General features: G+C 67.4%; 54 protein-coding genes, 1 tRNA gene, 1 pseudogene and 1 riboswitch (1 of these 57 cut by a window edge). Of the genes and pseudogenes, 29 read left to right on the top strand and 27 right to left on the bottom strand.

The genetic code is table 11. The features are described from left to right. The 5 genes from LLH23_14030 to rsmA form a co-directional block, all read right to left on the bottom strand. On the bottom strand, positions 1 to 335 hold the 5' portion of the coding sequence (locus LLH23_14030) for a ribose-phosphate pyrophosphokinase (GenBank protein MCE5239589.1). Its footprint begins 646 nt before the window's first position; the window shows 335 of its 981 coding nt (coding positions 1-335); its start codon is at positions 333 to 335; the stop codon falls past the left edge of the window. An 80-nt stretch (positions 336 to 415) separates the two neighbouring features. Next, positions 416 to 490, bottom strand: a tRNA-Gln gene (locus tag LLH23_14025). Between the two features lie 15 nt (positions 491 to 505). Continuing rightward, positions 506 to 1,273 (bottom strand): nucleotidyltransferase family protein, encoded by a 768-nt coding sequence (locus LLH23_14020; protein MCE5239588.1) that lies wholly within the window; start codon positions 1,271 to 1,273, stop codon positions 506 to 508. 35 nt (positions 1,274 to 1,308) lie between these two features. After that, positions 1,309 to 2,244, bottom strand: coding sequence for a 4-(cytidine 5'-diphospho)-2-C-methyl-D-erythritol kinase (locus LLH23_14015; protein MCE5239587.1), 936 nt, complete (start codon positions 2,242 to 2,244; stop codon positions 1,309 to 1,311). Beyond that, entirely contained in the window at positions 2,241 to 3,191 is a 951-nt protein-coding gene (gene rsmA / locus LLH23_14010; GenBank protein MCE5239586.1) for a 16S rRNA (adenine(1518)-N(6)/adenine(1519)-N(6))-dimethyltransferase RsmA, read from the bottom strand. Before rsmA ends, LLH23_14015 begins: the two co-directional genes overlap by 4 nt. A 76-nt stretch (positions 3,192 to 3,267) precedes the next feature. On the opposite strand from rsmA, the gene LLH23_14005 reads away from it, so the two are divergent. The 5 genes from LLH23_14005 to LLH23_13985 are packed head-to-tail and all read left to right on the top strand — an operon-like array spanning position 3,268 to position 9,212. Continuing rightward, entirely contained in the window at positions 3,268 to 3,771 is a 504-nt protein-coding gene (locus tag LLH23_14005) for a GNAT family N-acetyltransferase (GenBank protein ID MCE5239585.1), read from the top strand. Then, entirely contained in the window at positions 3,768 to 5,036 is a 1,269-nt protein-coding gene (locus LLH23_14000; GenBank protein MCE5239584.1) for a hypothetical protein, read from the top strand. Before LLH23_14005 ends, LLH23_14000 begins: the two co-directional genes overlap by 4 nt. Then, positions 5,033 to 6,991, top strand: coding sequence for a YfhO family protein (locus LLH23_13995; GenBank protein MCE5239583.1), 1,959 nt, complete (start codon positions 5,033 to 5,035; stop codon positions 6,989 to 6,991). The genes LLH23_14000 and LLH23_13995 overlap by 4 nt, the downstream gene beginning before the upstream one ends. A 10-nt stretch (positions 6,992 to 7,001) precedes the next feature. Further along, positions 7,002 to 8,384 (top strand): hypothetical protein, encoded by a 1,383-nt coding sequence (locus LLH23_13990; GenBank protein ID MCE5239582.1) that lies wholly within the window; start codon positions 7,002 to 7,004, stop codon positions 8,382 to 8,384. Between the two features lie 48 nt (positions 8,385 to 8,432). Next, positions 8,433 to 9,212, top strand: a complete 780-nt coding sequence (locus tag LLH23_13985; protein ID MCE5239581.1) for a polysaccharide deacetylase family protein — start codon at positions 8,433 to 8,435, stop codon at positions 9,210 to 9,212. A gap of 87 nt (positions 9,213 to 9,299) precedes the next feature. Here the strand turns inward: LLH23_13985 and LLH23_13980 are convergent, their stop codons facing one another. The 3 genes from LLH23_13980 to LLH23_13970 are packed head-to-tail and all read right to left on the bottom strand — an operon-like array spanning position 9,300 to position 12,074. Further along, positions 9,300 to 10,733: a sodium:solute symporter family protein gene (locus LLH23_13980; protein ID MCE5239580.1), complete on the bottom strand. Its 1,434-nt coding sequence runs from the start codon at positions 10,731 to 10,733 to the stop codon at positions 9,300 to 9,302. Between the two features lie 19 nt (positions 10,734 to 10,752). After that, positions 10,753 to 11,364: a thiamine diphosphokinase gene (locus LLH23_13975; GenBank protein MCE5239579.1), complete on the bottom strand. Its 612-nt coding sequence runs from the start codon at positions 11,362 to 11,364 to the stop codon at positions 10,753 to 10,755. Further along, positions 11,361 to 12,074 carry a DUF1559 domain-containing protein gene (locus tag LLH23_13970; GenBank protein MCE5239578.1) on the bottom strand — a complete coding sequence of 238 codons (714 nt, stop codon included), beginning with the start codon at positions 12,072 to 12,074 and terminating at the stop codon, positions 11,361 to 11,363. Before LLH23_13970 ends, LLH23_13975 begins: the two co-directional genes overlap by 4 nt. A gap of 60 nt (positions 12,075 to 12,134) precedes the next feature. Further along, positions 12,135 to 12,255: riboswitch (TPP riboswitch) on the bottom strand. A gap of 153 nt (positions 12,256 to 12,408) precedes the next feature. Here LLH23_13970 and LLH23_13965 point away from each other — a divergent pair. From LLH23_13965 to LLH23_13955, 3 genes are all read left to right on the top strand, one after another. Continuing rightward, entirely contained in the window at positions 12,409 to 13,347 is a 939-nt protein-coding gene (locus LLH23_13965; protein MCE5239577.1) for an aminotransferase class IV, read from the top strand. A gap of 118 nt (positions 13,348 to 13,465) precedes the next feature. Next, positions 13,466 to 14,332, top strand: coding sequence for a helix-turn-helix domain-containing protein (locus LLH23_13960; protein MCE5239576.1), 867 nt, complete (start codon positions 13,466 to 13,468; stop codon positions 14,330 to 14,332). Then, entirely contained in the window at positions 14,250 to 15,209 is a 960-nt protein-coding gene (locus tag LLH23_13955) for a hypothetical protein (GenBank protein MCE5239575.1), read from the top strand. Before LLH23_13960 ends, LLH23_13955 begins: the two co-directional genes overlap by 83 nt. 104 nt (positions 15,210 to 15,313) lie before the next feature. Here the strand turns inward: LLH23_13955 and LLH23_13950 are convergent, their stop codons facing one another. Continuing rightward, the gene (locus LLH23_13950) at positions 15,314 to 16,660 is read right to left on the bottom strand and encodes a M28 family peptidase (GenBank protein ID MCE5239574.1); all 1,347 of its coding nucleotides are present in this window, start codon (positions 16,658 to 16,660) and stop codon (positions 15,314 to 15,316) included. A gap of 162 nt (positions 16,661 to 16,822) precedes the next feature. Here LLH23_13950 and LLH23_13945 point away from each other — a divergent pair, with 162 nt between their 5' ends. Together LLH23_13945 and LLH23_13940 are read left to right on the top strand one after the other, a co-directional pair. Then, a complete protein-coding gene (locus LLH23_13945; GenBank protein MCE5239573.1) occupies positions 16,823 to 17,914 on the top strand; it encodes a hypothetical protein in 1,092 nt (363 codons plus the stop codon). After that, positions 17,898 to 19,001 carry a hypothetical protein gene (locus tag LLH23_13940; GenBank protein ID MCE5239572.1) on the top strand — a complete coding sequence of 368 codons (1,104 nt, stop codon included), beginning with the start codon at positions 17,898 to 17,900 and terminating at the stop codon, positions 18,999 to 19,001. The genes LLH23_13945 and LLH23_13940 overlap by 17 nt, the downstream gene beginning before the upstream one ends. Before the next feature lie 30 nt (positions 19,002 to 19,031). Here LLH23_13940 and LLH23_13935 read toward each other — a convergent pair whose 3' ends face one another. The 9 genes from LLH23_13935 to LLH23_13895 form a co-directional block, all read right to left on the bottom strand. Then, on the bottom strand, positions 19,032 to 19,781 hold the full coding sequence (locus tag LLH23_13935) for an anaerobic ribonucleoside-triphosphate reductase activating protein (protein ID MCE5239571.1): 750 nt from the start codon (positions 19,779 to 19,781) through the stop codon (positions 19,032 to 19,034). Beyond that, on the bottom strand, positions 19,771 to 19,974 hold the full coding sequence (locus LLH23_13930) for an anaerobic ribonucleoside-triphosphate reductase (protein ID MCE5239570.1): 204 nt from the start codon (positions 19,972 to 19,974) through the stop codon (positions 19,771 to 19,773). The genes LLH23_13935 and LLH23_13930 overlap by 11 nt, the downstream gene beginning before the upstream one ends. A gap of 84 nt (positions 19,975 to 20,058) precedes the next feature. Beyond that, the gene (locus LLH23_13925) at positions 20,059 to 22,083 is read right to left on the bottom strand and encodes a ribonucleoside triphosphate reductase (protein ID MCE5239569.1); all 2,025 of its coding nucleotides are present in this window, start codon (positions 22,081 to 22,083) and stop codon (positions 20,059 to 20,061) included. A 205-nt stretch (positions 22,084 to 22,288) separates the two neighbouring features. Next, positions 22,289 to 22,546 carry a hypothetical protein gene (locus tag LLH23_13920; protein ID MCE5239568.1) on the bottom strand — a complete coding sequence of 86 codons (258 nt, stop codon included), beginning with the start codon at positions 22,544 to 22,546 and terminating at the stop codon, positions 22,289 to 22,291. A 37-nt stretch (positions 22,547 to 22,583) separates the two neighbouring features. Further along, positions 22,584 to 23,642, bottom strand: coding sequence for a tetratricopeptide repeat protein (locus LLH23_13915; protein MCE5239567.1), 1,059 nt, complete (start codon positions 23,640 to 23,642; stop codon positions 22,584 to 22,586). After that, a complete protein-coding gene (locus LLH23_13910; GenBank protein MCE5239566.1) occupies positions 23,627 to 24,316 on the bottom strand; it encodes a DUF4190 domain-containing protein in 690 nt (229 codons plus the stop codon). The genes LLH23_13915 and LLH23_13910 overlap by 16 nt, the downstream gene beginning before the upstream one ends. A gap of 431 nt (positions 24,317 to 24,747) precedes the next feature. Beyond that, positions 24,748 to 27,369 carry a heparinase II/III family protein gene (locus LLH23_13905; GenBank protein MCE5239565.1) on the bottom strand — a complete coding sequence of 874 codons (2,622 nt, stop codon included), beginning with the start codon at positions 27,367 to 27,369 and terminating at the stop codon, positions 24,748 to 24,750. Positions 27,370 to 27,457: 88 nt separating this feature from the next. After that, entirely contained in the window at positions 27,458 to 28,084 is a 627-nt protein-coding gene (locus LLH23_13900) for a DUF1559 domain-containing protein (protein MCE5239564.1), read from the bottom strand. A gap of 94 nt (positions 28,085 to 28,178) precedes the next feature. Continuing rightward, on the bottom strand, positions 28,179 to 28,802 hold the full coding sequence (locus LLH23_13895) for a DUF1559 domain-containing protein (protein ID MCE5239563.1): 624 nt from the start codon (positions 28,800 to 28,802) through the stop codon (positions 28,179 to 28,181). A gap of 414 nt (positions 28,803 to 29,216) precedes the next feature. Here LLH23_13895 and dnaK point away from each other — a divergent pair, with 414 nt between their 5' ends. The 14 genes and pseudogenes from dnaK (at position 29,217) to LLH23_13825 (ending at position 42,125) form a co-directional block, all read left to right on the top strand. Beyond that, positions 29,217 to 31,094 (top strand): molecular chaperone DnaK, encoded by a 1,878-nt coding sequence (gene dnaK, locus LLH23_13890; protein ID MCE5239562.1) that lies wholly within the window; start codon positions 29,217 to 29,219, stop codon positions 31,092 to 31,094. A gap of 140 nt (positions 31,095 to 31,234) precedes the next feature. Beyond that, positions 31,235 to 31,627: an Hsp20/alpha crystallin family protein gene (locus LLH23_13885; GenBank protein ID MCE5239561.1), complete on the top strand. Its 393-nt coding sequence runs from the start codon at positions 31,235 to 31,237 to the stop codon at positions 31,625 to 31,627. Positions 31,628 to 31,717: 90 nt separating this feature from the next. Then, positions 31,718 to 32,146: an Hsp20/alpha crystallin family protein gene (locus LLH23_13880; GenBank protein MCE5239560.1), complete on the top strand. Its 429-nt coding sequence runs from the start codon at positions 31,718 to 31,720 to the stop codon at positions 32,144 to 32,146. A gap of 63 nt (positions 32,147 to 32,209) precedes the next feature. Then, a complete protein-coding gene (gene dnaJ / locus LLH23_13875; GenBank protein MCE5239559.1) occupies positions 32,210 to 33,322 on the top strand; it encodes a molecular chaperone DnaJ in 1,113 nt (370 codons plus the stop codon). Between the two features lie 188 nt (positions 33,323 to 33,510). Then, positions 33,511 to 33,885, top strand: coding sequence for a helix-turn-helix transcriptional regulator (locus LLH23_13870; protein ID MCE5239558.1), 375 nt, complete (start codon positions 33,511 to 33,513; stop codon positions 33,883 to 33,885). 13 nt (positions 33,886 to 33,898) lie between these two features. After that, on the top strand, positions 33,899 to 34,168 hold the full coding sequence (locus tag LLH23_13865; protein ID MCE5239557.1) for a DUF2007 domain-containing protein: 270 nt from the start codon (positions 33,899 to 33,901) through the stop codon (positions 34,166 to 34,168). Further along, positions 34,131 to 34,394, top strand: coding sequence for a DUF2007 domain-containing protein (locus LLH23_13860; protein MCE5239556.1), 264 nt, complete (start codon positions 34,131 to 34,133; stop codon positions 34,392 to 34,394). Before LLH23_13865 ends, LLH23_13860 begins: the two co-directional genes overlap by 38 nt. Positions 34,395 to 34,716: 322 nt before the next feature. Beyond that, the gene (locus LLH23_13855) at positions 34,717 to 35,379 is read left to right on the top strand and encodes a DUF6338 family protein (GenBank protein ID MCE5239555.1); all 663 of its coding nucleotides are present in this window, start codon (positions 34,717 to 34,719) and stop codon (positions 35,377 to 35,379) included. Then, positions 35,379 to 37,898, top strand: a complete 2,520-nt coding sequence (locus tag LLH23_13850) for an AAA family ATPase (GenBank protein MCE5239554.1) — start codon at positions 35,379 to 35,381, stop codon at positions 37,896 to 37,898. The genes LLH23_13855 and LLH23_13850 overlap by 1 nt, the downstream gene beginning before the upstream one ends. A 329-nt stretch (positions 37,899 to 38,227) precedes the next feature. After that, on the top strand, positions 38,228 to 39,607 hold the full coding sequence (locus tag LLH23_13845; protein ID MCE5239553.1) for a sulfatase: 1,380 nt from the start codon (positions 38,228 to 38,230) through the stop codon (positions 39,605 to 39,607). 82 nt (positions 39,608 to 39,689) lie between these two features. Next, positions 39,690 to 40,403, top strand: coding sequence for a polyprenol monophosphomannose synthase (locus LLH23_13840; protein ID MCE5239552.1), 714 nt, complete (start codon positions 39,690 to 39,692; stop codon positions 40,401 to 40,403). Positions 40,404 to 40,502: 99 nt separating this feature from the next. Continuing rightward, entirely contained in the window at positions 40,503 to 41,321 is an 819-nt protein-coding gene (locus LLH23_13835) for a hypothetical protein (protein MCE5239551.1), read from the top strand. 192 nt (positions 41,322 to 41,513) lie between these two features. Continuing rightward, positions 41,514 to 41,801 (top strand): annotated as a pseudogene (locus tag LLH23_13830) (DUF1559 domain-containing protein). A gap of 6 nt (positions 41,802 to 41,807) precedes the next feature. Then, complete coding sequence (locus LLH23_13825; protein ID MCE5239550.1) at positions 41,808 to 42,125, top strand: hypothetical protein; 318 nt, start codon at positions 41,808 to 41,810, stop codon at positions 42,123 to 42,125. 80 nt (positions 42,126 to 42,205) lie between these two features. Here LLH23_13825 and LLH23_13820 read toward each other — a convergent pair whose 3' ends face one another. After that, a complete protein-coding gene (locus tag LLH23_13820) occupies positions 42,206 to 43,051 on the bottom strand; it encodes a sugar phosphate isomerase/epimerase (protein MCE5239549.1) in 846 nt (281 codons plus the stop codon). Positions 43,052 to 43,220: 169 nt separating this feature from the next. Between LLH23_13820 and LLH23_13815 the strand changes: the two genes are divergently transcribed. From LLH23_13815 to LLH23_13800, 4 genes are all read left to right on the top strand, one after another. After that, on the top strand, positions 43,221 to 43,394 hold the full coding sequence (locus LLH23_13815) for a 4Fe-4S binding protein (GenBank protein ID MCE5239548.1): 174 nt from the start codon (positions 43,221 to 43,223) through the stop codon (positions 43,392 to 43,394). Between the two features lie 80 nt (positions 43,395 to 43,474). Next, positions 43,475 to 44,068, top strand: a complete 594-nt coding sequence (locus LLH23_13810; GenBank protein MCE5239547.1) for an FKBP-type peptidyl-prolyl cis-trans isomerase — start codon at positions 43,475 to 43,477, stop codon at positions 44,066 to 44,068. Between the two features lie 152 nt (positions 44,069 to 44,220). Next, on the top strand, positions 44,221 to 44,895 hold the full coding sequence (locus LLH23_13805) for an aspartate/glutamate racemase family protein (GenBank protein ID MCE5239546.1): 675 nt from the start codon (positions 44,221 to 44,223) through the stop codon (positions 44,893 to 44,895). Next, the gene (locus LLH23_13800) at positions 44,892 to 46,208 is read left to right on the top strand and encodes a hypothetical protein (GenBank protein MCE5239545.1); all 1,317 of its coding nucleotides are present in this window, start codon (positions 44,892 to 44,894) and stop codon (positions 46,206 to 46,208) included. Before LLH23_13805 ends, LLH23_13800 begins: the two co-directional genes overlap by 4 nt. A 6-nt stretch (positions 46,209 to 46,214) precedes the next feature. Here the strand turns inward: LLH23_13800 and rmuC are convergent, their stop codons facing one another. The 4 genes from rmuC to LLH23_13780 form a co-directional block, all read right to left on the bottom strand. Further along, entirely contained in the window at positions 46,215 to 47,570 is a 1,356-nt protein-coding gene (gene rmuC / locus LLH23_13795) for a DNA recombination protein RmuC (GenBank protein MCE5239544.1), read from the bottom strand. Positions 47,571 to 47,747: 177 nt separating this feature from the next. Then, positions 47,748 to 48,674, bottom strand: a complete 927-nt coding sequence (locus LLH23_13790; protein ID MCE5239543.1) for a class I SAM-dependent methyltransferase — start codon at positions 48,672 to 48,674, stop codon at positions 47,748 to 47,750. 153 nt (positions 48,675 to 48,827) lie between these two features. Further along, on the bottom strand, positions 48,828 to 49,487 hold the full coding sequence (locus tag LLH23_13785; protein ID MCE5239542.1) for a DUF1559 domain-containing protein: 660 nt from the start codon (positions 49,485 to 49,487) through the stop codon (positions 48,828 to 48,830). A 178-nt stretch (positions 49,488 to 49,665) separates the two neighbouring features. Further along, positions 49,666 to 50,334 (bottom strand): DUF1559 domain-containing protein, encoded by a 669-nt coding sequence (locus LLH23_13780; GenBank protein MCE5239541.1) that lies wholly within the window; start codon positions 50,332 to 50,334, stop codon positions 49,666 to 49,668. A gap of 213 nt (positions 50,335 to 50,547) precedes the next feature. Between LLH23_13780 and LLH23_13775 the strand changes: the two genes are divergently transcribed. After that, on the top strand, positions 50,548 to 51,903 hold the full coding sequence (locus LLH23_13775) for a TrpB-like pyridoxal phosphate-dependent enzyme (GenBank protein MCE5239540.1): 1,356 nt from the start codon (positions 50,548 to 50,550) through the stop codon (positions 51,901 to 51,903). A gap of 211 nt (positions 51,904 to 52,114) precedes the next feature. On the opposite strand, the gene LLH23_13770 is transcribed toward LLH23_13775, so the two are convergent. The 4 genes from LLH23_13770 to LLH23_13755 are packed head-to-tail and all read right to left on the bottom strand — an operon-like array spanning position 52,115 to position 55,848. Further along, a complete protein-coding gene (locus tag LLH23_13770) occupies positions 52,115 to 53,347 on the bottom strand; it encodes a hypothetical protein (GenBank protein ID MCE5239539.1) in 1,233 nt (410 codons plus the stop codon). A 54-nt stretch (positions 53,348 to 53,401) separates the two neighbouring features. Further along, positions 53,402 to 54,343 (bottom strand): hypothetical protein, encoded by a 942-nt coding sequence (locus LLH23_13765; protein MCE5239538.1) that lies wholly within the window; start codon positions 54,341 to 54,343, stop codon positions 53,402 to 53,404. A 14-nt stretch (positions 54,344 to 54,357) separates the two neighbouring features. After that, entirely contained in the window at positions 54,358 to 55,155 is a 798-nt protein-coding gene (locus LLH23_13760; GenBank protein MCE5239537.1) for a sugar phosphate isomerase/epimerase, read from the bottom strand. A 9-nt stretch (positions 55,156 to 55,164) separates the two neighbouring features. After that, positions 55,165 to 55,848, bottom strand: a complete 684-nt coding sequence (locus LLH23_13755; GenBank protein ID MCE5239536.1) for a metal-dependent hydrolase — start codon at positions 55,846 to 55,848, stop codon at positions 55,165 to 55,167. Positions 55,849 to 56,002 lie beyond the last annotated feature (154 nt).

Below are 56,002 nucleotides of genomic sequence, written 5' to 3'. Positions count from 1 at the left end.
TTGGCGGTGATGGGCTCGCGTCCGCGGATTTTCTTGTCCTGGCGGGCGTACCCGTAGTAGGGCATGACCGCCGTGATCCGGTCGGCTGAGCCGCGCCGGCAGGCGTCAATCATCACGAGCAGTTCCATCAGGTTGTCGTTCACCGGCGGGCAGGTCGGCTGGATGATGAAGACATCCGCGCCGCGAATGCTCTCCTTGATGGTGACGCGGACTTCCATGTCCGAGAAGCGCCCGACCTCGGCCTTGCCGACCTCCATCTGCAGCTCAGCCGCGACGGCTGCCGCCAGCGCGCGGTTGGCATTGCCCGTGAAGATGCGCAGTTGCCCGTGATCCACTGTCTCTCTCCCCGGTCGCCGAGGACCAGTGTGTGTTGAATGGGGTCGTCCGCCGACCGACTGACGCCCGCAAAGCAAACTGGCTGGGGCGGAAGGATTCGAACCTTCGAATACGGGATCCAAAGTCCCGTGCCTTACCGCTTGGCCACGCCCCAGCAACGAAGGCTACTTCATGCCTCGGAGCGCAGGCGTTGGAGCGCCGCCCGCGCCGCCGCCAGGTCAGCCTCCGAGTCCACGTCAAAGCCGCATTCGGGGTAGGGGATGCTGACAGCGGCACACTTGCCCTGCAGCAGCTCCTCCGCCCGCCTGACTATCTGATCCAGCGACAACGACCCGAGCGCGAACCGCACCAGGAAACCGAAGCCCAGCAACTGCGCCATGGCAACCTTGCTCTTGCGCGCGTGGAAAGCGTCCATGAGCGTCGGACCGCATTCCTCGATGAAGCGGCGGGAGACGACGCTGAGCCCGGCCGCCGTGTACTGCCCCTCGCGCAGCTTGATGGCTGTGCGGCGTGTCTCCGGGTAATGCCGGCGCGTCAGGTGCACATCCACCATGCCGTAGACCACGTCGGCTTCGGGCGACTGCGCCGCCTGCTGGGCGAAGAACTCGATGCTCTCGGGCGTGAGCAGCGGCATGTCACACGTGACCAGCAGCGCCCGCTCCATCTCCGGCGCCAGGCGGAAGCCCTCGGCGATGCCGCCCAGGAACGTCGGGTCGGACGGCTGGGCGAGCGTCACGCGATCGCCCAGGTGCGTGGCGATTGGCCCGCCGGGCAGACACGAGACGATGACACCATCCACCAACGAACACCCGTGCACTGCGTGCAGCACACGGTCAATCATCGGCTTCCCGTTCACATCCAGCAGCGCCTTATGGGGCGCCGCGAGTTTGCGGGCCAGCTTGCAGGCATCGCCGTTCGCCATGACGATGGCGCCCACTCGACCCGCCTGCGCGCTTGACCCGGCCTCGGTTGTCACTGTTCGGTCACCTGCAACCCGTGCGGCACTGGCCGCACCGAGACAGCCCACAAGCCGTCCGCCCGTAACTGGGCGGCTGCCTGCTCAGCTTGCTCGGCGCTTTCTAACACCGCGCCAACGGCCGCACCGCTGCCGCAAAGCAAGACCGCCTGCGCGGGCAAGGCTTGCAGGCGTTGGCGGAGGGCCGCAATCTCCGGCCGGTGTCGCTCGACCGGTGCAGCAAAGACATTATACATGCCCGCGGCCACTTCCGGCAAGGCGCTTCCTGCACGCAGCAACGCAACCAGCCGCGTGGTGCGGTTGCCGTCGGTGTAGTCATCAGGCCGAATGAGGCCGTAGGCCTCGGCGGTGCCCATGGCGACGGGCGGCAGCGCCAGCACCAGAGCCCCCGCGCGCAGGGGCGGCAGGGGCTCCAGCAACTCCCCTCGCCCCGATCCGAGCATGGCGCCGCCGTGCAGGAAGAAAGCCACATCGCTGCCCAGTTGCGCGGCGAGTTCTGCCACTCCGTGGGCGCTGCCCTCTCGACCAGTAGGGCAGGCGGCCTCGCCTGCCCGCGCGGGCTGCCCGCCCGCGCTACGAGGGTACAGGCGCTCCAGCGCCGCCAACATCCCCGCCGCGTCACTGCTGCCCCCGCCCAGCCCCGCCTGCATCGGGATACACTTGTGCAGCGTGACGGCCACCGGCACTGTTGTATCGAACCGAGAGCGGGAAAGCCTCAAGGCCTTCAGGCAGAGATTGCTGTCATCTGTCGGCGCACCGGGGAGGCCGGTGACGGTGAACGCATCCTGCTCCGCGGGCGCCACGGTTAGTTCGTCGTACAGGCTCAGGGCCTGGAAGACGGTGCGCAATTCGTGGTAGCCGTCCGGCCGCTTGCCGAGGATCTCGAGCGTCAGGTTGATCTTCGCCGGACATCGCACGTGGATGGCGTTCATGCGCACTCCACCTGCTGGAAGGCCAGCGCCAGGCGCGCCAGCTCGTCCATCGTCAGCGTCTCGGCCCGTCGCTGCCCGTCCAGGCCCGCGTGGGCGACCGCCGCCGCCACCTGTTCACGAGGCAGGCCAAGCTGCGGCGCATGGGTCAGGCCCGTCACCAGTGACTTGCGGCGATGGTTGAACGCGGCCCGCACCGTGCGGCTGAACTGCGCCGCATCCGGCTCGGCGAACGGAGGCGCAGTGCGTTTGACAAGCTTCAGGGCCACTGAGTCCACCTGCGGCGGGGGGAGGAAGTCCCCCGGCGACAGCCGCACGATCGTCTCAAGGGCCGCGACATGATAGCGGCAGAACAGCGTCAGAGGCCCGTAGTCCTTGCCCCCCGGCTCCGCGGCCAGACGCTCAGCCACTTCCTTCTGCACGGTAATGACCAGGGCGCGGCACTGCGGGTCGCCTAGCAGCTTCTCCAGCAGCGGGGCCGTGATCTGGTACGGCAGGTTGCCTGCGGCGACATACGGCCGGCCATCCGTGGCGGTCGTGACGTCGCCATGGAGGAAGTCCTCCCACCGCACGGACACATTCGGCAGCCCCGCCAGCACCTCATCCAGCGCCGGCCTCAAGCGCTGGTCTATCTCAAAGGCCACGACCTGCCGTCCCGATCGTCCCAGCGGCAGCGTCAGAGCCCCCAGGCCCGGCCCGACCTCCACGATCGTCTCCGCCCCCAGCTCCTCCGCGGCGGCCAGGGCCGCCCCCGCGATCCGCTCCACCTTCGCCTGATTGAGCAGGAAGTTCTGACCGAGTGACTTCCTCAGCCGCAGGTCGTAACGGGCCAGCAGCTCTCGCGTGCGGGCGGCCAGGGACCGTTCGCCCGAAGCCGACAAGCCCGGGGGATCGTCCGCCCGGGCCCCAGCGGACCAAGGCGTCCGCGGAAGGTCTCGTTCGTCAGTCATGGGAATAGTCCTGAAGACACTGCGAAGTCTATCTGATTCACACCCTCAAGTCAAGGAAGCGGGGCCCCCGTACGCCATGCCGGAGCAGTCCGAGCCGCTCGCCATTTCGCCCCGCCAGGCCCGTGAAGAGGACTTGCCGGTGCTCGCCGTCTTCGAGCGCGACTTGGCCCGCCTGAACTTCCCCGACGACCCCATCACCGACCTGGCCTACCACGAGGCCAAGCTGCGCCGCGCCCTGCGGGCCGAGCCCGAGGGCCTGGTCGTGCTCACCACGGAGGACGACGCGGACATTGTCGGCTGGCTGTGGCTGACGGCCAAGACGGTGCTGGCTACGGGCGAGCGCTACGGCGTCATCCGCAGCCTCTACGTCCGCCACGACTTGCGCCGCCAGGGCTTCGCCAGCGCCCTGGCCTCCTACGCCCTGCGCTACTTCCGGTCGCGCGGGATTGGTCGCGTCGTCGCCAAGACGCACATCAACAGTGAGAGCAGCCGGCGTACGCTCGAGCGCGCCGGCTTCTCAGCGTTGCACGTCACGTACGAGATCCGCTCGCCGCTGCCGCCGGAGCAGGAGGAGTCGTGAGCATCTTGCCGTGTCAGGGGATTGCCGAGCTGTACTGCTGGGTCGGGCACATGCCAGACCGCGACTGGCGCACCGGCCATGAGGTCGAGGACTGCCTGCAGGCCCACCTGGACGCCGGGCTGACCCATGTCGTCTGGAAGCTGGGCCGGAGCGTCATAGAGTACCACAGCGAACTGCCACGAGCCACGCTCTTCACCGGCGAGGGCCACCTGGAGCCGTGGGGCCGCGAACTCGGCCGCATGTTCGGGGAGCGCTGCTGCCTGCGGGCGGCCCTGAGCTTCGCCGCCACACACGGCATGACGATCACGGGCCGCCTGGCGATGAACCGCCACTACTCGAAGGACGCCCATGGCGGCTGTCTGACTTCCCACTGGGCCGCCACGCATCCGGAGTTCTACGAGATCACCCGCGAGGGACAGCCCGATCCCTCGCGCCTGTGCTATGCCTGCGACGAGGTGCGGCAGGAGCGCGTAGACCTCCTCGTGGAGGCGGCACAGATCGGCGTGGCGGGCCTGCAGCTCGACTTCTGCCGGCAGCCGCCCATCGCGCGCTATCACCCCGCGTTGGTCGAGGGGTTCCGCGAGCAGACCGACCTGGACGCGCGCGAGGCCGACCCCTGGGCCGATGGCGGGGCCTTCGAGGCATGGCTCAGCCACCGTGCGGCACCGGTCACGCAGTTCATGCGCGAACTCCACGCCGCGCTGGAGCCCGTGCGGCGCGAGACCGCCCGCCCGATCCCCGTGCAGGTTCGCGTGCCGGACAATGGCCTCCCGGTGGACCTCATGGCCGGGCTCGACCTGCCCACCTGGGCGGCCGAGGGGCTGATGCAGGAGCTGTCGGTCAGCTCGCTCAACTGGCTGGCCGACTTCCAGGAGCACGATTTCGCGCCCTACGCCGAGTTGGCCGAGGCGCATGGCCTCGTTGCGTATGGCGGGGTCAACGCCCTGGCCATCCAGCGCGTGTCCGGCGCCCTGCCGGGCCCCCGAGAGATCAACCCCGTGCGGCTCGCCGAGCGCGCGCTCCGGCAGTACGAGCAGGGCGCCGTCGGCATGACGCTGTACCAGAGCGACTTTGCGGTCTGGCCCGAGGAGCTACGCGCGGTCCTGCCACTGCTGGGCGACCCAGTGGCCCTGCGCACGTTCGTTACCGATCCGGAGAACCGCAAGCGCTGGCCGACGACGCACCGCAATCTGGTGTACGGCGTGGACAACCACGGGAACCCGCGCGGGCAGTACCAGATGCCCGGTCGCGAGCCGAGCATATGAGGTTCCAGCCCGGGGCAATCCGCATGGCCGCTGACGCCGCCGACAACCGCCGCCCGCAGGCCTGGTCGTACGCCGTGGCTGTCCCGCTGGTGCTCGCCGCCATGCACTGGCCGGCGCTCGCCGGACGGGCCATCTACTTCCACAACGACCTGTGGCAGTGGTTTCTGCCGCTCCACGACTTCCTGCGGCGGGAGCTGTGGGCAGGCAACCGTCTGCCGTGGTGCCCGCTGATCGGCCTTGGCTACCCGCTGGCGGCAGAACCGCAGACCGGCCTGTGGTATCCCCTGAACCTCCTGCTGGGGATCCCCCTGCCCATCGGTCTGGTGATGTCCTGGCTCCTGTGGCTGCACTATGCCATCGCTGGGCTGGGCGTGTTCGCGCTGGCGCGGCTGCTGCGTCTGCCGCCCCCGGGGGCGCTGCTGGCGGCGCTCATCTTCACCACGACAGGCTTCATGGTCGCCCACCTACACCATGTGGCGATCATCACCGCCGCCGCCTGGCTTCCCTGGGCCTGGTTCGGGCTACTGGCGTACCGGCGCCAGGCGCGACGGGGCCTGCTGGCCCTGGTGGCGTGGTGCTCGGCGGCGCAACTGCTGGCCGGGCAGCCGCAGTTGTGGCTGCTCACCTTCGTCTCTGGGTTCGTGATGCTCGCCCTGGCCGAGATGCTGCTCCGGGACACGCCCCTGGCGCTCTCTCGCGAGCGGCCGCGTCGAGATTGGCTACTGCTGCTGGCGGCGGCCGGCCTGGGGCTCGGTGTGGCAGGCATCACGCTGCTGCCGGCCGCCAGCCTGTACGCCCTGTCGGAGCGCAGCAGGCCGCACCTGGACTTCATCACCTCGTACGCTCTCTCGCGGGACTCCCTGAAGACACTGCTGGGGGTGCGGCTGGCGCGCGGCGACTACTGGGAGTTCGAGGCCTTCGCGGGGCTGAGCACACTCGTGCTGGCGGCGGTAGCCGTAGTCCGGGGCAAAGCGCGCGCCATGCTGTACCTGCTGTGCGCCCTGGTCCTGTTCGCGCTGTTCATGGGGCTGGCACAGGTGAACCCCCTGTACCGCCTGGCCCCCCACATCCCGCTGCTGAGCGGGATGCGCTGCGCAGGGCGATGGATCGTGATTGTCTCGCTGTGCCTGGCGCTGCTGGCAGCATATGGGTTGCAGGTGCTGTCGCGCCCGAGCTGGCTGCGGCCGCTCGTTGTCGCCATCGTCGTCGCCGAGTTGACGTGGTTCGGGGCGCACTATAACCCACAGGCCAGGCCGGAGTTGCTGCAGCCCCCGCCGCAGGCCGCCCGGCTGGCCGGGGAGGCGAGGCTGCTCACCACGCTACCCTACCGGCTCCCCGAGGGCCTGTCGCAGGGCGATGAGTTCCTTCTCGGCCGGCGGCTGGTCGTGCCCAACCTGAACGTCATGTGGGGTGTCCCCACCGGACACCTGTACATGCCCCTGCAACTGCAGGACTTCGCCCTCGTGCGGGACAGCGTGAACTGGACGCGAGCCGACGAGGCGGCGGCGTGTGGGATCGGTTGGCAGATCGTCCAGGGAGGTAGAGCGGCGGCACCGCCCGGCTGGGAGCGGATACCGGGAGGCGGGGACGCGCTCTATCGGTTGCCACAGCCCCGCCTCGCCTGGCTGACCTCGAGTCCGGGGGCTGACGAGACCGATGACACCCTCGGCACGGCGCGCCTGGTACAGCAGAGCGGCCGAGGCCTGACGTTGCGCTGCACAGCCCGACGCCCCGCCTACGTCGTGGTGTCCGTCGTGTGGCTGCCATGGTGGCAGGCGACCGTCAACGGCCGTCCGGCTCCCCTGGAACGGGCCGGGAAGGCCTTCTGCGCCGTCCCAGTCCCTGCCGGGGACAGTGAGATCGAGCTTCGTTACCAGCAGCCACGCCTGCGCGAGGGCGCGTGCCTGACCGTTGGCGGCCTCGTGCTGCTGGCCATCCTGCTGTTGCTCGCCTGAGGCCAGTGCGATGGAGATGATCCTGTCGTTCGACACCGAGGACTTCGTCACCCCGCAGAGCGATGACGCCCTCCTGATGCTGGCAACCGAGCTGACGCGGCACGGCATTCGTGGCTGCTTCGCGCTGGTGGGGGACAAGCTCCGGGGGCTCATCGAGCGGGGACGCCACGACGTGATCGAGGCCCTGCGCGCCCACGAGATTGACTACCACAGCAACGACCACCACTTCTTCCCGCTGCAAGCGCCGCTGCTGGAGGGAAGGCCCTGGGAGGAGGGGCTGCAGTGGGTCCTGGCCCACGAGGCCCGGGGCGTGGACCTCATCGAGCAGACCTTCGGCGTCCGTCCCGTCGCCTACATCAAGGCCGACAGCCACTGGACGCCGCAGACGCTGTGCGCGTATCGGAGCCTGGGCTTGCAGGTCTACTCCTCGCGGCACTTCGTCCCCGGCGACCCGTTGCCGTACCGCTACATGAACCTGCTGTGTCTCCCGTACCTGGGGATGCTGGACAGCTTCATCAAGGAGGAAGGCACGCCGCGCCAGGTGCTCGGGATCGCGTTGGCCGAGATGCAGCACAAGCTGCAGAACGCCGACGGCGCGCCCGTCGTCTACGGCACTCACCCCTGTATGTGGTGCTGCACGACCTTCTATGACGTGTACAACGTCAAACGACGGGGCTTCCCGCCCGCGCGGGAGAAGTGGCGCCCGGCGCCGCTGCTACCCCCAGAGCGCCTGAAGCGCAACCGGCAGTTCTTCCGGCTTCTTCTGGACGAGCTGCTGGCCTCCGGCGTGCAGTTCACGACCTACGGCGAGGTCGCCGCACGGCACGTGCAGCCGCACACCGCCTTCAGTCAGAGGGAGCTTCACGACCTGTGCTGCGCGCTGCTGACACGCTTCGCCGCGTCTCCGACGGCGCGCGGCCTTGTCAGCGCCGCCGAGGCGTTGGCCGTGCTGTGCTACGCCATCGCCCGGCATGAGGCGGGGAAGGTGCCCGACCGCGCCCCGGTGCGGCGCCCCCTCGGCCCGACCGAGACCCCGCGCACGCTGTCGGAGCCCTTCCCGGTGTGCAGTCGGGCGCTGCGGGGCGCGGCGGTGAAGGCGGACCGCTACATCAGCGAGACCGGCCACATTCCCGCGGGTGTGGACGTCGGCGGGCACCACTTCCCGCCGGCCCAGTTGCTCATGGCGCTGGCTGAGGCGTATCTGCGCCTCGGCGCGGGGAAGACGCTCAAGTGCGAGCCCCTGCGGGTGATGCCTGACTGTCCTGAAGACCAGGCCCTGCTCGCCCACGCCCGGATCGGCGCGTGGGCGCTGCCCAAGGACTACCGCCCGGAGCGCCTCCTGGAGCTGGGGCGGCTGCAGAGCTGGACGCTCAAGCCGGCGCCCGCATCCTGAAGCGAGCGTGCGACACCGATGCTGTGCCTCACCGGCGATGTCCATCACATGTCCCTGTGCACCAAGGAGAGCAAGTACATGCCCGCCGGCATGACGGAGGTGCAGGTGGCGCAGCGCTACGTGCAGCTTCTGGAGAAGCACGGCGTGAAGGCCACGCTCTATGTGACGGGGATGTGCTATGTGACCGAGGGGCGCGACCTGGCGACGGTCGTGCGGTCGGCGCAGGTGGAAGTCGGCGGGCACTCCTTCTGGGCGCGGCAGCCGCGCAAGCTGTTCGACTGGTACGGCCGCCGCACGGGCAACTGGAACGGTCCGCGCTGGTTCCAGGCGTGGGACATCCGCCGCAACATCGCAGTCTGCCGCCGCATGACCGGTGTGGTCCCCGTCTCGTGGCGCGCCCACAGCTACAAGGTGGATCGGAACACGTACCCGCTGCTGGCTCAGTACGGGGTCCGGTGCGTGTCGGACGCCATCGAGAGGGACACGCTGCTGCCGCAGCGCCTGGAGACGGGCCTCATCTCACACCCGCTGAACGTCATCCCCGACCACGACCATCTGTACCATGCGCACCGCACGCCGGAGTTCGTCGAAGCAGCCAACCAGCGGGGCTATGGCGCTGACGACTTCGGTGCGGTGTCATACACGATCGAAAAGTGGGGAGAGCTGGTCGCGGCGCAGGTGGAGGCCATCGAGGCGCAGGGCGGGGTGGCGACGGTCCTGGCACACCCGATCTGCATGTACATTGCGGATGAGATGAAGACCTTCGAGCGTCTGCTGGAGCGCTGGCGAGGGAAGCGGATGGTCTGGGCGAAGGAGTTGGCGGGATAGGGCAGAGGGCGTGGGCTGCCGGTTCGCGGGGCCCCGTCCGCCCCCGCCCTGCGGGCTACGGCGGACACCCCGCGACTCTACTTCGCCCTATTCTGCCTTATCCTCTCCATCCTTGCCGTCATCCTCTGCATCCTCTCCCCGTCGTCCCCTCCGTGCCACCGCAAACCCCACCACCGATACCGCCAGACCCGCATACATGGGCTCCAGCCCCAGCGGGTACTGCGGCATGTCCTCGACGATGTGCGTCTGCCCCCAGATGAGCCACACCAGCGAGACGCCGAACGCCGCGGCCATCAGCCACGCCGCCGCGCCACGTCGCACACGCAGAGCCGGCCAGTAGCCTGACAAGAGGGGCAGCAGCAGGCCGGGGATGAAGGTGGTCCCGACGAAGAACCACAGCTTCACGACGGACGGCACTCCCAGCGCGAGCGCCAGGGCGATGGCCGTCGTGAGGCCGAGCCCGATGGCGGTGCGCAGGCCGATGCGGTCATCGGGATCGCCGCCCTCGAGCCGCCAGGCGAAGTCGCGAGTGAACGTAACGCCACACAGGAACAGGTAGCTGACCAATGTGGACATCACGGTAGCGAGCATCGCGACATAGAAGAGGCCCTTCACACCCGCCGGCAGGAGACGTTCGGCCAGGAGCGGGTACGACATGACCGGCTCGATGTCCGGCAGGGCCGCGCGGGCATACAGGCCGGCCGTCGTGGTCATGAAGTCAAAGGCCACCCAGAACAGCACGCTGACGAGGATGCCGCGGGTGGCTACGCGCGGAGTGCGCGCGGCGTAGCAGCGCTGATGGAAGCCCGGGTCCACCAGCGTCCACATGGCGATGAAGAACCATGCGATGATGTACTGGGTGCTGTTGCCCCCGTGCCAGGTCAGGTGCGTGGCGGGCAGGTGGGTCTTCAGGAAGTCGAAGCCGCCGAAGGTCCACACACAGTAGGGGAGGATCACGGCGAAGCCGACGAACATCAGCACGAACTGCACGATGTTCACGCGGACATCGGAGCGGAAGCCGCCGACGTAGACATAGACCGTCGAGAAGACCACCCCGACCAGCAGCGCCGGCAGGAGCGACCAGCCGAAGATGAGCTGCAGGAGCGTCCCGAGCATCAGCACATACGGTGCGGGGGTCGTCAGGCAGTAGACGAAGGCCGCGGCGAGCACCGCCGCCGGCTTGCCATATGCCTCGTGGATCTTGTCGGGGATGGTGTAGAGCTCCGCCTGGCGGATACGCGGCGCCAGCAGGAGCGCGAACACGATCGCGAACACATAGTAAGGCACGCCGAACAGGAGCCAGGCGCATATGCCGCTGTTGTAGGCAAACTCCCCGACGCCGAGGATGCCGCCGTACCAGGTGGCGACCAGCGTGGCCACGAACGCCGGCAGCGTCAGCGTCCGCCCGGCCAGGAAGTAGTCGTCGGCGGTCTTGCCGCGCCGCAGCCAGGCAAACCCCGCCAGCATGACAGCAACGAAGTACCCGACGATGATCGCGTAGTCTGCAGTCTGGAAAGTCATGTGAGGCACGGGCACGGTCCTATCGCGCGGCAGGGGTAATGACAGCGACGAGACCGCTGTGCACATCCACGACGATCTCTTCGGCCACAGCCTCGTTGCTCAGGCCGCGGGTCCCCATCTCCAGCGGGCCGTGCAGCGGCCAGCGCAGGCCCTCGGTGTCGAGCGTCACGTCCGGCGTCAGCGCCACCAGGGATAGGGCTTCCCCGGGCGTGGCGACCCGCGCGTAGCGGTCGTGGATCACGAACAGCTCGCTCCAGTCGTCCGCCAGGACGACCTGCACACGGTCGTGATAGCGAGCCACAACCCAGACGTTGGCGAGCGTATGGTCGAGCCGCTGCCCCGTCGCTCCGAGCAGCACGATGCGCTCCGCCCCTCCCTCCAGCGTCAGGAGCAGGGCCTTCTCGGCGTCGGAGTTCTCCTGCATCCCGTGGGGACCGCAGTCCACGACCTCGCAGTCGGAGAGGGGCTCGCCCGAGTCCATGTCGCCGATGACAACGTCCGGGCGACAGCCCATCTGCACCGCCCACTCGAGCGCCCCGTCGGTACAGATGACAACGTCCGTCTGCGCCAACTGACGGGCGAGTAGCCCCGCCGATGGTCGCTCACCATTGCACAGGATGAGCGCCCTCATGGCTCGACACTCGGGTTCACGGTGATGCCTCCGGTCGTCTCGGTGTCGGACGACACATTGAGCTTGTACCACTTGGCGTGGCCATCAGCGAAGACGAGGTTGTCGCCACCGTTGTGGCGCCCCTTGAGGGTGCCAGGGCCCAGATCATAGGCCCAGTCGGGGCTGTCAAGGGTGTTGAAGCGCCCACCCCAGCCGGCGGCGAGCCAGTCGGAACTGTCGTCCCAGAGCATGGCGCACTGCGCCGGGGCCTTCACATCGGACAGGCTGCAGGTGACGCAGTAGGTGTGGTAGCTGCTGGGGTCGTACCAGCCGGGGATATCCATGCCCATCCAGTAGTTCCAGCAGTAGCTCTGGGCGATGGCCCGGCAGCCGGTGAAGTCCACGTTCGGCGCGCGGCCATCGGACGGGCACTTGTAGAGCTGCTGGTTCTTGATGTACGGCTGCAGGCGGTTGGGCCACGTCATCGGGATCTGTAGGGCCGATCCCGCGCCCGAAGACACGTCCTGGTAGCTCATGGGGTACATCTCGTCGTAGTCCTGCGCGTACATCATGACGCTGGTGCCGATCTGCTTGAGGTTGCTCAGACAGGACGACTGCCGGGCCTTCTCCCGGGCCTTCGCGAAGACCGGGAAGAGGATCGCGGCCAGGATCGCGATGATCGCGATCACCACCAGCAACTCGATCAGCGTGAAACCATTCCTCCGTGACATGTCAGTCACCCTTTCGGGCCTCAGAAAGCAAAGCGGCGCAACGGATGCCGTTGCGCCGAAAGAGCACGTCTTTCGCTTCCCTACGCCGGTATTATCCGTATCAGGTTCAGGGTTGGGCCCGAGGCCCTCTCAGCCGCTGTGTGGAGCGAGGCTCCGTCCAGCAGCACCCCTAGCGTGTTCGGTTGTGCCCTTAGCGTAGCGCGTTCGCCGCGGCAGGTCAAGGCGATTCTATGGGGAACGGGTTGTCACCGTCGGTGACCGCTCGTACACCGAACGGCAGCCGTTGTGGGAGCGGCCACCGACCGCGACCACAGACCGAGAGGACCTGGCGACCATGGGCGCGACCAACCTCATCTATCTCAACGGCGAGCTTGTCCCCGAGGCCGAAGCGAAGGTCTCGATCTTCGACATCGGATTCATGTATAGCGCGGTCTTCATGGAGGCCCTGCGCACCTTCCGGCACGAGCTGTTCCGCCTCGAGGATCACCTGGACCGGCTCGAATGCTCGATGCGGTATTGCGGCCTGCCGCCGCTGGTCAGCCGGGAGGAGATGGCGCAGGCGATCCGGACCGTCGTCGAGGCCAACATCGCTGCCATACCGGAGGACGACGACTGCTGGATCTGCGCGCAGGTCACGCCCGGCCAGGGCTTCCCACACCCGATGATGAAGGGCCACCACAGCCCGCCCACCGTCATGGCGTATGTGAGCTACCTGCCCTACGACGAGTACTGCGACTGCTACGACGCAGGCAAGCCGGCGATCGTGGCGACCACGCGCAACGTGCCCCCCGCCGTCGTGGACCCGCGCGGCAAGACCCGCTACCGTCTGCACTACTTCATGGCCAAGCTCGAGGCCCAGACGCGCGATTCTCATGCCTTCGCGCTACTGTTGGACACCGATGGCTTTGTTACCGAGGGCACCGGCGCCAACTTCTTCATCGCCCGCGACGGAGTGCTCTACACCCCCACAACGCGCAACGTCCTCGAAGGCATCAGCCGCCGCGTCGTCATCGAGTTGGCGCAGGAGCAGGGGATCCCCGTCGTCGAGCGGGACCTGACGCTCTACGACGTCTACAGCGCTGACGAGGCCTTCTGGACGACCTCCTCGTACTGCATGTTGCCCTGCAGCCGCGTCAACCACATGGCGTTCGAGCAGACGCCCGGCCCGCTGTTCACGCAGCTCATCGCGGCGTGGAGCAACGCGGTCGGCGTAGACATCATCGGTCAGGCGCGGAAGTACCGCAGCCGCGAGAGCAACGTCTGGCGGGCCTGACCGGCGCTGAGCCGCTCCTCGACACGTCCCCGCTCCAACCCGTGCGGCATCACCGCTTGACAGGGCGTGCTTGTGTATGTATCATTACTGCTGATATATTCTTCAGCATAGATGAAGTATGCCAAGCGATAGCCTCGTCCAATCGGTCCTGCGCAGCCTCGATATCCTGGAGATGGTCGCCCGCAGCGAGAGCGGGCTGACACTCCAGGACATCTCTGGTGCGCTGGGTCTGGCCTCGCCGACGGCCCATAACCTGGCGCGGACGCTCGTGGCGCGGGGGTATCTGCAGAAGACGCCGCGGCCCGTTCGCTACCGTCTCGGGGCCGCGTGCTTCGACCTCGTCCAGGCCCAGGCACGTCGGGAGTTGCTCCGCCAGGCCAGCCAAGAGGTGGGGGCGCTGGGCCGGCTGTTCCCGCGGGCCAGCGTCATCCTCGCCGAGGCCATCGGGGCAGAGGTAGTCGTCGTCGTCCGCACCGCCCCCGACCGCGCCGGCGTCATCCAGCATCCCCATCATCCGCCGCTGCTACCCTACAGCGCTGCCGTGAGCCTGGCGTACCAGGCGTTCTGTACGCCAGGAGAGCGCGAGGCCTTCCGGGCCCACCACGCCTTCGAGGAGTTCGGAGCCCACTACTGGGGCACCTCGGAGGCGCTGGATGCCTTCCTGGCTGAGGCCCGGCGGCTGGGGTACGTCCACTTGCCGGTGGGGGCGGCCGCCGAGACACTGCGCGCCGGCGCCCCGGTGTTCAGCCCGCCGGGGGTGCTGGCGGGCATGGTTGGCCTGTCCATGAGCGCCACGGAGGCTGCGGCCGCCGTGGCGGATGAGGTTCTGCGAGAGCTTACCGCCGCTGCTGCCCGCATCGGCAGTGGCGTGACGTCAACACTGACACAAGGAGCACAGCAGCATGCTGACGGCGGAGGCAGTGAAGACACAGGCGAAGATGCTGGGCGCCGATCTCGTGGGCATCGCCTCGATGGACCGGTTTGAGGGAGCGCCCAAGCAGCAGGACCCCCGCTACATCTTCCCCGACGCGCAGGCCGCAGTCGTGTTGGCCTTCCGGCTGCCGCGGGGATACTTCCGAGGCATCGAGGAGGGCACGTACTTCGCCGCGTATGCCTCCATGGGGTACGGGGGTCTGAACCTGGTCTATATGCCGGTGGTCCTGCGCGAGCTGTGCTGCTTCATCGAGGATCACGGCTACGAGGCTGCGCCGATCCCCAACCACTATCCGGGCACGTCCGTCCGCTTCCACACGCAGGCTTTCGACCCGGACTTCAGCCGTCCGGTGTCGCCCGACAAGCCCCATCCGGATGTCCTGGTGGACTACCGCGTCGCCGCCTACGCCGCCGGCATGGGCGAGTTCGGCTGGAGCAAGATCTTCCTGACCCCGGAGTTCGGCCCCCGCCAGCGCTTCGTGGCACTGCTCACCGATGCGCCGCTTCAGCCCGACCCCATCTTCGAGGGCGGCCTGTGTGACGGCTGCAAGCAGTGCGTGGCGGAGTGCTCCGCCCAGGCGATCTCAGCCACGGAGTCGGACAGGATCGTGATCGCCGGTCACACGGTGGAGTTCGGCAGGCTGGACATCACGAGGTGCTCGATCGGGTACTGCGGCGGGAAGGCCGAGTACAACCCATTCATGCGGCCAGGGGCGAAGGAGGAGGACTACTGCCGGGAGTACTGCGGGGGCAGCAAGCTCCGCGAGGTGTGTGGCTATCCGACGGTATACACCAACAACCCCGCCCTCGAGGGTGCGCGCGGCTGCATCCGCGCGTGCATGGTGCACCTGGAGGAGACCGGGGTCCTCAAGAACCAGTTTGTGAACCGCTTCCGCACCCGCCCGGCCTGGCGCATGGAACCGGTCTGAGGCCCCAGAGGGCAGTAGCGCGGGCAGGTCCGCCCGCGCGAAGTGATGTAGGGCAGGCGAGGCCGCCTGCCCTACTGTCTTGGTGGGGTCTGTGGAGCCAGTTGCTACCGGATGTCCTCCCGCCAGGGCTTGCCCACCGGCCGCATCAGGCCCGGCTGCTGCCAGTCGCAGATGCAGTCATACAGGTCGCGGCGGTGCCTGGCGATGATACGCTGCTGGGCGGCGGGAATGGCGCTCGGGAAAGGCAGGTCGGGGCGCTGTGCCAGGGCGATGACCATGTCGGCGGCGGCCTGCGTTGTCTCCGCCAACTGGTCGAAGTTGATGACGCCTATCTGGTCATACTCGGAGTGATGGTAGAAGCGGCTGCCGGGGAAGTTGATGCGGTGGAACCAGACGCTCGGCACGCCCAGCATGTTGAACGCGAAGTGGTCGGAGAAGGGCGACACGTCGCCGGTCACCTCGGCCACGTAGCGCCGCCGGCGGTAGTACTCCGAGACGAACTTGCGCACGGCGCGGTCGCCGGTGCAGTGCGCCTGGTTGTTCCCCAGCCACGACCCCAGCGAGTCGAAGTTGAACATGAAGGCTGTGTTGGCGGCGTCGTTGGCCGGGTGGATCACATAGTTGCGCGCCCCCTCGGACAGGTTCTCCTCCCAGCCGAAAGAGACGAACTGGATCGGCCGCAGCGGCTCGCGGTCGCGCATGAGCCGCGCAATCTCCAGCACCGCCACCACGCCGGTGCCGTCGTCCTCGGCGCCGACACCCAGCGCCACCGAGTCGTGATGCCCGCCCAGCACGAGCGGCGGCAGCGACCGCTTGCCCGGCAGGGAGGCCACGACGTTCTGTGAGTGCGACCGGAAGTTGTCCATCTGGAGGCTCAGCCGCACGCGCTTGACGCCCTGTCGGACAAGGTCCCATGCGTGCATGTAGGGGATGGTGGCGGTCGGGATCGTCAGCAGATCAATCCAGCCGGCGATCAGCCCGCTGGCCAGGCGCCAGCAGAACGGAAAGCGGTCATCCACATACAACAGCGCCGCCAGGCCCGAGTTGCACAGGCGCTCCATGCGCTCCACTGACGCGTACGCCGACCCGAACAGCAGCCCCACCTTCCCCCGCAGGTCCTTGCCCTCGGTGTCCTCAACCTGCGCCGTCTCCAGGTAGACCAGTTCGGTGTCCAACTCCCCTTCGGTCGAGGGCGACTGCGTGTTGGCCTGGATAGGCACGTCCTGCCAGCGGCCGTCCAGTTGCGCCGCGAAGTCGGCCTGTTTGCAGGTCCACGTGATGCAGGGGAACTCCTGGATCTCGGTCTTCAGGCCGAGCTTGCGGTACTGGCCGGCGATGTACTCGGCCCCCTTGGCCTCGGCCTTGGTACCGGCCAGACGAGTGCCGATGCGCTCGCACAGGTGCTGGAGGTGTTTGTGCATGTTGGCGGCGGAGATGACATTGGCAGACATGAAGGAAACTCCTGTGACAATAGGGCGTCTTTGAGTGCGGCAGGAGGCGCTTCGACGTCGCAAGCAGCGGCACCTGCGACTCGCACGCGCGGACCCGGTTGACCGTGCCGCCCGTTGGCCGTACTATGTGCGCAGACACATTGACCCACGACGAAGCGAGCGATGCGGATGGTCAGGCTGGAGCCGGTTCTGCTGCAGATTCCCTGCGACGCCGCGAGCGTCGGCAGCCTCCTCCTGGTGCGCGTCATCTCCGACGATGACGTGGCCTACGGTGAGGCCGAGCTGGCCGATACCGATGTCTTGGTCGCCGCCGTGGACTTCTTCGGCGATGCTGTCACCCACACCGACCCCCTCGACTTCGGCCTCACCTGGCAGCGACTGATCGCCCTGTTGAACGAGTACCAGCCCGACCCGCTCGGAGACTACATGGCCGTGCTGGGAGCGGTCGATGTGGCGCTGTGGGACCTTGCCGGGCGGAAGCTCGGGGTGCCCTGCCACCGACTGGCCGGCGGACTGCGCACGCGACGCCTGGACTGCTACGCGGGGGGGCTGCGCGTCGGGCAGGACGACCTGCCGGCGACGGCCAAGGCCCTGGCGGCGCAGTTCGGCGCGGTCGAACTGGCGCTGTCGGGCGACGCCGCACAGGATGTCCCCGCCATCCACCGGGTCCGGCGGGCCGTCGGTGAGTCCACGCCGCTCATGGCCGATGCCGGCGGGGGATATGGCGATCTCGCTGCTGCTCGCCAGGTGGGGGAGGCCATCGAGCAGGTCGAGGGCTTCTGGTATGAGAGCCCGCTCCCGGCCGGGCGCTGGGAAGATCACGCAGACCTACGCCGGACCCTCGGCACGGGACTGGCCGGGGGGCGCGGGCTGGTGACGCTGGCTGACCACGCGCAGGCCCTGGAGGCGGAGGCGCTGGACATCCTGGTTGCTGATGTGCGCCGCTGTGGCGGGCTGTCGGGGGCCCGGCGACTGGCGGACCTGGCGCAGCGGCACGGCGTGCGCATGACGCTGCACAACGGCCCCTCGCCGCTGGCACAGGCGGCGGCGGCGCACCTGGCGGCGGCCTACTGGCATGTGGGCCCGCTGCAGGTCGAGCCGATGCGCTCCCCGCTGGCCGAGTTGCTCACGCCCCCGCTGGATTTCGCCCGTGGCTTCGTGGGGGTGCCTGACGGCCCCGGGCTGGGGTGCCGGGTGCAGGAGACGATTGTGGCGCAATACGCGATGGAGGCGCCGGATGAGCGCCCTGCGTGAGCGCATCGCGGCGGCGCGGAGCACCCTCGCGCGACTCACGCACGAGGTATGCGGCGCGTGCCGTCAGAACTGCTGCCACCAGGGCACCATGATGGGCAGCCAGGGCCTGCGGCGGGTCTACAAGGGCCTGCTCATGGACCCGGACTTCGGGGGGCGGCTACGCGAGGGCCTGCGCCTGCGGCGCGAGGAGATTGCCGCCGACCTGCAGGTGGCCGGCAAGGTCGCCCAACTGCTGTCCGAGGCCAACCTGGCGGATGAGGACCGCGCCCGCCTGCCCGAGTTGCAGCAACGCCTCACCGACCTCCACATGTTCGTGCAGTACATGGGCGGCGACTTCCCCCTGACCTGCGAGGGCATGAGCCGCCTGCTGCTATACAGCGCTGTGCGGTCAAACCTGCTGCGCTGCATGCGGCAGTTCCCCGGGGGCGAGGCGGCCCTGACGACCCTGTCGCAGGGCCGTGCGAGCTTCCGCTTCCGCGGGCGCAAGATGGCCCCCCCGCGGTGCATCTTCCACCACGAGGCGTGCCTCGCCGAGGACTGGAAGCCCGTCAAGTGCGCGAACTTCTTCTGCGCCAGCGAGCCGAATCTGCTGGCCCGGGCGCGCGATGAGATGAGCTTCGACGACTTTGTGCTGGCCAACGTCCGCCCGTGCAGTACCGACTACGTCCGCCGCCTGCTGCGGCTGGAGAACGATCTGGGGCCGGAGTACTGGGAGCCCAAGATCATCATCGGGCCCGAGGACCTGGCGGAGCTTTTCCAAGAGGAGATTGTCGGGCTACTACGGTCCCGGCGCCAGGTGCAGGTGAGGCGCGACTCCGGTCGGTTCATGTACGCGACCAACGAGATTCTCGCGACGATCGAGTCCCTGCCTGAGCAGCAGAACCTGATCCATACGTGTCAGGGCATAGACGGCGCCGCGCTGTACGAGCTGGCGGCGGCACTGGAGCGGGCGCGAGGCGCGGAGTGGCACGGCGGCCTGGTGCTTCTGGCGCGGGAGTTGATTGAGCACAGCTTCATGCCGCACCCGTTGTGGCAGGACGAGATGATCAGTCAGCCGCTCGGCGGCCTGGAGATCTACCTGGTGTAGGGGGCGGAGGTCGGGGGGTGGGGGAGGGGGCTAACTGCGCACGCCGAAACGCTCGAACATCCCCGCCAGCTTCGCCAGCAAGGACTCCGGCAGCGCCCGGCTCGGTGTCAGGGCCAGCGGCATGTCGCCCGTCCCCTCCCAGCGGTAACGCTGGATGAAGTAACTGGTCGCCCCCCGCCACGCCAGGTCCTCCGCCACGTCGAGCACTTCGTCGTCACTCAGCAAGTCCGAGTGGTAGGTCGTGCGGAACTCGTAGGCGACGCCCGAGCGGATGATGGCGCTGACACTCTCCTGGGCCTTGCGCCCGCTGCCGCGTCGCCGCGTGATCTCATGGTAGCGGCTGAACGGCCCCTTCACGTCCATGGCTACGTAGTCGAGTAGTCCCCACTCGAGTAACTCGCCAAGCAGCTTCGGATTGCCACCATTGGTGTGCAGGGCGATCTGATAGCCGAGGGCGCCCGCCGCGGCGATGGCGTCAGGCAGGGCGGCCTGGGCCGTCGGCTCGCCGCCGCTGAAGACGACGCCATCCACCAACCCGACGCGATCGTGGAGCAGGTCCATGACCTCTTCCCAGGGGACCAGCGTGCCATTGGGGGGGACGAGAGAGGTGTTGTGGCAATAGCGGCAGCGCCAGGGACAGCCTTGGGCGAACACGACGGCGGCCAGACGCCCTTCCCACTCCACGGTGGTCAGGGGGATCAGGCCACCGACGCGGAACGCTGCTGCCTTGCTCGCCTCTCCGGCGGGGAGAGGGGACGCGGGGGGAGGCTCACACTCCAAGCTTCATCTGTCCCGTCGGTTCGATCATCGCCGCCGGGGGCTCGCGGAACGTGAGTCGCTCGGCCTGCTCGCTCTGCTTGCCGGCATTCCAGGCCGAGACGGGCCGGTAATAGCCCATCACGCGGCTCCAGACTTCGCAGCGCGTGCGCTCCTTGTCGTCCAGCTCGATCAGGTGGGGTTCTTCCTTGGGCATGTTCTCGCCTCGTGTCAGGACTGTTTCTGCGGTGTAGGGTGCGGTTCCTGCTGCGATCCCGGGACTAGACGCCCTTTGCTCCTGCTATCCGGATGCGGTCTTCTCCGTCATCTTCTTCGACAGCAACTCCTCATCGCACTGCGGGCAGAACTCGTACGACCCGGCGATGTAGCCATGGCGCGGGCAGATCGAGAAGGTCGGCGTGATCGTGAGATACGGGATGCGGAACTTCTCCAGGCACCGCCGCACCAGGTTCTTGCAGGCCGTCGGGCTGCTGATCTCCTCGGCCATGTACAGGTGGAACACCGTCCCGCCGGTATACAGGCCCTGCAACTCCTCCTGGTGGGCGAGCGCCTTGAACGGGTCATCGGTATGGCCGACGGGGAGCTGCGTGGAGTTGGTGTAGTACGGCGCGTTGTCCGGCCCCGCCTGGATGATGTCAGGGAAGCGCTTGCGGTCTTCGCGGGCGAAGCGGTAGGTCGCCCCCTCGGCCGGCGTCGCCTCCATGTTATACAGGTGCCCGGTCTCTTGCTGGAACTCCACCATGCGCTCGCGGACGTGCACGAGCAGGTCGCGGGCGAAGGCGTATCCGGCCTCGGTCGTGATGTCCTCCGCGCCGTCGGTGAAGTTCAGGATCGCTTCGTTGACCCCGTTGATCCCGATGGTGGAGAAGTGGTTGCGCAGTGTCCCCAGGTAGCGCGCCGTATAGGGCAGGAGGTGGTTGCCAATGCAGCGCTCCACCGTCTTGCGCTTGATCTCCAGGCTATCCCGTGCCAGGCACAGCAGGATGTCCAGCCGGCGGTAGAAGGCGTCCTTGTCACCCTTCGCCAGGTAGCCCAGCCGCGCACAGTTGATGGTGACGACGCCGAGCGAACCGGTCTGCTCCGCCGACCCGAACAGACCGTTGCCGCGCTTGAGCAGTTCCCGGAGGTCCAGTTGCAGCCGGCAGCACATCGAGCGGACCATGTGGGGCGAGAGGTCAGAGTTGATGAAGTTCTGGAAGTAGGGCGTGCCGTACCGCGCGGTCATGGCGAACAGCGGGGTGGTGTTCGGATGGTCCCAGTCGAAGTCGCGGGTGATGTTGTAGGTCGGGATGGGGAAGGTGAAGACCCGCCCGCGCCGGTCGCCGGCGGTCATGACCTCAATGAACGCCCGGTTGATGAGCGACATCTCCTCGCTCAGCTCACCGTACGTGAAGTCCATGTACTCGCCGCCGATGATCGGCTGCGTGTCGCGCAAATCGTCCGGGCACGTCCAGTCCAGCGTCACGTTCGTGAAGGGCGTCTGCGTGCCCCAGCGCGATGGGACGTTGAGGTTGTAGATGAACTCCTGGATGCTCTGGACGACTTCGTCGTAGCGCAGGTTGTCCTTGCGCACGAACGGCGCCAGGTAGGTGTCGAAGGAGCTGAACGCCTGCGCGCCGGCCCACTCATTCTGCAGAGTGCCCAGGAAGTTGACCATCTGCCCCACAGCGCTGGACAGGTGCTTCGGTGGCCCGGCCTCCACCTTGCCCTGCACGCCGTTGAACCCCTCGACCAGCAGCTGCTTGAGCGACCAGCCGGCGCAGTAGCCGGCCAGCATGTCGAGGTCATGGATGTGGAAGTCCCCGGCGCGGTGGGCCTCCCCGATCTCGCGCGGGTAGACCTCAGACAGCCAGTAGTTGGCAGTCACCTTCCCGGCGACGTTGAGGATCAGCCCGCCCAGCGAGTACCCCTGATTGGCGTTGGCATGCACGCGCCAGTCGGCCTGCTCCAGATACTCGTTGACCGAGGACACGGCGTCCACCATGGCCCGCTTGTCCTCGCGCACGCGCCGCCGCTGTTCGCGGTAGACGATGTACGCGCGGGCAGTGGCGAGGTAGTCGGCCTCGATGAGGACCTGTTCGACAATGTCCTGGATGTCCTCGACAGAGGGCTCGCTCGTCCAGACGCGGTGCAGGATGACCTTCAGAATCTTGTGGGTGAGCTTCTCGGCCGTTTGCTCGTTGAACTCGCCGGTGGCCTTCCCGGCCTTGATGATGGCGTTCCTGATGCGGAGGGCATCAAAGGGGGCGCGGCTACCATCTCGCTTGACGATTTCACGACCGGCCAGGGCTGCAGGGAGGTTCATCGAAAAGGCTCCTCGAGAGGCCGTCAAGCTCCCAATCCGCTGGGGGTGCGGGTACATTAGCCCTCCCCGGTCGCAGAGTCAAGGGGAATCCTCCTTGGTCCAGCGAAGTCCATGTTTCCGTCCGGAAGTATGTACAAAGCAGGTCGTTAGGGGCCCAAACGGCCACACAAATGGCCGGTGGACGGAGCGGGGAATGGGGGGCGCGCTACCCGGGCTGTTGCGGTGGTTGTGAGAGCCGTCTGCGGACCACCAGACCGACGACCACGCCGCCGACGATGGTCCCGAGAGGGCCGAAGAACACGACGGGGATCGCGCCCTGGTCCATATGGCGGAAGGGTGTGCCGCTGGGTAGCATGAAGATGAGATAGAAGAGCCCCAGATACCCGAACACACCGACGAGAAAGCCCACCACCGCCCCCACCAGGCCCCCAATGAAGCAACCGAAGCCGTGGCTCATCGCCATCACTCGCCTCCGGCGTCCGCGAGAGGAGGTGTGCGCGCTACTTCGCCCTCTGCAGTTCCCGCAGCGCGATGGGGTCGTTAGGGTCCAGCTTCAGGATGTCCCGCCACACCTGCCTCGCGTTGTCGGCCTGCCCAAGATCACGGTAGGCGTGCCCCAGGGCGCGGCGCGGGACGGCCGGGCTGCCGAGGTCCGCGGCGCGCTGCAGGTACTTCACGGCCACGAGCTTCTGGCCGTGCCGCCAGTAGTACTCGCCCAGCGACTGGTGCGCGACCCAGCTCCTCGGGTTGGTGCCGATGCACTGTCGGTAAGTGCTGATCGCCTCCGCGTGCCGCCCCATGCTCCACTGCAGCCACGCGATGTTGGTGTACAGATCCACGTACTCCGGGTCGAAGTAGATGGCTGTCCACTGCGCGCGGATGCACTGCTCGTAGTCGCCCTTGTGCCACCACAGGTCGCACTCGCGCACGAAGGCGCCGCTGACTGCATCCCACACCCGGTAGGCCGGCAGCTTCTCATCAGGCGCGCCGGAGCGCGTGTTGTTGCAGCGGAAGCGGGGGCGGGTTGCCAACGCCCGGTCCAGAGTCTGCAGCAGGAAGCCGGACAGATAGGGGCGGCTGTCACGCAGGGCCTGGCGTGACCGGTTGCTGTCCAGCCGCCACAGTCCATACAGGGCATAGAAGCGGAGCCATGCGGGCCCCTCGCGCAGAGCCACCGCGCTGCCCGGCAGGCCGTCTGCCCGATAGAGCAGCGCCAGTGATACGGCCGCCTGCATGCGGACGGCGCGGTCGAGATCGTGCAGACACGCCCGCACTGGCGTGATGCCCTCTGGCAGGCCGAGCACGCCGAGTGTGAACAGCGCGCGGCAGCGCAGCTCAGATGGGTTCCGTGTCGCCCGGATGGCAGCGGGGAGGTACTGCGCCTGGCCCTCGAGCAGGCGGAACGGCGCCCAGTCCGCGTCGCGCGGCAGCAGTTGCGTCGCACCGGCAGCATGTTCGTCCCCGGCGTGCGCGGCGGGACCGGGCTCCCTGGTCCAGGCCACGGTGGCCGCGAGCATCGCCAGACAGCAAGGAAGCAGGCACCTCATGCGAAGGGACATGGCAGACTCCACAGCCAACTCGTGGCTTCGGGGGTGGGGGTACCGGCGGCGAACAGGCCGATGAGAACGAGCAGCAGCGTCGGGACGTAGATCACCAGGCCGACGACCCCGATGACTATCCCGGCGATCCCCAGGGGCGAAGCCCCACGCTTCCTCGCCTTCACGCCGAGCACGATGGCGATGATGCTGGGGATGATGGGAGGGCAGCAGACGAAGCCGAGCAGGGCCAGCACGAGCGACCAGATGCCGAGGGCCTGGGCGGCGGGGTCCAGGGGCGGGGCAGGCACGGCTGTCGGCGTCACAGGTGGAGGTGTGGCTGCGGCAGGGAGCGCGGATGGGGCAGCTACCGGGATCGGCGCAGGCGGCGCAGGCTCGGCCGTGACAGGCTCCTCGGCGACCTCCGGCGGTAGCTCCCTACCACACCGCCAGCATCGCCGCTCGGTCGCGTATAGAACCTCGCCGCAACCCTCGCAGCGCCGCTTCCCTTCAGGGACGGGCTCCTCGGCGGCCGGCGGGACGGTGGGGGCCGCCGGAGAAGCCGACACCTGGGGTACGGGCTCGTCAGCCGGCGTCGTCTCTGCCTCCGTCAGCGCGGCTCCGCAGTACACGCACTGCGTCAGGCCGGGCGTCGCCGGCTGCTCCCGGCTGCACTTGCTGCAGGTCAGTTGTGCCACGGCTCACCTCACGCTCGCTGGCCCACGATTGGTCACTCAGAGTGCTTCGCTTCGCGCCGTCTTATCTCCTGCCGGCCCGACCCTCGCAGCGAGGTTTCGGGCGCAACGCAGGTGGGTAGAATCGAGACGAACAGAGAGAGTGTAGCGCCCTGACAATCCATGCCGTAGGTCTCTGAGACCGGGTCGCACAACCGGGCTCCGAGAGGAAGGAGTGCTACAGCATAGCACCAACACATCCTCAGGCCGGACTCGCCCCGCTCGTTAGTCGGTGAACACTGGGATAGGCCGTCACGACCCCCAACGGAGAGCATCTCCAACCCCCACCGGCAAGAGCTAGACAGTCAGGGCGAGTTCCGGCTTTCTTGGGATAGGCTATTGCCAGAAGGCCCGCCACCATGGCGGGCCTCGTCGGTTCTGGCGGCGACCGTGCCCTACAGGTCCGCCTCCGCCGTGCCCGCCTTGTCCTGCGCTATGACCCGCCGGCTTTGATACTCCAGGACCGTGCCGCCCACGACGAACCCCCGCACGACCTTGCCACCCACGAAGGCCACAACAGCCGCTTCGCCGTCGCTCTTGATCCCCGCCACCTCGCGCATCTTGCCGGCCTCGCCAAACGACACCAGGAAGCGGTCCTGACCGGTGGTGAGGTCGAGCACTTCATCCGCCAGACGCTTCACCTGCGGCTCGATCGTCTTGACCACCGGCAAGTCTGTGCTCAGGCGCACGTGGTCGAACGAGCCCTTGCCAGGGGCGAAGAACTCCAGGGCAAGGCTGGCCTCCTCGGTGCCTTCGGGGACCTTGGCCGTCAGCGTGTGCTCCGTCCAGACCGTGTCCGCAAAGGGGCCGACACGCTTGTTGGCAAAGGCCTTGCCCCCGCGCCAGAAGTACAGGGTCATCGTGGCGCCCTGGCCCTGGGGCAGGGGAGTGGTGCGCACCTGCACCGTCGCGGTCACGGCGGTCCCTGCGGGCAACCCGAACCTGTCGGAGTAGTAGTAGCCGCTCTTCTCGATACTGGCGCACTGCTTGCCCTCGGCGACACCCTCGGTCTCGATCCTGTGGTTCGGGAGGTCCTCATTCGCCCGGGGAGCCCAGCCCGCCATGCCCTTCTCGAAGCCGCCATTGCGCAGGTAGTTCTCGCTCTGCCACGGCCGGGGAATGAGCACGGTCACGAAGCCCGCGGTCGCCGTAGGCTCAGTCTCCACCCGCAGGAAGGAGCCGTAGCCTTCGGCGCCCGGGTAGGTCTCGACGTGCGCCTGGGTCGGGGTGGGGGAGACCGTCTGTGCCCACACCTGGGCGTTGCCCCGGGTCACGAGGAAGTGATCCCCTGCCGGCTCGATGTCCCCGTTGCCGTCGCAATGGAGCAGGAAGCTGAAGCGGTGCGGCAGCGGCGCGGCCAGTTGGTCGCGGATGACGAACGCGTCGGGCTTCAGGTAGATGATGCTACGGTCGAACCGGCTCAGCACTTTCGGCTCGCCCTTGCTGTAGGTGTCGCCGGCTCGGCCCTTGACGAAGTCGAAGTGCTGGCCGCCGAAGAAGTCCACGATCTGTCCTCCGGCCAGGCAGACCTGCTCATGCCCGGGAGCGGGAACGGTCTGATCGTGGAAGTATGCGTCATCCGCGTCGAGGACTACCGTGCAGTGGCCCAGGCTCCCGAGGCTGAACTTCCGCCGGGCCGGGGCGTAGAAGTCGTGGTAGCCGCGGTCAGGGATGATCCACTGCCCGCCATAGCTGATGACGAAAGCGTTGTGGTCGTAGTGGTTGTGGCCGATGCTGTTGGTCGTCGGGCCGGACTTGAAGAACAGGCTCGGGGCCTGGGCATTGAAGCTGTCGCGCAAGGAGGCATAGCCGATGTCCAGGCAGGCCACCGACGGGTTCCAGGTCGGCTGCACCGGCTTGAGCTTGCTTGCGTCGAAGCGGATGAAGTCGTAGATCTTCTCGGGCTTCACCGCGCCGATGGTCTGCAGGTACCAGGCGGCGTCAGTGCTGCCGCGTTGGGCGAGGATGCTCATGAGCCGGGGGACGGCGATGCCGGGGCTGCCATCGGAGAAGCACGGGATCTGTCTCGTGTCCGGCGCCAGCATCCCCACGCAGTACTTGTCCATCGTCTTGAGGTACGGGTGATCGAACAGATCGTGCTGGACCTGCGCCGAGATGAGGCCATCGAAGAACAGTGCGAAGGAGTCCATCAGGTAAGTGCCGTACATCGGCCCCTCGAACATCCCGCCATCCTTGCCGCCGTGGTCCAGCGACACCCGCGTCTTGTCCAGGCAGGCCTGCAGGAACTCGCCCCCCCGCGGCTCCTCCGGGCGGATGGCCAGCGCCGCCAGACCCGCCCCGGCGGTGATGACCGCGTAGCCGTTTGTGTCCGAAGGGTAGTGGTCCACGTAGCCCAGCGCGGGGATGATACCCTTGTTGACGATGGCCTCGCGCAGGAGTGTCCGTTCCGCTTCCGTCAGCCGGTCGTAGCACCAGTCATAGAACAGCCCGGTGGCGTACATGCAGTGGCCGGTGTCCAGGCACGCCTTGATGCGCCCGGCTCCGTAGCTGGGGTCAGTCCATTGGTCCCAGTGGGCCAGGTGCAGGGCAATCTCCTTGGCCTTCTCGAAGTACTCCGGGGCGCCGGTGACCAGATACGCAAAGCTGAAGGCGACCAGGCGGGTGGTGATGCTCCCCTCGTTCTCCTGGAACATCGCTGTCCACGGCGGATAGTTGGGGCTCTTGTCGTGCTTCGGCGGGGTCTGGTCCGAAAGTGTGTACTCGAAGGTATCCAGCGTCACACGATTCTCGCCGGGGCAGTTCACCTTGTAGCTGTACGTCGGCGCCGCGGCAAGCCGGTCGGCCCGGGCCTTCAGCTCCGCCCAGATGGCGGCCGTCTCGAACCCAAAAGCGTTCGGGGTCGCGTCTGCGGCCTTGGCCCGCAGCAACGCCAGCGTTCCGGCGTTGACGAGAGCGCAGGGGTGGGACTTGAGGCCGGTCATGTTGGCCGCCTCCTGTGCGAGGGCGGGCCCACAGACCACAGCCAGTACGAGCCCGGCCCAGACATGGCGCGTCATATGTTGCCTCCAGCGGGCCGACGTGAGTCAGTGAGCCGCCAGCGCACTGGCGGCCCACTGCTGTCCGACCGTGATCGGTGCTGCGGCCTTAGTTGAAGTCAAACCGCAGCTTCTGGTAGATGCCGTTGTGCGCCATCCACTTGGCGTGGCCGTCGTAGAAGCCGACATTGCACCCTTCGTTGTGACGACTGGAGATCACGTCGCCCCAGTAGACGTTGTTGCCCGCGTTGTAGAACGTTCCGAATGAGTAAGACTCGTCATTGGTGCCGTCTCCCGGGCCCCCGCGGGTGTCCGCGAACATGCCGGTCTCCGCGGGGTGCTGCATCGTCGCCAGCGAGGGGCCGCCCGACGAGTAGTTCAGCGTACCGGCATTGCGGTTGATGCCATAGCCGATGGGCAAGTTGGAGGTCTGCGCCATGTTGGTGGGGTTGTGGGATGGGCACTTCAGGACCTGGGTGTTCTTGACGTACGGCTCCACGAGATGGTACCAGCGGTAACCGCCGCCGCTGTCCAGTTGCGAGTACGGCAGCGTACGCTCGTCATAGTCCTGGGCGTAGGTGAAGGCCGCGATGGCCAACTGCTTGACGTTACTCAGACAACTGCTCTGGCGCGCCTTCTCCCGTGCCTTGGCGAAGACGGGGAACAGGATCGCAGCCAGGATGGCGATGATGGCGATGACGACCAACAGCTCGATGAGTGTGAAGCCACGTCGCATTTGCCAGACCTCCGTAGTGTGTGTTCACGACTCACGACAACCCGCCCGCAGTTAGCACTGCGAGCGGCGGATCGGGCGCGCAAAGCCCCCCCGCCTACATGGGCCAGCCGGTATAGATGCCTTGGCGGCCGACGATGGCGCCGCGGCTCATCCACTTGGCATGACCGTCTATGAACCCCAGGTTGGCCCCGTCGTTGTGCCGCGGGGAGACACCTTCGGCGACGTCCACGTAGGGGGTCCAGGTGCCCTGAAACTCGTAGCCTCGCCAGCCAGAGGCCGCGTCGCCGCTCATCGTGTCGGCGAACTGTACGCCTTGCGCGGGATACTGGACGTCACCCAGCGCGCGGGCGCCATTGTCGATCGAGAAGACCCAGTTCTCACCGACGGACAACCAGCCCCGGTTGGCGTCGGCGTACCAGGTAATGCGGTGAGTGGAGCAACTGGGGCAGGCAAAGACCTGCTCGTTCTTGACGTACGGATAGATGAGTGACGTCCAGATCGGGTTGCCCGTCGCGCGGGTGAGCGCGGGCAGGATCTTCTCGTCGTAGTCCTGGCAGTACTGCGCAGCGCCGAGCACGATCTGCTTGACGTTGCTCAGACAGCTTGACTGCCGGGCCTTCTCGCGGGCCTTGGCGAAGACGGGAAAGAGGATGGCTGCCAAGATCGCGATGATGGCGATGACGACCAGAAGCTCAATGAGTGTGAAGCCACGCCTCATGCACACACCCTCCCTTGAGGTCAGAGTTGTGATACATCTTCGCCTCCCGCATCCGTTCTCCTCCCCAGTGTAGGTGGTAGTTCCGACATTGTCAGCGCCGGAGGCGCGGCCCACCACCGACGACACGGGTGGAGGACATGATAAGGACGCATCGGTCGCGGGGCCCCGCCCCTACGGGGTATCCCACGATTCCGCCGGGGGCAGGGAGCTGACGCTGGTACCTGGGTTGAGTCGGCCTTCCGGGCTCCGACGGCGACGGTGCAGTCTCCTGATAAAGAGCATTGACAGCAATGCACTCAAGTGCTATGCTGGACACAAGTAAAGTGCCGCAGGGCCGTCCCGGTCCCTGCGGATCTGGGGCCGCACACGTCTCCGACGAGGCGGCCACTTGCATATTGAGGGTGAGGATCTGTTATGGCTAAGGCTATTGGCATTGACCTGGGCACCACCAACTCCTGCGTCGCGGTCGTCGAGGCAGGCGACACCACCGTCATCATCAACCCGGAGGGTGGCCGCACGACCCCGTCGGTGGTGCACTTCTCCAAGACCGGCGAGCGGCTCGTGGGCCAGCAGGCCAAGCGGCAAGCGGTGCTCAACCCGGAGCGCACGGTGAGTTCCATCAAGCGCAAGATGGGCACCCGTGACGCCACGACCATTGACGGCAAGGACTACTCGCCCGAGCAGATCTCGGCCATGATCCTCAGCAAGCTCAAGGACGACGCCGAAGCTTACCTGGGCGAGAAGATCACGCAGGCCGTCATCACCGTGCCCGCATACTTCAATGATACGCAGCGCACGGCGACCAAGCAAGCGGGCGAGATCGCCGGCCTGGAAGTCCTGCGCATCATCAACGAGCCGACCGCGGCCGCCCTGGCGTATGGCCAGCAGGAGCGCGACAAGCAGCAGAAGGAAGCCACCATCCTGGTCTACGACCTCGGCGGCGGCACCTTCGATGTCTCCATCCTGGATGTCGAGATCGGCAAGGGCGACGAGCGGGACTTCTACGAAGTCCTGGCAACCCATGGCGACACCCATCTGGGTGGCGACGACTTCGACCAGCGCGTTATGGACTACCTGGCCGAGGAGTTCAAGAAAGAGACCGGCATTGACCTGCGCAAGGACCGCCAGGCCCTCCAGCGGCTCAAGGACGCCGCTGAGCGCGCCAAGATCGAGCTGTCCAGCACCGTGCAGACCAGCATCAGCCTGCCCTTCATCACCAACGTCGAGGGCGAGGGCCCCAAGCATCTGGAGATGACGCTGACCCGCGCCAAGCTCGAGGAGCTGATCGGCGACCTGATCGAGCGGACCGCGGAGCATGTGGAGATCACCATCCGCGAGGCCGGCATCACCAAGGAGAAGATTGACGAGGTGCTGCTGGTCGGCGGCTCCACCCGCATCCCGGCGGTGCAGGAACTGGTCAAGAAGCTCACCGGCAGAGAGCCCAAGAAGGGCATCAACCCCGACGAAGTCGTGGCCGTCGGCGCCGCCATCCAGGCCGCCGTCCTGACCGGCAAGGGCCAGGACATGGTGCTGGTGGATGTCACGCCGCTGACGCTGGGCGTGGAGACCCTGGGCGACGTGTTCGATATCGTGATCCCGCGCAACACCAGCGTGCCGACCCGCCAGACGCGGACCTACAGCACCGCGTCGGACATGCAGACCACCGTCGAGGTGCACGTGCTCCAGGGCGAGCGGTCGCGGGCCAGCCAGAACAAGTCGCTCGGCAAGTTCCACCTGACCGGCATCCCGCCGGCCCCGCGGGGCATCCCGCAGATCGAGGTCACCTTCGATCTGGACAGCAACGGCATCCTGAACGTCGCCGCCAAGGACAAGGCGACCAGCTCGGAGCAGAAGATCACGATCACCGGCTCGGGCGCCCTGTCCGACGACGAAGTCAGCAGCATGGTGGACCAGGCCGAGAGCCACAAGGCCGAGGACGAGAAGTTCCGCGAGCTGGCCGAGGCCCGCAACATGGCCGACCAGATGGCCTACCAGCTTGAGAAGACGCTCAAGGACCTCGGTGACAAGGTGCCGTCGGCGGAAGCCGAGAGCATCAAGGCCAAGATCGAGGCCATCCGCGAGGCGGCCAAGGGCGAGGATGCCGGGGCCATTCGCGCGGCCATAGATGACGCCCAACAGGCCTTCGCCGCCGTGTCGCAGCGGATGTACGAGCAGGCCGGCCCGGCCCCCGACGCCCAGCAGGCCGAGGGCACGACCGGCGGCCCGGCCAGTGGCCCGAGCCAGCATGGCGACGTGATTGACGCCGAGTTCGAGGCCGAGGACGAGAAGTAGGAAGGCAACGGCGGGAACGGTAAGGCGGGAACGACGGCCACGGCGGAGCGGGGATGACGGGGCTGTGACGGAGTCGGCGGGTGTCCTGCCCCGTGGGACGGGCCCCGCCGACACCCGCAGCCGCACGGAGAGATCGTGACATGAGTGACGCTTTCGACAGCTTTCTGGACTTGCGCCGCCGGCTCTATCGGATGCTGGACGCGGGCGTCAGTCAGGCGCCTCGGCCCGCCGAGGGCTTCGCGCCGCCGCTGGACGTGGTGAGCACGCCCGAGGGCCTGACCATCACGGTCGAGCTGCCCGGCATGGCCCGCGAGGATATCGCGGTGGAGCTGCAGGGGAACCTGCTGACCATCGCCGGGGAGCGGCGCACCAGTCGCGAGGACGCACAGCAGCGGTTCTTCCGCCGCGAACGCCCAAGCGGGCAGTTCAAGCGCTCCCTGGCGTTGCCGACCACCGACCACGAGGAGTTGTCGGCAGCGTTGAAGGATGGCGTGCTGACGGTCACCGTACACAAGCCAGGCCGAGGCATGTAGTGGCGCGATTCATCGCGCCGTCGTAGGCGTTGTCGGCAGTGTCGCCGTGGGCGCCATGAATGGCGCCGCTACCGAGCAGGAGAACGATACGTGGACACCTTCTGGGACGGACGACGAGAGATCAGGGAGCTGCGGGCGCGGATGGACCAGGCGTTCCGCCTGGCCACCCAGCGGCAGCCGAGCCGCCAGGCGGCCCTGGCGCCGCCGCTGGACTTCGCCGCGGACGCGGAGGGCTTCCATGTGGCCCTGGATCTGCCAGGCGTGACGCGCGAGAGCCTGAATGTGCAGGCGGAGCACGGGGCGCTGGTCGTGACCGGTGATAAGCGGGCGCCTGAGGCAGGAGAGAGGCGGGTGTTGCGGCAGGAGCGGGCGTACGGCCCCTTCGCCCGCACGATGCCGCTGCCCGAGGAGGCCGACCTGTCGCAGGTGACGGCGAGTCTGAAGGACGGCGAGTTGCACATCACCGTCGGCCGGAAGGCAGAGGCGGCGGCGCGGCGGATTGAGGTCGTAACAGGATAGCGGCGCGACCCATGGCGCCCACGGGCGCCGCGAAGGGCGCCGCCACGAACAGCAAGGCACATCATGCCCAACGAGCAGGACTTCTACGAGGTCCTCGGCGTCAGCCGGGGAGCCTCGGACAAAGAGATCAAGAGCGCCTACCGCAAGCTCGCGCGCAAGCACCACCCGGACGTCAACCCGGGCAACGCCGAGGCGGAAGAACGCTTCAAGCGCATCAGCCAGGCCTACGAGGTCCTGAGCGACGCGGAGAAGCGCGCCAAGTATGACCAGTACGGCGCGGCCTGGCAGCAGGCCCAGCAGTCCGGCCAGTGGCAGGGCGGGGACTTCGGCAACTTCGTCTACCAGCAGTATGGCGCGGGGAGCTTTGCCGACCTGTTCGGCGACCTGTTCGGCCAGATGCGGACCGGCGGGGGCGGCCGGCAGCGTGTCGGTGTGCATCCGCCGGGCCCCGAGCGCGGGCAGGACATCCTCCACGAGTTGCCGATCGAGTTCGATGAGGCCATCCATGGCGGCCAGAAGGCCATGACGCTGAGCATCGCCGACCGCTGCCCCGAGTGCGGCGGCGTCGGCGGCCAGACGGTCACCTGCCCCACGTGCAAGGGCACCGGGCAGGGCCAGGGCGGCTTCATGGGCTTCGCGACCGCGTGCCCGACGTGCCAGGGCACCGGCCAGCAGATCAAGAGCCGCTGCACCAAGTGCGCCGGCGGCGGCGAGGCCCTGCGCACCCGCCGCATCAATGTGAAGATCCCTGCGGGCGTGAACACCGGCAGCAAGATCCGGCTGGCGGGCGAAGGTGGTCGGGGCGCGCGGGGCGGGCCGGATGGCGACCTGATCCTCGTGCTGCAGGTCCGCCCGCACAAGCTGTTCCAGCGCGAGGGCGATGACATCCATGTCAAGGTGCCCATCACCTTCGTGGAGGCCTCGCTGGGCGACAAGATCGCCGTCCCGACAGTGGATGGCAAGGTGACGCTGACGATCCCGGCGGGCACGCAGACAGGGCAGAAGTTCCGCCTGCGCGGTCAGGGCGCTCCGACGACCAACGGTGGGCGCGGCGACGAGTACGTCGAGGCCTACCTCGTGGCCCCCAAGCGCCTGAGCAAGCGCCAGAAGGAGCTGCTGGAGGAGTTTGGCCAGACCTGGGAAGAGGATGTGCGCGAGGGTCTGGAAGGCAAGTGACGAGTGGCAAGTGCCAGGTGACAGGTTACACGTGACAGGTGACACGTGGGAGCGGTCACCGACCGCGACAGACCTGTCGGGGTCGGTGACCCCTCCCACGACGACACGACGACGCGCCCTGTCGGGGTCGGTGACCCCTCCCACGACGAGATGACGACGAACCCCGTCTCTGACGGAGGATGACAAGGATGAACAGGCCGAGCCAAGACGAACCCGTCTATTACATATCCGTCGCCGCGCGGCTGATCGCGGCCCATCCGCAGACCCTGCGCATGTACGAGCGCGTGGGCCTGGTGCGCCCCCAGCGGACGCCCCAGGGCCTGCGCCTGTATTCCGAGCGCGACATCGAGCGTCTGCGCCAGATCCAGCGCCTGACCCAGGAGATGGGCGTGAACCTGGCGGGCGTGGACCTGGTGCTCAAGCTGCTGGACCAGATCGCCGAGCTGCAGGCACAGATCGAGCGGTTGACGTACGAGCGCGACCACGGGCCGCTGCAACTGAACCCGGCCCCCGAGCGGCACCGGATCGAGATACAGATCGAGGAAGTGGAGCACCAGGGCTGAGAGGAGGTCGGCCATGGCCGACAACCAGGCGCGTGACTGGGTCGTGGTGTGGCAGCGATCGGCGCATGATGCGGATATCGAGGCCGACATGGTGGTCTCGCTGCTCGAAGGCAGCGCCATCCCCGTGGTGCGCCTCCCGCCGTCCGCGGCGCCCGTCGTGTTCGACGGCTTCGGCGGGCCGATGATGCCGGTCAGAGTACTGGTCCCGCCGGACCACCAGGCTGAGGCGAAGGAGTTGCTGTCGGATGCCGAGATTGACCTCACCGCCGCCGAAGAAGAGTGAAGAGTGGGTGCCGGTCGCCAGCTTCCTGGGGCTGGAGGCCGATGGCGAGGCGGACGCCTGCGTGGCGCTGCTGCAGGGCAGTGACATCCCGGCGGTGCGCCTGCCGACGAACAACATCGCCACGCTCGGCGGCCTGGGCGTGACGATCAGCCAGCCGGTGCTGGTGCTCGTGCCGCCCGATTGGGAAGACGCGGCCAAGGAACTGCTAGAGCAAGATGCTGTGTAGCATGGGCTAAGTGACGGAACAGAGACGGAGCAGGTCATCAAGAGGGAGGGAACCGCAATGGCGAAGTGCTGTGCAGCCGCAGCGAAGAAGGCCGCACCGAGGAAGGCTGCACCGAAGAAGGTCGCACCGAAGAAGGCTGCACCGAAGAAGGCTGCCCCGAAGAAGGCCGGACCGAAGAAGGCCGCCGTGGACAGCGTGGTCACTGGGCGCAAGCCGAGGCTGCCCTGGTCCCCCCGCGCGAAGGCCTCAGTCACCAAGAAGGGTAGCCGCAGGCACTAGGTCGCGATCTAGCCAGCTTGCACAAGAGAGGTGGTGACCCACGATGCCGGCGCTGAACGGCGTGTTCCTGTTCTTCTTGGTCTTTATCCTGCCTGGCTATCTGGGGCTCCTCGCATTCGATTGGGCGGCGTGGAAGGCACAGGACTCGGGCCGATCGGACTTCGCCAAGTTCGGGCTGAGCTTCATAGTCAGTGCGGTCTCGTTTCTTGCGACCGAGCCTTGGGCTAGAGCGTACGCCGTGTCGGTGTCTCTGGGTGTCCCCGAGGCTGAGTTTGGACGCCTTCTGTTCTCAACCGCCTTCATCGAGCGCATATGCCTGATGGGCGGGGCGACACTCCTTGGCGGCGTGCTTATCGGCCTCGCCTGGCGGGGCACGGCTGCGGCGTGGCGCAAGTGCTTCAAGAAGGGGATCATCTCACGGTACGACACTCTGTGGGACAAGCAGTTTGACCATAGGGAGGCACCGCTGGTGATGGTGGAGTACGCCGACGGGAGCATCTTCCAGGGCGAGAAGCGCAGCAGTTCCGATGCCAGCCAAGCACAGCTGCTACTGGCGAACGTCAAGCGGTACCAGCGACGACAGGCAGAGGACGGTTCCATCACCTTCGATGAGGTCCCTTGGAGTTCACCCGAGGTTCTCCTCACTGCGAAGGACGCATTGATACACTTCCTCGAGCCCGAGGAAGAGAAGAGCGATGATGTCTGATGGACTTCGAACGCTTTACCAATCAAGCCAAGCAGGCGCTGTCTGCCAGTCAGCAGATCCTGCAGCGCTACAAGCATAGCCAACTCGACATCGAGCACATCCTGCTCGCCTTTCTGGAACAGGACGGCGCCGTCGTGCCGCGGGTGCTTGACCAGGCCGGCGTGAACCGTGCGGGCCTGGTGGGCAGCCTCGAACGCGAACTGGGCAGCCGGCCGCAGGTGTCGGGCCCCGGCGCGGGCGATCAGCAGCAGGTCTACATCACGCCGCACACACAGCGCGTGCTCGACCTGGCCTGGACCATCGCCCAGCGCATGGGCGACAGCTACATCGCCGGCGAGCATGTGCTGCTGGCCATCGTCGAGGACGGCCAGACCGCCGCGGCGCGGCTGCTGACGCAGGCCGGGCTGAGCAACGAGAAGCTCCTGCAGGCCCTGCAGGCCGTGCGTGGGACCCATCGTGTGGACAGCGAGGCCGCTGAGAGCAAGTACGAGGCGCTCCAGAAGTACTCGCGCGACCTGACGGAGCTGGCGCAGGAGGGGCGCCTGGACCCGGTCATCGGGCGCGACAAGGAGATTCGCCGCGTCATCCAGGTGCTCAGCCGCCGCACTAAGAACAACCCGGTGCTCATCGGCGAGGCCGGGGTGGGGAAGACCGCCATCGTCGAGGGCCTGGCGCAAGCCATCGCCAAGGACGAGGTGCCCTCGATCCTGGAGGGCAAGCGCGTGCTCGCGCTGGACCTGGGCGGCATGATCGCCGGCAGCAAGTACCGTGGTGAGTTCGAGGAGCGCCTCAAGGCCGTCATGGACGAGATCCGCGAGGCGCAGGGCGAGATCATTGTCTTCATTGACGAGCTGCACACCGTCGTCGGGGCCGGCGCGGCCGAGGGCGCCATGGACGCCTCGAACATGCTCAAGCCCGCCCTGGCGCGCGGCGAGATGCAGTGTGTGGGCGCGACGACCCTCGACGAGTACCGGAAGAACATCGAGAAGGACCCGGCCCTGGAGCGGCGCTTCCAGCCGATCTTCGTCGGCGAGCCCTCGGTCGAGGACACCATCGAGATACTCAAGGGCCTGCGCCCGCGCTATGAGGAGCATCACGGGGTCAAGATCACCGACGAGGCGCTGGAGGCGGCGGCCAAGCTGTCGGCCCGCTACATCGCCGACCGCCAGTTGCCTGACAAGGCCATTGACGTCATTGACGAGGCCGCCAGCAAGCTGCGCATCGAGATCTTCGACCTGCCGCCGAAGCCCGAGAAGCTGCGCGAGGAGATCGCGACGCTCACCACCCGCGGCGCCGAGGAGGCCCGCGAGGGCCACTATGACGCGGCCGCCCGCACCAAACAGCAGCTCGACGACCTGCAGGGCAAGCTTCCGGCCGCCGAGGAGGCCTGGACCGGCCTCGATGACATTGACGACACGGTGGACGCCGAGGACGTGGCGCAGATCATCTCGGAATGGACGGGCATCCCCGCGCTGAAGATGTTCGAGGAGGAGGCCCACAAGCTGCTGGACATGGAGCAGCGCCTGCACGAGCGCGTCAAGGGCCAGCATGAGGCCGTGGTCGCCGTATCGGAGGCCATCCGCCGCGCCCGCGCCGGCCTCAAGGACCCCCGCCGGCCCATCGGCTCGTTCATCTTCCTGGGCCCCACGGGTGTAGGCAAGACGGAGCTGGCCAAGGCCCTCGCGGAGTTCCTGTTCGACGACGAGGACGCCATGATCCGCATCGACATGAGCGAGTACATGGAGAAGCACTCGGTCTCGCGGCTCATCGGCGCGCCCCCGGGCTACGTGGGCTACGAAGAGGGTGGCCAGCTGACCGAGGCCGTGCGGCGGCGCCCGTACCGGGTGATCCTGCTGGACGAGATCGAGAAGGCCCATCCGGATGTCTTCAACATCCTGTTGCAGATACTGGAGGACGGGCGGCTGACGGACAACACCGGCCGCGTCGTGGACTTCAAGAACACGGTCATCATCATGACCAGCAACATCGGCAGCCAGCACATCCGCCCGGTCAGCACCGGCGGCACGATCGGCTTCCAGCTCAAGGACAAGAAGCGCGAGACGATCAGCGCCGCCAGCGAGGAAGAACGGGAGCGGCAGTACGAGCAGATGCGCGACCGTGTCATCCAGGCGCTGGAGGAGTCCTTCCGGCCCGAGCTGCTCAACCGCATCGACGAGATCATCGTCTTCCATGCGCTGACCGAAGAGGAGATCCTGCAGATCGTGGACCTGATGCTGCGGCGGGTCGAGAAGGCCCTGTCGGACCGCAACATCAAGTTGCACGTCACGGAGGCGGCCCGCGAGCTGCTGGCGCGGCGCGGCTACGACCCGGTATACGGGGCGCGGCCGCTGCGGCGCGAGATCCAGAAGCAGGTCGAGAACCGCATCGCCGGGGCGCTTCTGCGCGGGGAGTTCCACGACGGCGACACCATCCAGGTAGACGCCCACGAGGAAGAGATCGTGCTCAGCCTGATGATCCCCGAGCAGTTCACGGTCGGGGAGCTGGCGGCGGATAGCTGATAGTTGCGAGTTGGGAGTTGACGGCGAGAGGGTTGCGCGGGACAGGCCAGTGCGGCCTGTCCCGCTCTGCTTTGCAGGAACCCCAGGGCGGTGGGGCGCATTATCTGAGGGAGGAAGTCGCGGTCGGTGACCGCTCCCACAGCGTCCCGCTCTCTCCTCCGGCCACGAAGCCCCATCTGGGGGACATTGTGGGAGGGGTCACAGACAGCGACCGAACCTCGGGCAGATCCCGTGGGAGCGGTCACCGACCGCGACCGAACCTTGGGCAGATCCCGTACGAGCGGTCACCGACCGCGACCGAACCCCTCCACAACCAGACGGAGCCTCTCATGCCCCCGCGCCGCCCGAACATCCTCTTCATCATGTCCGACGACCACGCCGCCCATGCCATGGGGTGCTACGGCAGCCGCATCAACCAGACGCCCCACATGGACCGCATCGCCAACGAGGGCGTGCGGTTCGACAACTGCTTCTGCACCAACTCCATCTGCGCCCCCAGCCGTGCCACGATCCTCACTGGCACGTACAGCCACGTCAACGGTGTCCTGACGCTGTTCGAAGGCCTGCGGACGCAGGAGCAGCCCTCGTTCCCGGTGATGCTGCAGCAGGCTGGTTACCAGACGGCACTCATCGGCAAGTGGCATCTGGGGCACAGGCCCGAGAATGAGCCGTTCGGCTTCGACTACTGGAACGTGCTGCCGGGCCAGGGGCTGTACCACAACCCGAAGATGATCGAGATGGGGGAGGAGAAGGTCTTCTCCGGCTATGTCACCGATCTCATCACCGACATGTGTGTGGACTGGCTCAGCCGGCGCGAAGCCGAGCGCCCCTGGTGCCTGTTGTGCCACCACAAGGCCCCCCATCGCCCCTGGGAGCCGCACGAGCGTCACATGGGGCTCTTTGCCGAGGACGTGCTCGAGCCGCCGACGTTCGACGATGACTACGCGAACCGCTCCGTCGCCGCTCGCGAAGCGAAGATGCGGATTGACCGTGACCTCACGGTGACGGACACCAAGATGGAGCCGCCGGAGGGGCTGACGGGCCGCCCGCTCAAGCAATGGAAGTACCAGCGCTACATCAAGGACTACCTGCGCTGCGTGCAGGCCGTGGATGACAGTGTGGGGACGCTGCTGGACTATCTGGACGCGTCCGGCCTCGCCGAGGACACGATCGTCATCTACACCTCCGACCAGGGCTTCTTCCTGGGCGACCACGGCTGGTACGACAAGCGCTTCATGTACGAGGAATCCCTGCGAATGCCCTTCATCGTGCGCTACCCGCGGGAGATCGCGCCCGGCAGCGTGAACCGCGACATCGCCATCAACAACGACTTCGCGCCGACGTTCCTGGACTATGCCGGGCTGCCTACTCCCGACTCCATGCAGGGCCGCAGCCTCCGCCCGTTGCTGCAGGGGCAGGCCCCGCCGGACTGGCGCGAGGCCTTCTACTACCGCTACTTCATGCACCTGGACCCCAGCCACAACACGACGGCCCACTACGGCGTCCGGACGCAACGCTACAAGCTGATCTACTACTACGAGCCCGTCCCCGGCCCACAGGAATGGGAGCTGTTCGACCTGGAGCGCGACCCGCTGGAGATGTGCAGCGTCTACGATGATCCGGCGTACGCGGACGTCGTCGCCGAGTTGCAGGAGAAGCTCCGAGCGCTGCGCCGCGAGTGTGGCGATGAGACGAACGACTGGGCTTGACCGCTGGGGGACGCCGACGCGTCGTCTGCGGCTACGGCCTGGGCCGGCAGGATGCCGGCGCTCCCGGGACGAAACTGCCACCATGCCCGACTATTCCGACGCTACCGTCACCATCGCCACCTTCAACGAGCGGGACAATCTCCCCCTCGTCCTGCCGCTCATTGCCGAGCACGCACCCGGCCTGCAGGTCCTCATCGTTGACGACGACTCGCCCGACGGCACCGGCCAGTATGCCGACGAGTTCGCCGCTGGTCACCCCTGGCTCAGCGTCATGCACCGCCCGCGCAAGAGCGGCTATGCCAGCGCCCACATCCAGGGCATGAGGCGGGCCATCGAGCGGGGAGCGAAGCGTGTGCTGACGATGGACGCCGACCTGTCGCACGACCCGTCGGTCCTGCCGGCGATCCTCGACGGCTTGGCGGAGCATGACATGATCCTCGGCTCGCGGTATGTCCCCGGGGGCGGCACGCGCAACTGGGGGCTCTCCCGGCGGCTGCTGTCGCGCTTTGGCAGCTTCTATGCTCGCACGATCCTGGGCCTCGAGCAGCGCGACTGCACGACCGGCTACCGTGGCTATCGCGCGGACCTGATCCAACGCTCGGGCATGCTGGAGACGAAGACGCAGGGCTACGGCTTCCTGGTCGAGGTGCTGTACCGCTGCGTCCGGGCGGGGGCGCAGGTGGGGGAGGTGCCGATCATCTTCGTGGACCGGCAGTACGGCAAGTCGAAGCTGTCGAAGGCGATCATGTTCGAGGCGATGCTACTGCCGTGGCGGCTGCGGTTCGGGCGGAGGTGACTGCTCGGCGGCTTGACGCCGGCCACCGAACGGGTATAAATGTGTTTACCACGTCACGGGCTGGGCGCCCGTGAACCATACCTCAAAGGGGGTCTATCCATGCGAGCGTTGCGTCTCGTCGTGCTGTCGGTACTGCTGTTGTCCTGGGCCGTGCCTGGCTTCACATGGAAGGCAGGCGGCCATCGCTTCGTGCTGCGCGTAGCTCTGCAGAAGGCCTCGCCCCATGACTCCCTGGGGAAGTTCCTGCTGGACACGAAGCGCCAGGCGCGCCTGGACGCCATGGTGACATGGCCGGACCCGGGGCACGGCAACCAGACAGAGACTGCGTTAGGGCATTCGCACCACTTCGACAGCCCGACCTACAACCGGGCGCAAGTGAGCCTCGACGCCAGTCTCTACCGTTGGCTCTGCGGTGGGGGGAACGTGCCCCCTCCCCCCGCACCTGCGACCATGCAGGAGAAACGCCTGGCCTACATTGCGCACTATGCGGCGGACCTGTGCTGCCCCGTGCATGTCCGACGCGGGCTTGATCGGGTCAGCAAGGAGGAGGCCAAGGCCTTCCACGGGGTGCCCGAGCTATTCGTGGAACGGCTCATCGCCAGTCAGGGCCCCGCACTGCTCAAGGAGGTGGACGACGTCGCGAACCGCCTGGCCCCCTCCGGGGTGTGGCCGTCGCAAGGCAAGCCTCCCGCACAGGAGGTCATGGCAGACATACGCTACACGTATGATGTCACGTCGCGCGAGTTCGACAAGTTGACCAAGTACCACCCACCGGCGGCCGCGGCGAACGGACAGTACCGTTGGGAGCAGTGGTGCACGCCCAGCCGGAACGTGCGAGGCGTGCTGGTCAGGGACCTGGCGCGCTCCGCTCTCACGGTGCGTAAGTACTGGGTCATGTCGTGGAAGCAGCCGCAGTAACCGCGCCAGATGCTGCGCAACCGCCGCGACGACGCCGAGGGCATGCCCTCGGCGTCGGTGCTGTCCGCTTGCCCTCACGCGATGGCGGGGATAGACGACCAAATGCCGGCCGACGAGCAGGAGAGTCCTCCCCCAATGCCGAAGAACTCCGTAAGAAGTACGGAATACCGGAGTGACAGGAGGAAGACTATGATGCGCCACGGCTTCACGCTCATCGAGTTGCTCGTCGTGATCGCGATCATCGCGATCCTCGCCGCGATCCTGTTCCCTGTGTTCGCCAAAGCGCGGGAGAAGGCCCGCCAGTCAAGCTGCACCAGCAACCTCAAACAGATCACCCTCGCCGCCCTGCAGTATGCGCAGGACTATGACGAGAAGATGATCATGCACTACGTGATCGGCCCCGGGTGGGTGCCGTTCTACCGTCCCTATGACGAACTCATGCCCTACACCAAGAACAGCCAGGTCTGGTACTGCCCGAGCAACCCGGTGATATACGGGGTGCAGCGCTGCAATCTGGGGCGTGTCCATGAGGCTGGCGGGACGACATGCGTCGTCGGGATAGCGCAGTACAAGTCGGCGGTGGATGCGGCCCTGTTCTTTGATGCGGTCTCGTACAAGACGTGCGCCGACATCTACTACGCAACGCCCGGCGTGGCGGGTTGCACCAGCACTTGCACCGGGCCGGCAGCACCCAAGTTCTGCCACAACGACGGGTGCAATCTCTCGTTCGTGGACGGGCACGTCAAGTACTACTCGCAGGGCGCGCTGATGGGCAACATCAGCACCTTCCGGCGGCAGCTCTAGTTCCGCTCGACGAGAACGCCGCGGGGCGCGCCGACCCATCGGCGCGCCCCGCTTCATGAATCCCGTTCCCCGCCGTTCCCCTACAGCGTCTTCAGGAAGTCTACCGCCTTCTTGATGTCCGCCTGCGGGTTGGCGCCGACCTCGCGCTCGATGGCGAAGTAGCCGTTGTAGCCGCACTCGCGCAGGTAGCCGACGTACCGCGGCCAGTCCACCCAGCCGTCGCCCAGCGGCACTTCCTTGCCCGTGCCGTCCTCCTGCACCAGGGCGTCCTTGGCGTGGGTGTGGATGATCCGGTCGCCGAGGGCCAGCGCGCCCTCATTGGGCTGGAACTTCTCGAACCACTTGAGGCGGCAGTACTCCTCGCCGCGGTCGCGGGCGAACTTCGCCGGCCACAGGATCATGTTGGCCGGGTCCCAGTTGATGCACAGGTTGGGGCTGCCGACGGCGTCCAGCAGGCGGCGTAGCACGAACGCCGGCTCGGGGCCCGTCTCGATGGCCAGCCTGGCGCCGACCTTCTCGCCGTGGGCGGCGAGAACCTGCATGCCCTTGAGGAAACGGCCCCACTTGGGGTCGCTGGTGTGCTCGGGCATGATGCCGCAATGGCCCTGCCAGATGCCGCATTCCAGGTCAGCGGCCTCCTCGAGGATCAGCTTGCCCCACTCCACGTTCTCGTCCCAGTTCTCTTCCTCACCCAGGTCTACCCCCCCGCCCCAGCAGGAGATGGCAGAGATCTCGAGGCCCAGGCCGCGGATGTGCTTGACGAGGGCCTTGCGGCCGGCGCTGTCCAGTTCACGCGGGTCCCACGGGCCGCCCTGTACGGAAATGTGCAGGCCGGGCACGCCCCAGTCCGCGACGACCTTCATGGCCTCGTACAGGTCCATGCGCATGTTGCCCAGCATGACTGCTATCTTGATGGGTTCCGACATCATTCATCCTCCAGTATGGTTGCGAAGTGCGGATGATCGTTCGCCGTCCATGGGCCAATCCCTTCCCCCTGGCCGCGGCGACTTCGCCCTTGCCAGCGACCCCCGTTTTGGGTACCATAGCCCCGGCGGTCCCCCGACCGCCGACTATCATGCGGAGGATCAGAACCCCATGCCCCATGTCATTGACTGCGACAAGTGCACTTCCTGCGGCTCGTGCGCCGAGGTCTGCCCCGCCGAGGCCATCGCCGAGGGCGAGGACTGCTACGTCATAGACCCCGATCTGTGCACCGACTGCGACCTGTGCACCGGCGAGTGCCCGGTCGAGGCCATCTCGGAGCAGTAGACGGAGCAACGCACGCACCCAATCAGGGGACAGGACCACGTGGCCTGTCCCCGTTTGTACTTCAGCAAAGGATGATGCCGATGCTACGCCATGTTGTCGTTTGTCTTCTTGCCGTGGCCGTGCTGACCGTGCTGGCCGGCTGCCCCAAGCCCGCGACGAGCGAGCCGCCGATCTCCACGCCGCCCGAGGGCGCGCCGCCAGTGGCCCAGGCGCCCGCCCCCGAGACGCCTGACGCCGCCAAGCCCGAGGCGGAGAAGCCCGCCGCCAAGGCTGAGGCTGCCGCGAAGGAGGAGTCCAAGGTGAAGGTGGAGGGCGAGGAGGGCAAGCCCCTGCAGAAGACGGCTTCTGGCCTGCAGTACGTGGTGCTCGACAAGGGCACCGGCGCCAAGCCCAAGCAGGGCGACAAGGTCGTTGCCGAGTACACCGGCTGGCTCACCGACGGGACGAAGTTCGACAGCTCCAAGGATCATCCGGGCGACTTCGAGTTCAATGTCGGCGAAGGCGACGTCATTCCGGGTTGGGACGAGGCGTTCCTGAGCATGTCCGAGGGTGAGCGCCGCAAGCTCATCATCCCGGCGAAGCTGGGTTACGGCGCCGAGGGCACGCCGGGCGGCCCCATCCCTCCGAACGCCACGCTGGTGTTTGAGGTGAAGCTGGTCAAGATCGTGAAGTAGCTTCACCGACGCAGGAAGAGCGCAACCGATGGGGACAGACCCCGTTGTCGCTCCCGCCCGTGCAGGCCAAGCGCCCGCGCGGGGGGAATAGCGAGGACAGGGACTGTCCCCATTTCGCTGCGCGCCCACGCCTGAGCGCAGGGAGGAACCGCTTGCCGACCCTCGGCCTCGTTCACACTGTCCGCCGCGTCATTCCCGGCCTCGCCGACCTCGTCGCCGAGCTGCTCCCCGATGTGCGGCAACTACACTACCTCGACGAGTCGGTGCTGCAGGACGCCATCGTGCTCGGGGGGCTGTCGGCGAACATCATCCGGCGAGTGCGTCAGCTCGTCCAACTGGCGGCAGAGCGCTCCGACGTCGTGCTGGTAACATGCTCGTCCATCGGCCCCGCCGCCGACATCGCCGCCGGCGAGTGCTATGTCCCAGTCCTGCGCATAGACCGGCCGATGGCGGAGGAAGCCGTGCAGACAGCGCAACGCATCGGGGTCATTGCCACCCTCAGCAGCACCCTGGCCCCGACGGTGCAACTGGTGCGCAAGTGTGCCGAGGAAGCCGAGCGCGAGGCGGAGGTCGTGGAATCGCTGGTCGAGGGGGCCTTCGCGGCCGCCTCGGCCGGTGACCAGGCCGAACACGACCGGCGGGTCCTGGCTGGGCTTGAAGGCCTGTTGGGGGGTGACGCGCCGGCCGATGTGGTGTTGCTGGCGCAGGCCTCGATGGCCGCCGTGGCCGCGCAGCTTCCGGCCGACCTCCAGGCCCGCGTCCTGTCCAGCCCCCGTGGCGGCATCATCCGCGCCGGCGAGGTCCTGAAGCGGGTGGCGCATCCATGAGGCCTGTCCTCGTGGCCGTGGCTGACGACTTCAGCGGCGCCTCGGATCAGGCCGGGATGCTGGCCCGCGCGGGCGTGGCCTCGCTGCTCGTGCTGGACGAAGGCTTCGAGGTGGGGGAGGGGTGGGAGGCCGTGACGGTGGCGACGCGGCTGCGTGCGTTGCCGGTTGCCGAGGCGCGCGCCGAGGCGGCACGACTGCTGCAGCACGCCCGCTCCCTGCAGCCACACATGATCCAGTACAAGTACTGCTCCACCTTCGACTCCACCCCCGCGGGCAACATCGGCCCGGTCCTCGACGTGGCGCTTGACGTCCTGCGCCTGCCCGGCGCCATCGTCATGCCCGCCTTGCCGATCAACGGGCGCACCACATATCTGGGCTACCACTTCGTGCATGGCGTCCCGCTGAGCGAGTCGCCCATGCGTGGCCATCCACTCAACCCCATGGCCGACGCGAGCCTGGTGCGGTGGCTGCAGCAGCAGACGCCCCGACGCGTGGGACTGGTGGCGCACGATGCCCTGCGGGCAGGACCGAGCGCCGTCCGCAGCCGCGTCGAGCAGCTCTGGCACTCCGAGATTCCACATGCCGTCTTGGACTGTCTTGACCAGCGGGACGTGCGGACGATCGCGCAGGCTGTGGCCGACCTGCCGTTCATCTCCGGATCGTCCGCGCTGGCGATGGAGCTGCCGGCCATCTGGCGGCGCGAAGGGCTCCTGGGCCAGCGACACGGTGTGCAGAAGCTCCTGCCGCGGCCGGCGTCGGCGCCGGTGCTGGCGCTCGCCGGAAGCTGCGCGGAGCAGACGCTCCGGCAGGTCGCCGCGGCAGAGGCGAGTGGCGATGCCGTGCTGCGCGTGGGCGGCCGGACGCTCCTGAGCCACGAGCCTGCGGACATGGCGCGCGAGTTGCTGCCACGTGTGCAGCGGGCACTTGCGGAGCGGGGGGCGGTCGTGGTGGCCTCGTCCGAGGAGCCGACGGAAAGGCTGGCATCGCTCCGTCGAGCAGAAGAGGCGGGCCTGCCGGCACGGGAGTTCGGCCTGCGCATCGAGCGGCTGCTGGCCGAGTTGGCGCACCTGGCGCGCATGGAGCTGGGTGTGCGGCACTTCATCTGCGCCGGGGGCGAGACCTCCGGAGCGATCGCCCAGGCATTGGGGCTTCAGGCGCTGGAGATGGTGCGTGAACTGGCCCCGGGGGTACCACTGTGCCGGGCCCTGCCGGGGCGTGACGTGGCCATCGCGCTCAAGGGCGGCAACTTCGGCGGCGACGGCTTCTTTGCCGACGCCGCCCGCATGGCGAGGCGGGTCAAGCTGGGCGGCTGAGGTCCGTCAGTCGGTCTGCTCGTCGGCGGACTCCTCGGCGGGGGGCAGGGCGCCGCCCGGCTCGGACTCCAGGCGGCGGGGCACGGTGTCCAGCGGCCCCAACTCTGGCAGGTCGCCCTTCCCGGTCACGCCCATCTCCTTGAGCTTGCGCGCCGACACCACCACGCGGCTTTCGAGCGAGCCCACCGCGTCATTGTACGCTCCCACCGACCGGTTGAGGTTCGTCCCGAGCTTGCCCAGATGCTCCATGAAGGGCCCCAGGCGGTCGTACAGCTCGCCGGCGACCTTGCGCACGGCCGTCGCGCTCTCCGTGAACATCTGCTGCTGCCAGCCGTAGTTCACCGCATACAGCATCGCCACGAGCGTGGCCGGCGTCGCCATGATGACGTTTTTGCTCAGGCCGCGCGCCAGCAGGTCCGCGTCCGCTTCCATGGCGGCCGCGAAGAGCGCCTCGCCGGGGATGAACATCACCACGCAGTTGGGGGCCTCCTCGAACTGGTCCCAATAGCTCTTGCGGGTGAGGCTGTCCAGGTGCCGTTGGCACTGGACCGCATGGTCGCGCAGGTGCAGCTCGCGCGCGGCGGCGTCCGTGCTGTCCACGGCCTTGAGGTAGGCGTCCATGGGGACCTTGGAGTCGACGATGATCTTCTTGCCGCCGGGGAGGTTGACGATCATGTCCGGGCGCAGCGCCCCGGCTTCCGTGCTGACCTGGGCCTGCTCGACAAAGTCGCAGTAGCGGCTCATGCCGGCGGCCTCGACCGCGTTGCGCAGCGTCATTTCCCCCCACCGGCCGCGCACCTGCGGCGCGCGTAGCGCTGTCACAAGCTTATTGGTCTCGCTCTGCAGCCCCTGCTCGGCTGCGAGCATGGCCCGCAGCCGCTCCTCGAGCGTACTGTACGCTGCCTGTCGCTTCTGCTCCATCTCCCCCAGGGCGACATCGTAGCGTCTCAGTAGCTCAGTCAGGGGCTCGACCATCCCCTTGATGCGCTCTTCGCCTGTGGCCAGCGCCCCCTCGGTCCTGTGTCCGAGAGCCTCCATCGTGCCGGCGGCGAGTTTGAGGAACTCCTCGCTGTTGCGCGACAGCGCGTGGCGCGAAAGCGCGTCTATGGTCTGGCGCATCTGCTCGTCGAACTGCGCGGCGGAACGGTCCCGCTCTTCGAGGCGGGCCTGCAGAGCCTGGGCGTTCCCGGTGAGTTCCACGACGCGCTCCTGCTCCCGCGTGAGCGCGACCTGGGCCTCGGTCAGACGATCCTGCAGGTCTACACGGCGGGCCCGCTCGGGCCGCGACCCCAGGCGCAGGCCCAGCAGCAAGCCGGCGACAAGTGCCGCCGCCGCCCCAATGATGCCGATGATGATGTCCAAGGAGGACACTCCTCTGGTGAAGATAGGTGGATATTCGCGGGGAGATAGTGGCGAACCTGCGCGGGTTGCGGGCGCGGGGGGCGCTGTAGGGCGGGGGCTTGTTCCCCCCCCCAGCGTTCGCGAAGTGCCATGCGGGGCGGGGTACAAGCCCCCGCCCTACAGACGGCGTGCCTCGCCCTACACGGCCGGCTTGCGCGCCAGGCAGGTCATCATGCTGCGGAAGAAGGCGGGCGAGCGGATGTCCGAGGTGTCCCGGGAGGCGATCTTGCGCCCGGCGAGCTTCATCGCCAGCCACGCGAACTCCAGTGGCTGCGTCCACCGGAAGTAAGGCGTGCGGGCATACGGGAAGCAGAAGCTCTGGACCTCATAGCCGGCCTGCTGCAGCATCTGGCGCAGTGTCCGGGGGGAGAAGTCGTAGACCATCTGGTCCGGGGCCATGAGGCGGAAGTTGGGGCCGAAGACCCGTGCTGCCGGACTGGCAATGTTCGGCGTGGCGCTGATGATAATGAGCCCGCCGGGCTTGGTGACCCTCTGGGCTTCGCGAAGCTGCCCCAGGGGGTCGGGCAAGTGCTGCAGCACGCCACGCATCTGCACGACATCAAAGAAGTCGGCCCCGAAGCCGGCAGTGGTCAACTCGCCGTGGACGAGGTGGGGGAGACCGTAGCGCTCCCGGGCGATCTGCAGGTAACGCTGCGAGACCTCCACGCCGTACACCTCGAAGTCGTCCTGCAGCAGGGAGATGAACTCCCCCGTACCACAGCCCACGTCCAGGAACCGCAGCCGGCTGTCGCCGTCCTGTGCGGCGGGGGCTTGTGCCCCGCCGAGGCGGGTCGCCGTCCATCGTCGGATGTCTGCCTGCTCGATCGCGTACATCTCCCGCCGCTGGGCGAGCAGCACCGGGTCCTCGTGCACGTCGCCGTAGTCCTCCTCGTAGCTGTCATGCAAGGCGACCACGGGCAGGCGGGGGTTGGTGAAGACCAGGCCACATTCGCGGCAGCGCACGACGCGTACGCCGCGCACGATCCCCCACAGGGCATGGTCGGCCGACTCACAGAGGTTGCAGAGGATGGTCTCGCGCTCGGGAGGCGAAGGGGGAGTGCTCATGGCGGCCCGATTGTAGGGCATTCGGCGGCGGAGGGCAACGCCCGGCGCAAGAGCCACAGCCCCGGAGCACAAGGCTCCGGGGCTGTGTTTGCGCCTCAAGGGGCTCCCGCCGCTTAGCGGCGTAGGCAGAGCGGGCCCCGACTACCAGGCGGGCTACTCTATCTCGATGCTGACCAGCGAGTCGCCGCTGGCAGGGTCGAGCACGGTCGGCTTCAGCCACTTTGCGTGGCCGTCCACGAAGCCGCAGTTCTGGCCGCCGTTGTGGCGGGTGGCGGCTTCGTCAGTGCGAACGTGGTTGGGCGTGTTGGGCTGCACGCCGAGCCAGAAGTTCGGGCTGGCATCGGGGGCTTCCCACAGCAGCACACACGCCGAGGCGTCCTCGACAGACCCGAGCGATTGCCCGGAGGGCGGGGTGGGAGAGCCGGTGATGTAGTGCTCGTAGTTGATGGCATACCCGGCCCGCTGGGCGCCGTCCACCAATGACTGGCCATCGAACGGGCTGCTGGCCATCTTCTTGCTGGGACACTGGAAGATCTGCGCGTTCTTGACGTACGGCAGAATCACCATGCGCCACGTCGAGTCGTCCGCCCCGTCCCACGTGCCGTCAGTGTCGAAGGCCCCACGCGGGAGTGTCTCGTCGTAGTCCTGGGCGTACATGTTCATCCCCAGTACCAACTGCTTCATGTTGGACAGACAGCTTGTCTGTCGTGCCTTCTCCCGCGCGCGGGCGAAGACCGGGAAGAGGATCGAGGCCAGGATCGCGATGATCGCGATGACGACCAGCAACTCAATGAGCGTGAACCCCTTGCGCATGGACGACCTCCGTGAGGCGTGGTTACGGACGATGGCAACCCATCGGCCTGCTACCTACTACAGATGGTTCCCTGTCCGACGACTCGCCAAACCCCTGTGACAGAACGCAACGTTGCCCCGCCCGAGCGGCGCGGCCTCGTCGGGCGGGGCAATGCTTCAGGCCCTGGCGGTAGTATCGTTACTCTTGCCCGATGCTGAGCAGACAGTCGCCACTGGCGGGGCAGAGAGCCGTGGGCTTCATCCACTTGGCGTGGCCGTCCACAAAGCCGCAGTTCTGACCGCCGTTGTGGCGGGTGGCGGCGGCGTCGGTGCGGACGAGGCCGTGGCCGTTGTCGCCGTCCGTGCCCATGCTCACGCTGAACGAGCCCACGCTCTCTACGAGGTAGATACAGGCCGAGGCGTCGTCAACGGAACCGAGGGACACACCCGAGGGGTTGGCGGCGCCGCCACTCGCCCAGTGGGCGACGTTGATGCCGTAGCCGGCGCCCTGGTCGTAGTCGCCCTCACTGCCGTTGAAGATGCCGCCAGAGCCGTCCGGGCTCTTGTCGCTGGGACAGATGTAGATCTGCTTGTTCTTGACGTACGGCAGGATCGCCGTGCGCCAGGTGGTGTCGCCGGAGCTGTAGTCACCGCTGCCGTCCGTGTCCAGACGGTCGTGCGGCAGTTCCTCATCGTAGTCCTGGGCATACATGGTGGCGCCCAGCACGAGCTGCTTGATGTTCGACAGACAACTGGACTGGCGGGCTTTCTCCCGCGCCCGAGCGAAGACGGGGAAGAGGATGGAGGCGAGGATCGCGATGATCGCGATCACGACCAACAACTCGATGAGTGTGAACCCCTTGCGCATGGACGACCTCCTAAGATGGCGTGGCCTTTCCGGCAGTATAGCTTACTTATACCCCACACGCCCAGCAGACACAACCACTATCTGCCCATCAGGCGCGAATTGACAGGAGCGCGCGCAGGGCCTACTATAGCGGACGAGCTGGAGAGCTTGCCGCAGCGCGCGGGTACGCGCGTCGAAACGTGAGGACACCTAGCTACCGAGGGAGGTTCCACCGTGACTGCCAGGCGCATCGATCTGTCTCTGTCGGACATGCCGCAAAAGTGGTACAACATCGCACCGGACTTGCCCCGCCCGCCGGACCCGCCGCTGCACCCCGGCACCCATCAGCCCATCACCGCCGAGGATATGGCCCCGATCTTCCCCATGTCCCTGCTCGCGCAGGAGATGAGTGCCGAGCGCTACATCGAGATCCCCGACGAGGTCCTGCATGCCTACGCGCTGTACCGGCCCTCGCCGATCTACCGCGCGGTGGAGCTGGAGAGGGCCCTCGACACGCCGGCGCACATCTACTACAAGCACGAGTATGTGAGCCCGGCCGGCAGCCACAAGCCCAACACCGCCATCGCCCAGGCCTTCTACAACAAGATGGAAGGCACCAAGCGCATCACCACCGAGACCGGCGCCGGGCAGTGGGGCAGCGCCCTGGCCATGTCATGCAAGATGTTCGGCCTCGAGTGCATCGTCTACATGGTCGGCGTCAGCTACGACCAGAAGCCCTACCGCCGAGTGCTGATGGAGACCTGGGGCGCCACGTGTTACCGCAGCCCGTCCGAGCGCACGAACATCGGCCGCAAGTTCCTGGCCGAAGATCCGAACCACCCCGGCTCGCTCGGTATCGCCATCACCGAAGCGCTCGAGGACTGCGTACAGCGCGACGACACGAAGTACTCGCTGGGCAGCGTGCTCAACCATGTGATGCTCCACCAGACGGTCATCGGGGAAGAGGCCCTCGTCCAGATGGAGATGGCCGGGGAGTACCCCGACATCGTCATTGCCTGCTTCGGCGGTGGGAGCAACTTCGCGGGGCTCTCGTTCCCGTTCGCACGCGAGAAGATGAAGAACGGCAAGGACACGCGCATCATCGCCGTGGAGCCCAAGGCCGCCCCGAGCCTCACGCGCGGGCCGTACCGCTACGACTTCGGCGACACCGGTGGCATGACGCCGCTCATGCGCATGTTCACCCTGGGCCACGACTTCGTGCCTGCGCCGATCCACGCCGGCGGGCTGCGCTACCACGGCGCCTCGCCGCTGGCCTCGATCCTGGTGGACGAGGGCGTAGCCGAGGCCCAGTCGTATGGCCAGCTCGACTGCTACAAGAGCGCGGTGCTGTTTGCCCGGACCGAGTCGTGGGTCATGGCGCCGGAAAGCTCCCACGCGGCGCACGCCGCCATCGTGGAAGCGCTCAAGTGCAAGGAGACCGGCGAGGCCAAGACCATCCTGTTCAACCTCACCGGACACGGCATGTTGGACCTGGCCGGCTACGAACGGTACCTGGGCGGCGAGTTGACCGACTACGTGCTCCCGCAAGAAGAGATCGAGAAGTCGCTGGCGACAGTGCCGGAGATCTAGGAGCGCGGCTCTCCAGAGGCGCAGACGTTACGAACGGGGCGCACTTCGGTGCGCCCCGTTGCCTTTCCCGGGGGATGGGGCAAAGGGAAGCCTCCGCAGGGCGGCGGCAACACGTTCCGCGACGCCCGGCGGCCGGGGTTCGGGGCGCCGGAACGCATCTTCCCATAATACAGATTATGTCAAAAGCGGATCGGCCGTCTGGCTGGCCCCTTCACTCAAACAGCGGCGACGGCGCGGGCCCGGGCACGCCGCTCCGCCAGTAGCTCCCCGGACGCCTGGGCTGCGACAGCAAGCTGCCTGCGTCCACCGCACCGCGGGCACTGTCCAGGATGCGCCCTGCGGTCACCCACTGCGCACGGTCACCGTTGCCCTGCAGGCGGACCACGTCACTCTCCGGACTCCATATGTGTGCCTGCCAGCCCGTCTCGGTCTCGCGATCCACGGTGACGATTAGCACGCGCCGGCCCATGGGCTCGGCGCTCAGGCTCTGGACCGTGCGTCGCGCCGATGGCAGCGTCAGGAGCACCCGTGGCGCCGTGCCGTCATAGCCGTAGACCTTGTCCCTGTAGGCCCACACCAGGCGACCGTCCACGGTGCCACACGGCGCGATGTGGTCACACGCCCCGAGCCGGACGCGCCCGCGGCCTTGCCAGTCGCACGCCCACATGGCCCAGGGCCGGTCAAAACCCCCCGTGACGAACCCGATCCGGTCGGCGCCGGTCGCCGTGCCGAAGTAGCAGGACAGGTTCTCGTCGGCAATCAGCTGCCGCCGTAAACGTGTGCCAATCTCGACCAGATCAATAGACTCTCTGCCATTCATCATGTTCGGTGGACGCGATACCAGCAGGTACTCGCCGTCACAGCTCCAGCACACGTCATACCGGTAGTGGTTGCCCAGGCCCTTCCACAGGCTCCAGGCCAACCGCCGCGAGGCGCGAGTGACCGGGTTGATGAGCGTCAGCGAGGAGATCAGGTCGCCGCTCGGGTCCCCATGCCACTCGGACACGCGGCTCCAGACGACGGCCCGACCGTCCGGCGACCAGCGCACGTTGTGCTGGTAGGCCGCCCACGTCGACGCGACGCGCCATTGGGGCTCGCGAGCCGTCAGAGACCCCAGAGCGCAGTCGTCGCCGAAGACGGCCACATCGCTCAGATCCGGGCTGAACGGGCGCAGGACCATCTGCAGGCTGCCGTCGCCGCTGACAGGGGTGCGGCGCCAGGCCGGCCAGTAGCCGTCCGCCTGCGCACAGACTGTAAGCTCGCGGCCGGCGGGAACGTCCAGCTGCGCCGGCGCCGGGCCGCCGAGGTGGACCAGCGGATCGTGGTCGAGCGACCACATCACCTCCGCGGCGGCCGGTTGGCTGCTGACCGTCACAGTGGCGGCGCTGAGGGTCGTCTGCAGCAGCGCCGCCAACAGCAATGCACCACCCATACGGAGCCGCATGTGGGTCCTCCTTAGTGCCGACGGACCGACGAAGATGCAGAGTCACTGGCGGGGTCAGGGAGCGGCGGGCGTGGACACGAGCCCGGGCGGCGGGGGGCCCCACCAATCCATCCGCCCGGGGTGCCGGGTGCACTCGGTGGTGGCCTCTCCGTCGCTGAAGGCCACCCCCGCCTCTTTGCCCCCGCTCGGGCATGGGTGGACGTGAGCGAGCCGGCCCTTGCCATCCGCCTCGTACACGAGCACGACAGTCCTCGGCATGCCGCGCAGGCTGCGTCCACAGACGTTGGGGTTCGCCTGATAGCTCGTCTTCAGCGGACACACAGGCCAGCGGTGGCCCGGCAGCAACGGCGTCAGGGCCGCGTGCCAGTCCCCGGCCGGCGGCAGGCGGTCGTCGTAGTCCTTGCTGTACATCAGGCATGCCTCGGCGATGCTCTGCAGGTTCTCTCGGCAGATGTCGGCCGTGACCTCGCCGTCAGTCGCGGGGTCGAAGCTCCCGAGCCTGAAGGCTTCGGGCGAGGCGAGGAAGAGAGCGAGGGGAAACAGCACGGCGACCACGTGAAGGACAACGGCGATCTTCCCGCAGGCGTTCCAGACGCGCATCGTCCTGTGGAACTGGGCGAGACTCTGGAACCGGCGGTGCTTCCAGGCTTCCTCGTGCCCGAGCAGGCCCAGCCACACCGCCGAGACAATGCCGAAGACGAGGTACAGTATGCAGCCCAACGTGATGTTGTTGGCGAAGCTGAAGAAGAGCGGCAGCGCGAACCCGCCCCAGCAGAACCCCATCCTGCGGACCTCGTCCGGAGGGGGGGTGTTGGTGCCGGAGTTGTTCAGAGGTCGCCCCTCGCCGCCAGGCAGGAGCCCCTCGGTCTCCTGCAGCCAAGCCGCATCCGTGACCGTGGCCTCGGGCTCAGCCGGCCGCACGGGCCGCTGCCAGCCGCACTCGGGGCACGTGGGCTGGTCCTCGATCAGTCTGCCGGAACAGCGCGGGCAGCGCATGGGTCTCCCCCATTTCAGGCCCGGCCAGGCACTCCCAGGGCCCTCAGGTACTCTCGGTTGGCGCGGCAACTCTCGGCCGGCGGGAGGCTCGTGTAGTCCAGGTCCACCACGATCCAGCCGTCGTAGCCGCGGCCTTGCACCATCCCCCACAGGGGGGCGAAGTCTATGGTCCCGGCGCCCAGCTCAATGAAACGTCTGTTCGAGTCCAGGTCCTTGAAGTGCACATACGCGATGCGGTCGAGGTACTCGGTGAAGACTTCGGCCAGGTCGAACAGTCCGAGGCTGAGCTGGGCGGTGTCGGGGCAGAGCTTGACGAGGGTGGGGTCGGTGAGGGCCATCAGTCGGTGGAGGGCCGGGGGGAACTCGAACAGCGTACCCCAGTGCTGGTGCCAGGCGCAGGTGAGCCCGCGCTCCCGGGCCATCTCCCCTATTCTGTTGGCCGCGTCGGCGACCCGCTGGTAGTCCGGTTCTCCATGGTGTTGCCCGTGCTGCTTGGCGCCCCCGTCAATGAGCAGCACCTCGCAGCCGACGGCGTGGCAGAAGTCCGCCGTGCGCCTGACCCGCTCCAACTCCGTCTCGATCGTGGCCTCGTCGGCGTAGCTGCAGTGGCTGTAGACGGTTGCGAGGGCGAGGCCGGAGTCCGTCAGGCGGGAGATGAAGGGTGCGGGGGCGTCGTAGTAGGGCTGGAGGATCGGCCCAGCGACCTCGAAGCCGTCCCAGCCCGCTTCAGCCATGTCGGACACGGCCAGCCAGAAGCGTTCCAGGTCGTCGCGGCACTGCCAGACGGCGGGGTGAAAGCCCAGCTTCGGCACGGTCCCTCCCTATACCGACAACTCCTGCCCGGGCTGGAGCACTTCGCAGCGAATGCCCTGCCGGCTCAGCTCGGCCGCGAAGGCGTCCGCGTCCTGCTGGATCACATCAAAAGCGCTGTAGTGAGTGGGGATGACGAGGTTCGGCCGCAGCAGCGCGGCAGCCCGCAAAGCGTCCTTCGGGCCCATCGTGAAGCAGTCGCCGATGGGCAGGATCGCCACATCGAGGCCCTCCTCGCCGATCAGGGCCATGTCCCCGAAGAGCCCGGTGTCGCCGGCGAAGTAGACCTTCGCGCCGCCCATGTCCACCAGGAAGCCGACGGCGGGGCCCGTGTACTCGTTGAGCTTCTCGCCGATGACGGCGGAACCATGGGTCGCCTGGGTGAGCCTCACTGAGCCAAAGTCGAAGGTGCGCCCGCCACCGATGTGGAGCGGGGCCACTTCGCAGCCGAAGCGCGCGCAGTACATGCACATCTCGAAGGCGGCGATGACCGGGCAGCCCAGGCGTGTCGCGATCTCGATCGTATCGCCCAGGTGGTCGGAGTGCCCGTGGGAGGGCAACACGGCATCCACCTGCACGTCCTCGGGCCCGCAGATGGCTTCAGGGTTGCCCTTGAGGAAGGGATCGAAGATGACGCTGTGCGCTCCGTCGCTGAGCGTGAAGCACGAGTGGCCGAGGGACTTGATGGTGGGCATAGGAGGCATCTCCTCAGATCAGTCGCCAGCAGTGTGGGGCAACCGCCAGTAGTGCGGAGCCGGTTCCCGGATCCGCCTCTCGCCTCGCCGTTCCCGGATCCCGGCCCCCCCCTACTCGCTCTCCCCGTGGAAGATGCGTGTGTACTCTGAGCGG

The sequence above is a fragment of the bacterium genome, from assembly GCA_021372615.1.
In the GTDB taxonomy this organism is placed as follows: domain Bacteria; phylum Armatimonadota; class Zipacnadia; order Zipacnadales; family UBA11051; genus JAJFUB01.
The sequence above is the reverse complement of the archived record's forward strand: the minus strand, read 5'-3'. Positions and strand labels throughout refer to the sequence as shown.

What these genes read in the sequence shown, in the direction of transcription:
- rsmA (MCE5239586.1), bottom strand. Translation starts at nt 3,191, where the DNA reads ATGACTGACGAACGAGACCTTCCGCGGACGCCTTGGTCCGCTGGGGCC.
- LLH23_13865 (MCE5239557.1), top strand. Translation starts at nt 33,899, where the DNA reads ATGGCCGACAACCAGGCGCGTGACTGGGTCGTGGTGTGGCAGCGATCG.
- LLH23_13845 (MCE5239553.1), top strand. Translation starts at nt 38,228, where the DNA reads ATGCCCCCGCGCCGCCCGAACATCCTCTTCATCATGTCCGACGACCAC.
- LLH23_13945 (MCE5239573.1), top strand. Translation starts at nt 16,823, where the DNA reads ATGCGGATGGTCAGGCTGGAGCCGGTTCTGCTGCAGATTCCCTGCGAC.
- LLH23_13850 (MCE5239554.1), top strand. Translation starts at nt 35,379, where the DNA reads ATGGACTTCGAACGCTTTACCAATCAAGCCAAGCAGGCGCTGTCTGCC.
- LLH23_13905 (MCE5239565.1), bottom strand. Translation starts at nt 27,369, where the DNA reads ATGACGCGCCATGTCTGGGCCGGGCTCGTACTGGCTGTGGTCTGTGGG.
- LLH23_13965 (MCE5239577.1), top strand. Translation starts at nt 12,409, where the DNA reads ATGGGCGCGACCAACCTCATCTATCTCAACGGCGAGCTTGTCCCCGAG.
- LLH23_13915 (MCE5239567.1), bottom strand. Translation starts at nt 23,642, where the DNA reads ATGTCCCTTCGCATGAGGTGCCTGCTTCCTTGCTGTCTGGCGATGCTC.
- dnaJ (MCE5239559.1), top strand. Translation starts at nt 32,210, where the DNA reads ATGCCCAACGAGCAGGACTTCTACGAGGTCCTCGGCGTCAGCCGGGGA.
- LLH23_13860 (MCE5239556.1), top strand. Translation starts at nt 34,131, where the DNA reads ATGCCGAGATTGACCTCACCGCCGCCGAAGAAGAGTGAAGAGTGGGTG.
- LLH23_13920 (MCE5239568.1), bottom strand. Translation starts at nt 22,546, where the DNA reads ATGGCGATGAGCCACGGCTTCGGTTGCTTCATTGGGGGCCTGGTGGGG.
- LLH23_13835 (MCE5239551.1), top strand. Translation starts at nt 40,503, where the DNA reads ATGCGAGCGTTGCGTCTCGTCGTGCTGTCGGTACTGCTGTTGTCCTGG.
- LLH23_13960 (MCE5239576.1), top strand. Translation starts at nt 13,466, where the DNA reads ATGCCAAGCGATAGCCTCGTCCAATCGGTCCTGCGCAGCCTCGATATC.
- LLH23_13800 (MCE5239545.1), top strand. Translation starts at nt 44,892, where the DNA reads ATGAGGCCTGTCCTCGTGGCCGTGGCTGACGACTTCAGCGGCGCCTCG.
- LLH23_13810 (MCE5239547.1), top strand. Translation starts at nt 43,475, where the DNA reads ATGCTACGCCATGTTGTCGTTTGTCTTCTTGCCGTGGCCGTGCTGACC.
- LLH23_14015 (MCE5239587.1), bottom strand. Translation starts at nt 2,244, where the DNA reads ATGAACGCCATCCACGTGCGATGTCCGGCGAAGATCAACCTGACGCTC.
- LLH23_13790 (MCE5239543.1), bottom strand. Translation starts at nt 48,674, where the DNA reads ATGAGCACTCCCCCTTCGCCTCCCGAGCGCGAGACCATCCTCTGCAAC.
- dnaK (MCE5239562.1), top strand. Translation starts at nt 29,217, where the DNA reads ATGGCTAAGGCTATTGGCATTGACCTGGGCACCACCAACTCCTGCGTC.
- LLH23_13900 (MCE5239564.1), bottom strand. Translation starts at nt 28,084, where the DNA reads ATGCGACGTGGCTTCACACTCATCGAGCTGTTGGTCGTCATCGCCATC.
- LLH23_13895 (MCE5239563.1), bottom strand. Translation starts at nt 28,802, where the DNA reads ATGAGGCGTGGCTTCACACTCATTGAGCTTCTGGTCGTCATCGCCATC.
- LLH23_14005 (MCE5239585.1), top strand. Translation starts at nt 3,268, where the DNA reads ATGCCGGAGCAGTCCGAGCCGCTCGCCATTTCGCCCCGCCAGGCCCGT.
- LLH23_13955 (MCE5239575.1), top strand. Translation starts at nt 14,250, where the DNA reads ATGCTGACGGCGGAGGCAGTGAAGACACAGGCGAAGATGCTGGGCGCC.
- LLH23_13990 (MCE5239582.1), top strand. Translation starts at nt 7,002, where the DNA reads ATGGAGATGATCCTGTCGTTCGACACCGAGGACTTCGTCACCCCGCAG.
- LLH23_13815 (MCE5239548.1), top strand. Translation starts at nt 43,221, where the DNA reads ATGCCCCATGTCATTGACTGCGACAAGTGCACTTCCTGCGGCTCGTGC.
- LLH23_13885 (MCE5239561.1), top strand. Translation starts at nt 31,235, where the DNA reads ATGAGTGACGCTTTCGACAGCTTTCTGGACTTGCGCCGCCGGCTCTAT.
- LLH23_13975 (MCE5239579.1), bottom strand. Translation starts at nt 11,364, where the DNA reads ATGAGGGCGCTCATCCTGTGCAATGGTGAGCGACCATCGGCGGGGCTA.
- LLH23_13970 (MCE5239578.1), bottom strand. Translation starts at nt 12,074, where the DNA reads ATGTCACGGAGGAATGGTTTCACGCTGATCGAGTTGCTGGTGGTGATC.
- LLH23_13755 (MCE5239536.1), bottom strand. Translation starts at nt 55,848, where the DNA reads ATGCCCACCATCAAGTCCCTCGGCCACTCGTGCTTCACGCTCAGCGAC.
- LLH23_13780 (MCE5239541.1), bottom strand. Translation starts at nt 50,334, where the DNA reads ATGCGCAAGGGGTTCACACTCATCGAGTTGTTGGTCGTGATCGCGATC.
- LLH23_13820 (MCE5239549.1), bottom strand. Translation starts at nt 43,051, where the DNA reads ATGTCGGAACCCATCAAGATAGCAGTCATGCTGGGCAACATGCGCATG.
- LLH23_13870 (MCE5239558.1), top strand. Translation starts at nt 33,511, where the DNA reads ATGAACAGGCCGAGCCAAGACGAACCCGTCTATTACATATCCGTCGCC.
- LLH23_13930 (MCE5239570.1), bottom strand. Translation starts at nt 19,974, where the DNA reads ATGCCCAAGGAAGAACCCCACCTGATCGAGCTGGACGACAAGGAGCGC.
- LLH23_13770 (MCE5239539.1), bottom strand. Translation starts at nt 53,347, where the DNA reads ATGCGGCTCCGTATGGGTGGTGCATTGCTGTTGGCGGCGCTGCTGCAG.
- LLH23_13855 (MCE5239555.1), top strand. Translation starts at nt 34,717, where the DNA reads ATGCCGGCGCTGAACGGCGTGTTCCTGTTCTTCTTGGTCTTTATCCTG.
- LLH23_13985 (MCE5239581.1), top strand. Translation starts at nt 8,433, where the DNA reads ATGTCCCTGTGCACCAAGGAGAGCAAGTACATGCCCGCCGGCATGACG.
- LLH23_13995 (MCE5239583.1), top strand. Translation starts at nt 5,033, where the DNA reads ATGAGGTTCCAGCCCGGGGCAATCCGCATGGCCGCTGACGCCGCCGAC.
- LLH23_13785 (MCE5239542.1), bottom strand. Translation starts at nt 49,487, where the DNA reads ATGCGCAAGGGGTTCACGCTCATTGAGTTGCTGGTCGTCATCGCGATC.
- LLH23_13925 (MCE5239569.1), bottom strand. Translation starts at nt 22,083, where the DNA reads ATGAACCTCCCTGCAGCCCTGGCCGGTCGTGAAATCGTCAAGCGAGAT.
- LLH23_13840 (MCE5239552.1), top strand. Translation starts at nt 39,690, where the DNA reads ATGCCCGACTATTCCGACGCTACCGTCACCATCGCCACCTTCAACGAG.
- LLH23_13765 (MCE5239538.1), bottom strand. Translation starts at nt 54,343, where the DNA reads ATGCGCTGCCCGCGCTGTTCCGGCAGACTGATCGAGGACCAGCCCACG.
- LLH23_13950 (MCE5239574.1), bottom strand. Translation starts at nt 16,660, where the DNA reads ATGTCTGCCAATGTCATCTCCGCCGCCAACATGCACAAACACCTCCAG.
- LLH23_13940 (MCE5239572.1), top strand. Translation starts at nt 17,898, where the DNA reads ATGAGCGCCCTGCGTGAGCGCATCGCGGCGGCGCGGAGCACCCTCGCG.
- LLH23_13980 (MCE5239580.1), bottom strand. Translation starts at nt 10,733, where the DNA reads ATGACTTTCCAGACTGCAGACTACGCGATCATCGTCGGGTACTTCGTT.